This window comes from Streptomyces marianii (genome assembly GCF_005795905.1).
In the GTDB taxonomy this organism is placed as follows: Bacteria; Actinomycetota; Actinomycetes; order Streptomycetales; family Streptomycetaceae; genus Streptomyces; species Streptomyces marianii.
Window position 1 is genome coordinate 6631599 of sequence record NZ_VAWE01000001.1, and the last position, 57274, is coordinate 6688872.

The following is a 57274-nucleotide window of genomic DNA, read 5'->3' on the forward strand; positions in this document are numbered from 1 at the left end:
GTCCTGCCACCAGGAACCGGGGCGACGGGCGCTGGATCCCGCTTCCCGGGGCCGCGGCCCGCCCCGGGCCGATGTGTCCGACTCCCGGTCCGATGTGTCCTGGGCCCGACGCCGATGACCGAACAGCGACCGGCGCGGCCACCTGCACATCGCTTCGGGTCGTCCGTGTGCGGGCGTCGCCATGCCACCGGTCCCGTTTCCGGTTGGGCTTCCCGGCCCGCGTCCGGGCGGCTGTCGTGTCGCCGTTGCCGGGCCGCCCTGCCGCAGATCTCCGGCCGCAGTGTCCCCGTTCGGTGATTCTCCCCAGCGCCTCCGGGCCGGGGGACCCCGCGGCCGCCGTGCCGCGTCCCCGGGGCGCCGCGGTGCCGTCTTCCGGCGCCCGGCCGCCGGGCCGGCCCTCGCGTGCCCTCCGGGTCAGGCCAGTTCGGAGGCGTATGGGGGCTCCGCTCCCGTACGGGAGCAGGTGACGGCGGCGGCGCGGGCGGCGAACGCGAGCACCTCGGTCCAGCCGGCGGCGTCCAGGGCGAGCAGACCGCCGGGGGAGAGGGCGCCACGCCGGTGCAGGTCGTGCAGCAGTGCCGCGTTCACGGTGTCGCCCGCGCCGATCGTGTCGGCCACCGTCACGGCCGCCGCCGGGACGGCGGTCTCCACACCTTCCCGGGTGCGTACCGCGATGCCGCGGTCGCCGCGGGTCAGAACCACGGCGGCGGGGCCCTCGGCCAGCCACTGCTCCGGGGAGCCGCCGAGCCATGCGGCGTCGTCCTCCGAGAGCTTCAGCAGCGACACCGAGGGAAGCCAGCCCCCGAACCGTGCGCGGTAGGCGTCGGCGTCGGGCACGAGCCCCGGCCGGATGTTGGGGTCGAGCAGCGTGAACACCCCGCGCCGCGCCTCGCGTCGCAGCAGCGCCTCGTACGCGCTCGCCCCCGGCTCCAGCACCAGCGAGCACGTGCCGAGCGCGAGCGCCCGCACCCCGGCCGGCAGTTCCGGCGGCAGCTCGAACAGCCGGTCGGCGGTGCCGGTCATGTAGAAGCCGTAGCCGGCTGAGCCGTCCGCGCCGACCTCGGCGACCGCGAGGCTCGTCGGCTCCGGGCCGCGCTGCACCAGCGACGTCCGAACGCCCGCCGCGTGCAGACCGCCCAGCAGCGCCTCTCCGAAGCCGTCCGCCGACACGCGGGAGCAGAAGGTCACGGGGGATCCCAGCCGGCCCAGGGCCACCGCCGTGTTGTACGGGCCGCCGCCGGGCCGCGGCAGCAGGGGCGGCAGGCGGGCGTCCCCGGCGGCCGTCCGCTGCGGGACCAGGTCGATCAGGGACTCACCGGCGACGACGATCACGGCTGAGAACGTAACCCATCGCTCCCGGGCACGACAGTCCCTTCCCGAACGGCAGACCCGCCCGGAGGGGCCGCGATCTGCGCCGGTATCGTCGGGTTGGTCACCCACCCCGCCCCCCACTCGTGGAGATCTTCATGTCCGGCCGATCCACCGCCCGCCGTACCGTGCTGAAAGGCGCCGCCCTCGCCGGGGCCGCCGGGCTGGGGGTCGCCGCCTGCTCCACCGAGTCCAAGGTGGGCCACGCACAGGTCCCGACGCCGACCGCACCGGTCGACCTCGGCGCCGCCGAGGAAGTCCCCGTGGGCGGCGTCCGGCTCTACCGAGAGCAGCGGCTCGTCGTCCACTGCCCGGCGGAGGGCCGGTACAGGGCGTTCAGCGCCCAGTGCACCCACGCCGGCTGCGTGCTGGACAAGGTGGAGGGCACGGAGGGCAACTGCCCCTGCCACGGCAGCCGGTTCGACGTGACGACCGGCACGGCGCTCCGGGGGCCGGCGACCGTGCCGCTCCCGGAGGTCCCGGTGCGGGTGCGGGACGGGAAGCTCGTGGCCGGCCCGGAGGCGTGAGGGGCCCCGCCGTCCGCGCCCTGGGGCGTGAGCGGCCCCGCCGACCGAGCCCGGCGGGGTGAGCGTCTCCGCGTCCGCGTCCTGGGGTGCGAGCCGCTCACGCCCGAGGAGCCCGGCACGCGGTCCCCGACCCCGGCGGTCCGGCCGACGCCCGTGCGCGGCGGTACGGCGGCGGTACCGGGTCCCGGCGCACACCGCGGCAAGCCTCCGGGCGAGGCGCTGTCCCCCTCGGGCGTGCGCTGACCGTCTCCGTCAGCGTTCCCACTCCCACTCGATCCCCTGGATCCCGGGCCGGACGTCCTGCTCGACCAGGTGCACCGCCGGGTGTGTGCCGCTCGGGGCCAGTTCCGCGCGGCAGATCCGTGCCGCGCCGGGGGAGTTCTGGGCGAAGTGCCGGCACCGTACCGGCAGCGCCGCCCCGTCGAAGCGGACCTGCAGTACGTACTGACCGCCGGCCGCGCGGAAGCCCCGTACGTACTCACCGCTCGGGCCCGCCGTGCCGTCCTCGAAGCCGTAGCCGAGGAGGTACGTCTCACCGGACCGCAGCCCGGCGTCGAGGAGCAGTTCCGCGACCAGCACCCCCGCCTCCCGGTCGTACCGGACGCGCCCCGGGCGGCAGTTCTCCGTGGCCCGCACGGTCACCCGCGCCGGATCCCACCCGGGATCCCCGCGATGCACCGCCAGTAGCCGGTCGACGCCGTCGCGGTGGGCGCGCACCACCTTCTCCGAGTCCCGGCCCAGCAACTCGCGGTCCGGCCCGATCCGTACGCGCTCGTGGTGCCCCACCGTGTGCAGCCCGCCGTCCGCGGGCCGCCCGAGTCCGGCGAGCAGCCGCTCCACCGCCCCGGACACCTCGCCCGGCGCACGCGGCGAACGGGCCGCGGGGCGCTGGGGGCCGGGCCCGGCCTCCTCGGGGAGCAGCCGCAGCAGGGAGTTCTCCGGCAGCCGGAGCACGTCCTCCAGCGCCCGTACGGCCCGCAGCGACTCGGGGCGCTGAGGGCGCCGGGCGCCCTGCTGCCAGTAACTCAGACTGGTCACCCCGACCTTGATCCCCCGGTGTGCGAGATGGTGCTGCACCCGCTGCAGCGGCAGCCCCCGCACCGCGAACGCGGCGCGCAGAGCGAGGTGGAAGGGGCCCGTGCGCAGCACCCGGTCCAGTTCGGCCTGGGTGTGCGCGGGGTGCGCGGCGTGCCCCATGGGTCTCCTCGATGGACGTTCACGGCCGTCCGGTGGGCCCTCGCGCCGAGGGGCGGGGCGTGCGGACGGGACCGGCGGCAGGCGGCGCGGTACGGACGGGACCGATGGCAGGTGTCACGGGGCCTTCGGTGCCGCCGTCACAGCCGCGTGTCACCCCGCATTGAAGCGTGCCGGTCCCGTCCGGACAACGGTTGTCCGGGTGCCGGTCCGAATGCCGCGGGAGCCTGGCCGAAGCGTCCGTATTGCGCCGTCGCACGGTGAGGGGCCGGACACCGGCCGTAGCGGCGGCGGCCCTCGGGGCTCTTCCGGCGAGGACCCGGCGTCGGGGCCGGCGCCCGGGCGGGAGGGCGGGTGCCCGGGCCCCTCCGGCGGCCCCGGTTGTCCGTGCCCGCCAGTAGGGTGGGCGGCATGGCAGACCCCTCCAGCTACCGCCCCAAGCCGGGACAGATCCCCGACTCGCCGGGGGTCTACAAGTTCCGCGACGCGCACCGCCGGGTGATCTACGTCGGCAAGGCGAAGAGTCTGCGGCAGCGGCTGGCGAACTACTTCCAGGACCTGGCGGGTCTGCATCCGCGCACCCGCACGATGGTCACGACCGCGGCCTCCGTGGAGTGGACCGTCGTCTCCACGGAGGTGGAGGCCCTCCAGCTGGAGTACTCCTGGATCAAGGAGTTCGATCCCCGCTTCAACGTCAAGTACCGGGACGACAAGAGCTACCCGTACCTCGCGGTGACCATGAACGAGGAGTTCCCGAGGGTCCAGGTGATGCGCGGCGCCAAGAAGAAGGGCGTGCGCCACTTCGGTCCGTACGCGCACGCCTGGGCGATCCGCGAGACGGTCGACCTGATGCTCCGGGTCTTCCCGGTGCGCACCTGCTCCGCCGGGGTCTTCAAGAACGCGGAGCGCACCGGCAGGCCCTGTCTGCTGGGGTACATCGGCAAGTGCTCCGCGCCTTGCGTCGGCAGGACCGGCGCCGCGGAGCACCGCGAACTGGCCGAGGAGTTCTGCGACTTCATGGCCGGTCGCACCGGCACCTACATCCGCCGCCTGGAGAAGGAGATGACGGCGGCGGCCGAGGACATGGAGTACGAGCGGGCCGCCCGCCTGCGGGACGACATAGAGGCCCTGAGGCGCGCCATGGAGAAGAACGCGGTGGTGCTGGCCGACGCCACCGACGCGGATCTGATCGCGGTCGCCGAGGACGAGCTGGAGGCCGCCGTCCAGATCTTCCACGTCCGCGGCGGGCGCGTGCGCGGCCAGCGCGGCTGGGTCACCGACAAGGTCGAGGCCGTCGACACGTCCGGACTCGTCGAGCACGCGCTGCAGCAGCTGTACGGGGAGGAGAGCGGTGACTCCGTCCCCAAGGAGGTCCTCGTCCCGGCTCTGCCCGAGGACCTCGCCGCGGTCACCCAGTGGCTCGGCGACCGCCGGGGTTCGGCCGTGTCGCTGCGCATCCCCCAGCGCGGCGACAAGAAGGACCTGATGGAGACGGTCGGGCGGAACGCCCAGCAGGCCCTCGTCCTGCACAAGACGAAGCGCGCCAGCGATCTGACGACCCGCTCCCGGGCCCTGGAGGAGATCGCAGGGGCGCTCGGCCTGGACTCGGCGCCGCTGCGCATCGAGTGCTTCGACATCTCGCACCTCCAGGGCGAGGACGTGGTCGCGTCCATGGTCGTGTTCGAGGACGGGCTGCCCCGGAAGAGCGAGTACCGGCGCTTCCAGATCAAGGGGCGTGTCGGAGATACGCAGATCTGGCACGGCGAGGGCCAGGACGACGTCCGCTCGATGCACGAGGTGATCAGCCGGCGCTTCCGGCGCTACCTCGCGGAGCGGGAGAAGACCGGCGAGTGGGCGGTCCCGGAGGACGGCGAGGTCGTGGCGGGCGGTGAGGTGCCGTCGGCGCCGGTGGACGACGGCAGACCCAAGAGGTTCGCCTACCCGCCTCAGCTGGTGCTCGTCGACGGCGGGCAGCCCCAGGTCGCGGCTGCCCAGCGGGCCCTGGACGAGCTGGGGATCGACGACGTCGCCGTCGCCGGCATCGCCAAGCGCATGGAGGAGGTGTGGCTCCCCGGAGAGGACGACCCGGTCGTGCTGCCCCGCTCCAGCGAGGGGCTCTACCTCATCCAGCGGGTGCGTGACACCGCTCACGACTTCGCGATCCGCTACCAGCGGTCCAAGCGCAGCAAGCGGCTGCGGACCGGTCCGCTGGACTCCGTGCCGGGCCTCGGCGAGTCCCGCAAGCAGGCGCTGATCAAGCACTTCGGCTCGGTGAAACGGCTGCGGCAGGCGACGATAGAGCAAATCTGCGAGGTCCCGGGCTTCGGCAGGAAGACCGCGGAGTCCGTGGCCGTCGCCCTGGCGCAGGCCGCTCCGGCCGCCCCTGCGGTGAACACGGCGACAGGCGAGATCATGGAAGAGGACCACGGGGCAGCGGAGACGGAAGGAATCGGGGGAACCACGGAATGACCGAGCGGAACAGACAAGAACACGGAGCAGGAGACGTGAGTACGGGCACGACCGAGGCCGGGCAGGCCGCAGAGGCGGCCATCCCCGAGCTGGTGATCATCTCCGGAATGTCGGGCGCCGGCCGCAGCACCGCGGCGAAGTGCCTGGAGGACCTCGGCTGGTTCGTCGTGGACAACCTGCCGCCCGCGCTGATCCCCACCATGGTGGAGCTCGGCGCACGCTCCCAGGGCAACGTGGCCCGGATCGCCGTCGTCGTGGACGTCCGCGGCCGGCGGTTCTTCGACAACCTCCGCGAGTCCCTCGCGGACCTCGACACCAAGCAGGTCACTCGCCGGATCGTCTTCCTGGAGTCGTCCGACGAGGCCCTGGTGCGCCGTTTCGAGTCGGTACGCCGTCCGCACCCGCTGCAGGGCGACGGCCGGATCGTCGACGGCATCGCCGCCGAGAGGGACCTGCTGCGGGAGCTGCGCGGCGACGCCGACCTCGTGATCGACACCTCCAGCCTCAACGTCCACGAGCTGCGCGCCAAGATGGACGCCCAGTTCGCGGGCGACGAGGAGCCGGAGCTGCGGGCCACCGTGATGTCGTTCGGGTACAAGTACGGCCTGCCCGTCGACGCCGACCTCGTGGTGGACTGCCGCTTCCTGCCGAACCCGCACTGGGTCCCGGAGCTGCGGCCCTTCACCGGGCTGAACGAGGAGGTGTCGGGCTATGTGTTCGACCAGCCCGGGGCCAAGGAGTTCCTCAACCAGTACACCGAACTGCTGCAGCTGATCGCCGCGGGTTACCGCCGCGAGGGCAAGCGCTACGTGACGATCGCCGTGGGCTGCACGGGCGGCAAGCACCGCTCCGTCGCCATGTCCGAGAAGCTCGCCGCCCGGCTCGGCTCCGAGGGGATCGAGACCGTCGTCGTCCACCGGGACATGGGGCGCGAGTGACCGCACGCAATCTCCGGCTGCGCCGGCTGCGGGGCAGTGACGCGCTCCGCACCGGCCGCAGACGCGGAACCCAGCCCAAGGTCGTCGCCCTCGGCGGCGGTATGGGCCTCTCCGCGTCCCTAGCGGCGCTGCGCCGCATCACGGGCGACCTCACCGCCGTAGTCACCGTCGCGGACGACGGGGGCTCCAGCGGGCGGCTCCGCAAGGAGCTCGGGGTGCTGCCGCCCGGCGATCTCCGCAAGGCGCTCGCGGCGCTGTGCGGGGACGACGACTGGGGCCAGACCTGGTCCCGGGTCATCCAGCACCGCTTCCAGTCCCAGGGCGAGCTGCACGAGCACGCGGTCGGCAATCTGCTGATCGTCGCGCTGTGGGAGCAGCTCGGCGACCATGTGCAGGCCCTGGACCTGGTCGGCAGGCTGCTCGGCGCCCACGGCCGGGTGCTGCCCATGTCCGCCGTGCCGCTGGAGCTCCAGGCGCTGGTCAGGGGGCACGATCCGGCGCGCCCCGACGAGGTGGGCACGGTGCGCGGCCAGGCGACCGTGGCGCTGACCCGGGGCGAGGTGCAGTCCGTGCACCTGGTGCCGAACGATCCGCCGGCCGTCCCGGAGGCCGTCGAGGCCGTGCTGGACGCCGACTGGGTGGTCCTCGGCCCCGGCTCCTGGTTCTCCTCGGTGATCCCCCACCTCCTCGTGCCCGAGCTGCTGGACGCGCTCGTCGAGACCAAGGCCCGGCGTGTCCTGTCGCTCAACCTCGCTCCGCAGCCCGGGGAAACGGAGGGCTTCTCTCCGCAGCGTCATTTGGAGGTTTTGGGGCGACACGCCCCTAAACTCGCCCTGGACGTGGTGCTGGCCGACGAGGCCGCCGTGCCCGACCGCGAGTCCCTCGCCGACGCGGCGAAGCGGCTCGGTGCCGCGGTCGAGCTGGCGCCCGTGGCGAGACCCGACGGGGCTCCGAAGCACGATCCGGAGCTGTTGGCCGCCGCGTACGACCGTATTTTTCGGATGCATGGAAGGATCGGCCCATGGCGATGACGGCAGCGGTGAAGGACGAGATCTCCCGGCTCCCCGTCACCCGGACCTGCTGCAGAAAGGCGGAGGTCTCGGCGATCCTGCGGTTCGCGGGCGGACTGCACCTGGTCAGCGGCCGCATCGTGATCGAGGCGGAGCTGGACACGGGCATCGCGGCGCGCAGGCTCCGCAAGGACATCCTGGAGATCTTCGGACATTCCTCGGACCTCGTGGTGATGGCCCCCGGTGGGCTGCGGCGCGGTTCGCGCTACGTCGTCCGCGTGGTGGCGGGCGGTGACCAGCTGGCCCGTCAGACCGGGCTGGTCGACGGCCGGGGCCGGCCCATCCGGGGCCTGCCGCCCCAGGTGGTCTCGGGCGCCACCTGCGACGCGGAGGCCGCCTGGCGGGGCGCCTTCCTCGCCCACGGCTCGCTGACCGAGCCCGGCCGTTCGTCCTCGCTCGAGGTGACGTGCCCCGGCCCGGAGGCCGCGCTGGCGCTGGTCGGTGCCGCGCGCCGGCTCTCCATCGCCGCGAAGGCCCGCGAGGTCCGCGGAGTGGACCGGGTCGTGGTGCGCGACGGCGACGCGATCGGCGCGCTGCTGACCCGGCTCGGCGCCCACGAGTCGGTCCTGGCCTGGGAGGAGCGGCGGATGCGCCGTGAGGTCCGGGCCACCGCCAACCGGCTGGCCAACTTCGACGACGCCAATCTGCGCCGCTCGGCCCGGGCCGCGGTCGCCGCGGGCGCGCGGGTGCAGCGCGCGCTGGAGATCCTCGGCGAGGAGGTCCCCGAGCACCTCGCGGCGGCGGGCCGGCTGCGCATGGAGCACAAGCAGGCGTCGCTGGAGGAGCTGGGCGCCCTCGCGGACCCGCCGCTGACGAAGGACGCGGTCGCGGGCCGTATCCGCAGGCTGCTGGCGATGGCCGACAAGCGTGCCCAGGACCTCGGGATCCCGGGTACGGAGTCCAATCTGACGGAGGAGATGGCCGACGGCCTGGTGGGCTGAGCCCGCCCGGGGGCGCACCGGCTGTCCGAGCGGCGGCGCCCGAGGCCGCGCACACGGAGGCCCCGTGGCCGAGGCCGCGTCCCGGGTGGCGCGCTCCAGGGCCGTGCTCGCCGGTCCGCTCTCGTCGGGTCGCGTTGGCGACGAGTGCTGCCGCTGAGGCCGCGTTGCGCGGGCGTGTTTCCGGCGGCCCCGTGCGCAGGGCCGTGCTCGCCGGTTTCGCCGTTCACCGGGGCGGCGCCCGTGAGCGTCCTGCGAGCACGAGGTCCCGCGGTCCGTGCCGCTCGGTCGGGCTCACCGGGCCGCGCCTGCCGAAACCCCCGTCCGCTGAGGCCGCGTTGCGCGGGCGTGTTTCCGGCGGCCCCGTGCGCAGGGCCGTGCTCGCCGGTTTCGCCGTTCACCGGGGCGGCGCCCGTGAGCGTCCTGCGAGCACGAGGTCCCGCGGTCCGTGCCGCTCGGTCGGGCTCACCGGGCCGCGCCTGCCGAAACCCCCGTCCGCTGAGGCCGCGTTCCGCGGGCGAATGCCCCGCGCCCCAGCCCGCGAGCCGTGCTCCGAACGTCATGGCCCCACAGAGCCGCGAGAACGGATCCGCTGCACCGATCCGTTCCACCGGGCCCCGGCCGGGGCGGATCGCCGAAGTCCCTCCCGCCCTGCGGGCGAACGCAGCTGCCTCCGCAACACACCCTGGCCGCAGGCCGTCTCGCGTCCGTTCGTGGGTATCACGGCCCGTCAGGCCGTCCCGCGTCCGTCCGTGGGTATCACGGCCCGTCAGGCCCTCCGTGGCCGGACGGGCCTTTGCGCACCCGGCACCCACCGCTCCCGCTCGACACCAGCACGCTTCCTTACCAACGCCCGGCGTGCGGGCGCCACTTGGCCGTCGAGGGCATCTTGACATGATCATGAACTGTCATGAGCCTGGCATCTGTTTTCTTTCGCGACAGACGAAAGCAAGGGGGGCCAATGAGACGAAGAGCGAGATCGATCCTCGCCGCGACCTCACTCCTGATGGCCGGTCTGGCCGCCGCGCCGCTCGCCCGGGCGGACACGGGCGCGGACGACGCCGGACTCTCCGTGTGGCAGGCGGAAGTCACCAAGGAGCAGGTGCCACTGCTTCTCCAGGCAGGCGCCGACGGTCATGAACTGACCGAGCAGGTGCCGGCCGAGGGCACCGCCACGGTCGAGGTGTTCCTCACCGACGACCAGGCGGGCGCGCTCCGCGACAAGGGCGTGAGCCTCACCGAACACACCGTGTCCGGCGCCGCGAAGAAGCGCGTCGCCGCCGCCGGGGACGGTGTCTTCCGGCCGTACGGCGGGGAGGGCGGCCTCCAGGAGGAGATCCTCGCCGTCGCCGCCGCCAACCCGTCGATCACGAAGGTCGTCAGCATCGGCAGGACCGTGCAGGGCAAGGACATCCTCGCCCTCAAGCTGACCAAGGGCGCCAAGAAGTACCGGGACGGCGCCAAGCCGTCGACCCTCTACATGTCCAACCAGCACGCCCGTGAGTGGATCACGCCCGAGATGACCCGGCGGCTGCTCCACCACTACGTGGACGGCTACGGCGAGGACCGGCGCATCACCCGGATCGTGGACCGCACCGAGCTGTGGTTCCTGCTGTCCGCCAACCCGGACGGCTACGACTTCACCCACGTCGCCGACGGCAACCGCCTCTGGCGCAAGAACCTGCGCGACAACAACGGCGACGGCAGGATCACCACCGGCGACGGCGTGGACCTGAACCGCAACTTCGCCTACAAGTGGGGCTATGACAACGAGGGGTCGTCCCCCAACCCCGCCAGTGAGACCTACCGCGGCTCCGGTCCCTCCTCCGAGCCCGAGACCGTCGCGCTGGACCGCTTCCAGAAGCGCATCGGCTTCGAGTACGGCATCAACTACCACTCCGCCGCCGAACTGATCCTGTACGGCGTGGGCTGGCAGGTCGCCACCCCCACGCCGGACGACGTGCTCTACAAGGCGCTGGCGGGCACCCCCGACAACCCGGCCGTACCCGGCTACTACCCCCAGGTCTCCTCCGAGCTCTACACCACCAACGGAGAGGCCGACGGCCACGCGGCCAACGTCAACGGGACGATGATGTTCACCCCGGAGATGACGACCTGCCAGACCGCCTCGGCCATCGACCCGAACGACCGGTGGCGGCCCGAGGACTGCCGCTCGGGCTTCAACTTCCCCGACGACGAGAAGCTGATCCAGGCGGAGTTCGCGAAGAACGTCGACTTCGCGCTGTCCGTCGCCGAGACCGCGGTCCACCCCGACCGGCCGTCGTCGGCGGTCGGTCTGGAGGCCCCCGACTTCACCGTCGACCCGTTCACGACCTCCTACTCGCGCGGCGGCGACCAGGAAGTGTCCGTCATCGCCCGCAAGTCCCTGCGGGACAAGGAGCTCAAGTACCGCGTCAACGGCGGCCGTACCCACGACATGGCCCTCCGGCCGTGGCGGGGCGGGGAGACCTACGGCGGCGAGGACAACATCCGCTTCGACCAGTACCGAGCCAAGGTCAAGGACGGGGACGTCGGCGACCGGGTCGAGGTCTGGTTCACCGGCGAGACCAGAAGCGGAAAGCGAGTCTCCAGCGAGCACTTCACCTACACCGTCGCGGTCCGGCCCAGAGCGGAGACCGTGGTGGTGGCGGAGGAGGGCGCGCCGGCCCAGCACGCCCGGACGTACGTCGACGCGCTCCGGGCCAACGGACGCAAGGCCGTCGTCTGGGACGTCGCCACGCAGGGCGCCCCTCACCCGCTCGGCGTCCTCGGCCACTTCTCCACCGCCGTGCACTACACCGGCGCGCAGGCGCCCGGCGGAACCACCCAGCTCGCCCTGCGCGACTTCCTCAACGAGGGCGGCAAGCTGATCGAGGCCGGAGAGCTGGCCGGCGGCAACGCCCAGGTCGGCAGGGCCGCGACCAACGACTTCAGCCAGTACTGGCTGGGCGCGTACAGCCGTGCCTCGGCGCCCGGTGCCACCGGGTTCGCCGGAGCGGGAACGCTCACCGGATCCGGCGGGCCCCTGTCCGGCGCCGCCGGCAACCCGCTGAACGCGCCCGGTGCGTACACGGTCACCTCCGACACCCTGCCGGCCGCGCGGTTCCCGCAGTTCGCGAGCGCCCAGGCGGGCCGCTACGGCGGGGTGAGCAATCCCTACACCCCGTACGAGGGCTCGTCGATGGCCAGCGCGACGCACGAGGACAACGACTGGAAGCGTCTCACCCGGACCGTCGACCTCACCGGGGTCACCGCGGCAGACAGGCCGCGGCTGAAGCTCGCGCTCAACTGGAACACCGAGCCGGGCTACGACCACGCGGTCCTGGAGGCCCACACCGTGGGGGCCGAGGACTGGACGACGCTCCCGGACGAGGGCGGGCTCAGCGGCACCGCGGTACCGGAGGAGTGCGAGGCCGGGTACTTCCTGGGCGGGCATCCCTTCCTGCGCCACTACCTCACCCTCGGCTCCGGCGTCTGCACCGCGACCGGATCCAGCGGCACCTGGAACAGCTTCACCGGCTCCTCCGCCGGCTGGAAGCAGGTGTCCTTCGACCTGAGCGCCTACGCGGGCAGTCGGGTCGAGCTCTCCCTCGCCTACGTCACCGACCCGGGCAGCGGCGGACGCGGCGTGTTCGCCGACGACGCCGCCCTGGTCGTCGGCGGGGCGGAGAGGGAGAGCGAGGGCTTCGAGACCTCACTCGGTCCGTGGACCACGCCGGGGGCGCCGGAGGGCAGCCCCGCGCTCGGTGGTGACTGGGCGCGCACAGGTGAGCTGTTCGTCTCCTATGCGGCCGTCACCACCCGGGACACCGTCCTGCTGGGCTTCGGCCTGGAGCACGTCACCGCGCCCGCGGACCGCAGCGCACTGGTCCGCAAGGCGCTCGCCGCGCTCCGTCGCTGACACTGCGTAGTCACCGAAAGGCGCCGGTGGTTCGTACTTGTCGGTAGGTACGGGCCACCGGTTTCGGCTCGATCCGGGGGCGTGCTCGATGCCACTCCGGCTGCCCCGGGGAGGTAGGGTCGTAAGCGGTCGGGGACATCCCATATCAGCTCGCCGGCGTCGAAACCGGCGTACCACTGAGGAGATCGGTTCGTGACGATCCGCGTAGGCATCAACGGCTTTGGCCGCATCGGTCGTAATTACTTCCGCGCGCTGCTGGAGCAGGGTGCAGACATCGAGATCGTGGCTGTCAACGACCTGGGTGACACCGCGACCACCGCTCACCTGCTGAAGTACGACACCATCCTCGGCCGTCTGAAGGCCGAGGTCAGCCACACCGCAGACACCATCACCGTCGACGGCCACACCATCAAGGTGCTCTCGGAGCGCAACCCGGCCGACATCCCCTGGGGCGAGTTCGGCGTCGACATCGTCATCGAGTCCACCGGCATCTTCACGAAGAAGGCGGACGCCGAGAAGCACCTCGCCGGCGGCGCCAAGAAGGTCCTCATCTCGGCTCCGGCCACCGACGAGGACATCACCATCGTGATGGGTGTGAACCAGGACAAGTACGAGCCCGCGCAGCACAACGTCATCTCCAACGCCTCGTGCACCACCAACTGTGTGGCCCCGATGGCCAAGGTCCTCGACGAGAACTTCGGCATCGTCAAGGGCATGATGACGACGGTCCACGCCTACACCAACGACCAGCGCATCCTCGACTTCCCGCACAAGGACCTGCGCCGCGCCCGCGCCGCCGCGGAGAACATCATCCCGACCTCGACGGGTGCCGCGAAGGCCACCGCCCTGGTCCTCCCGCAGCTCAAGGGCAAGCTGGACGGCATCGCCATGCGCGTCCCGGTCCCCACCGGCTCCGTCACCGACCTCGTCCTGGAGCTCGACCGCGAGGTCACCAGGGACGAGATCAACTCCGCCTTCCAGAAGGCCTCCGAGGGCCAGCTGAAGGGAGTCCTGGAGTACACCGAGGACCCGATCGTCTCCTCGGACATCGTGAACTGGCCGGCTTCCTGCACCTTCGACTCGAAGCTGACCATGGTCCAGGGCAAGCAGGTCAAGGTCGTCGGCTGGTACGACAACGAATGGGGCTACTCCAACCGCCTCGTCGACCTCACGGTCTTCGTCGGCAACCAGCTCTGATCGCCTGCCGGCGACGGTAAGCACACCGATGTGAGCGGAGCAGGGCTCGGGCAGCGCAACGGCGCGCTGCGCGGGCCCTGTGGCGTGTCCCCGACCTCTCCCTAGGAGCCAACACAGCATGAAGACGATCGACGAACTCCTCGCCGAAGGCGTCTCCGGCAAGCGGGTCTTCGTCCGCGCCGACCTGAACGTGCCCCTCGACGGCACCACGATCACCGACGACGGCCGTATCCGCGCCGTGCTGCCGACCGTGAAGGCCCTGGCCGGCGCGGGTGCCCGGGTCGTCGTCGCCTCGCACCTCGGCCGCCCGAAGGGTGCCCCGGACCCGGCCTTCTCGCTCGCCCCGGCCGCCGCGCGGCTCGGTGAACTGCTCGGTGCGGAGGTGCCGTTCGCCACCGACACGGTCGGCGAGTCCGCCCGCGCCACCGTGGCCGGTCTCGGCGACGGCGGCGTAGCCGTCCTGGAGAACCTGCGCTTCAACCCCGGGGAGACGTCCAAGGACGACGCCGAGCGCGGCGCCTTCGCCGACGAGCTCGCCTCCCTCGCCGACGTCTACGTCGGCGACGGCTTCGGCGCCGTCCACCGGGGGCACGCCTCGGTGGACGACCTCCCGGCCCGGCTGCCGCACGCAGCCGGCTACCTCATCGCCGCCGAGGTCTCGGTACTGAAGAAGCTCACCGAGGACGTCAAGCGGCCGTACGTGGTCGTCCTCGGCGGTGCCAAGGTCTCCGACAAGCTCGCCGTGATCGACTCGCTGCTGGCCAAGGCCGACCGCCTGCTGATCGGCGGAGGCATGGCCTACACCTTCCTCAAGGCCCAGGGCCACGAGGTCGGCATCTCCCTCCTCCAGGAGGACCAGGTCCCGGTGGTGAAGGAGTACATGGAGCGCGCCGAGAGGAACGGCGTCGAGCTGGTGCTGCCGGTCGACGTCCTCGCCTCCACCGAGTTCCCCGACCTCAGGACCAAGGCGCCCGCCGAGTACACCACGGTGGACGCCGACCGGATCCCCGCCGACAAGGAAGGGCTGGACATCGGCCCGAAGACGCGCGAGCTGTACGCGTCCAAGATCGCCGACGCCGCCACGGTGTTCTGGAACGGCCCGCTGGGCGTCTTCGAGCACCCGGACTACGCCGGCGGCACCCGCGCCATCGCCCAGGCACTCGTGGACAGCAAGGCCTTCACCGTCGTCGGCGGTGGCGACTCGGCCGCCGCGGTCCGCACACTGGGCTTCGACGAAGACGCGTTCGGCCACATCTCGACCGGTGGCGGCGCGAGCCTCGAGTACCTCGAGGGCAAGACGCTTCCCGGACTCGCCGCACTGGAGGACTGAACACCACATGAGCACCCGCACCCCGCTGATGGCGGGCAACTGGAAGATGAACCTCAACCACCTCGAGGCCATCGCCCACGTCCAGAAGCTCGCCTTCGCCCTGACCGACAAGGACTACGACGCCGTGGACGTCGCGGTCCTGCCCCCCTTCACCGATCTGCGCTCCGTGCAGACCCTGGTGGACGGTGACAAGCTGAAGATCACGTACGGCGCCCAGGACCTCTCGGCGCACGACTCCGGCGCATACACCGGTGAGATCTCCGGCACGATGCTCGCCAAGCTGAAGTGCGCCTACGTGGTCGTCGGTCACTCCGAGCGACGCCAGTACCACGCCGAGTCCGACGCGCTCTGCAACGCCAAGGTGAAGGCCGCGTTCCGGCACGGTCTGACCCCGATCCTCTGCGTCGGCGAGGGCCTGGACGTCCGCAAGGCCGGCCAGCAGGTCCAGTACACCCTGAACCAGATCGACGGCGGCCTGAAGGACATCACGGCCGAACAGGCCGAGACCCTCGTGATCGCCTACGAGCCCGTCTGGGCCATCGGCACCGGTGAGGTCGCCACCCCGGAAGACGCCCAGGAGGTCTGCGGGGCGATCCGCGGCCGGCTCGCGGAACTGTACGGCCAGGAGGTGGCCGACAAGATCCGCATCCAGTACGGCGGCTCGGTGAAGTCGAACAACGTCGCGGCGATCATGGCTCAGCCCGATGTCGACGGAGCCCTGGTCGGCGGCGCGTCCCTCGACGTGGACGAGTTCGTCAAGATCGTGCGCTTCCGGGACCAGTGAGCGGACGGTAGCGCTGCCCGCCCTCCTCGTCACCTGCGGTGAGGAGGGTCGGCCCGCGGCGAGGGTCGTGGAAATGGGTAACCTCGTCGTACGCTTGCGGGGGTCGAGGCTCGTGGACTCGGCCCCCGTTTTCCCGATCAGTTGTTCAGTCTGATTCGTTCGTCCGAGGAAGTTGGTCCAGCCGTGGTTATGGGGTTCTCGATCGCCCTGATCGTCTTCAGCCTGCTGCTGATGCTGCTGGTGCTGATGCACAAGGGGAAGGGCGGCGGCCTCTCCGACATGTTCGGTGGCGGCATGCAGTCGTCCGTCGGCGGCTCCTCGGTCGCCGAGCGCAACCTGGACCGCATCACGATCGTGGTCGGCCTGATGTGGTTCGCGTGCATTGTCGTACTTGCTCTGCTGATGAAGCTGGGCGGCTGACCACAAAGAGCGTCCCGGAGGTGGGGGTGTAACTCCAATCACTGGACGAGCGTTGGGCCTTACGTAGACTGGGGCATCTTCGAGCACCATCACGCAGGGAGTTACGACCGTGGCAAGTGGCAACGCGATTCGGGGAAGCCGGGTCGGGGCGGGGCCGATGGGGGAGGCGGAGCGGGGCGAGTCCGCGCCGCGTCTCCGCATCTCCTTCTGGTGCTCGAACGGGCACGAGACGCAGCCGAGCTTCGCCAGCGACGCACAGGTTCCGGACAGCTGGGACTGCCCGCGCTGCGGGTTCCCAGCGGGCCAGGACCGGGACAACCCGCCGGACCCACCGCGTACCGAGCCGTACAAGACGCATCTGGCGTACGTGCGCGAGCGGCGCAGCGACGCGGACGGTGAGGCCATCCTCGCCGAGGCGCTCGCGAAGCTCCGGGGCGAGATCTGAGCAGCTGACGCCGGGCCCGGCCGGCGGCGGAATCCCAGGATTCCGCCGCCGGCCGGGCCCGCTGCGTTTCGCCCGCACGCCGTTGCGTCGCGCCGGCCGGCCTCACGATCAATTAGGTTGGTGGGGCAGCGGGGACGCAGTCAGGTACGAGAAGAAGTGGGCTGAAGATGAACGCAATCCGGCTCAACCGGAGGCCCGAATGGGCTGCTCTGACCAAGCACCGTGAGCAGATGGCGGACACGCATCTGCAGGAGTTGTTCGCCGCGGATCCCGGGCGCGGCAGCCGGTACACCCTGAGGGCCGCCGATCTGCACCTCGACTACTCCAAGCACCGGGTGACCGACGAGACGCTGGCACTGCTGCGTGACCTCGCCGCCGCCACCGGGGTCGCGGAGCTGCGGGACGCCATGTTCCGTGGTGAGAAGATCAACATCACCGAGGACCGGGCGGTCCTGCACATCGCGCTCCGCGCCCCCCGGGACGCGGTCATCGAGGTCGACGGCGAGAACGTGGTGCCGGCCGTGCACGCCGTGCTCGACAAGATGAGCGCCTTCTCCGGGCAGATCCGTTCGGGCCGATGGACCGGCCACACCGGAAAGCCCATCAGGAACGTCGTCAACATCGGCATCGGCGGCTCCGACCTCGGCCCCGCGATGGCCTACGAGGCGCTGCGCGCCTACACCGCACGGGACCTGACGTTCCGATTCGTCTCGAACGTGGACGGGGCCGACATCCACGAGGCGGTCCGCGACCTCGACCCCGCCGAGACGCTGTTCGTCATCGCCTCCAAGACGTTCACCACCGTCGAGACCATCACCAACGCCACCACCGCCCGCGAGTGGCTCCTGACCGGCCTCGGCGCGGGCCAGGAGGCCGTGGCCAAGCACTTCGTCGCGCTGTCCACCAACGCGGAGAAGGTCGCCGACTTCGGTATCGACACCGCGAACATGTTCGAGTTCTGGGACTGGGTCGGCGGCCGCTACTCGTACGACTCGGCGATCGGGCTCTCGCTCATGATCGCCATCGGCCCGGAGCGCTTCCGCGAGATGCTGGACGGATTCCACCTCGTCGACGAGCACTTCCGCACGGCGCCGCCGGAGGAGAACGCGCCGATGCTGATGGGCCTCCTCGGCATCTGGTACGACGACTTCTTCGACGCCCAGTCGCACGCGGTCCTGCCGTACTCGCACTACCTGAGCAAGTTCACCGCGTATCTCCAGCAGTTGGACATGGAGTCGAACGGCAAGTCCGTCGACCGGGAGGGTGAGCCCGTCGACTGGCAGACGGGACCGGTCGTCTGGGGCACCCCGGGCACCAACGGGCAGCACGCGTACTACCAGTTGATCCATCAGGGGACCAAGCTCGTGCCGGCCGACTTCATCGGCTTCGCCGAGCCCGTCGACGAGCTGCCGGCCGGACCGGCGGGCCACCACGACCTGCTGATGGCGAACTTCTTCGCCCAGACCCAGGCGCTGGCCTTCGGCAAGACCCCGGAGGAGGTGCGTGCGGAGGGCGTGCCCGAGGAACTGGTGGCGCACAAGACGTTCCGCGGCAACCACCCGACCACGACGATCCTCGCCGGGGGGCTGACGCCCTCCGTCCTCGGCCAGCTCGTCGCGCTCTACGAGCACAAGGTGTTCGTCCAGGGCGCCGTCTGGAACATCGACTCCTTCGACCAGTGGGGCGTCGAGCTCGGCAAGGTCCTGGCCAAGCGGCTGGAGCCGGTGCTCACAGAGGGCCGCGGGGGCGAGGACCTCGACAGCTCCACCGCCGCGCTGGTGTCCACGTACCGCACTCTGCGCGGCCGGAGCCCGCTGGGCGGCGGGGCGTAGGACGGCGGTCCGATGACGGGGGAGGGGACCGTGCGGCTGAGGCCGCCGAACAACAGACTGAACGAACGGGCCGTCGGATGGTGGCGGGCGCGGTGCCTGCTGACGGCGGCCGTGCCGGTGGCGGTGCTCGCCGCCCTCGGCGCGTTCGTCGGGCCCGCCAGGACCTGGCTGTGGTTCGCGGCCGGGGTACTGGCGGTCCTCGGCCTGGCGGGCACGGCCCTTCTCCCCTCCTGGTGGTACCGGATCCACCGCTGGGAGGTCACGGATGAGGCCGTGTACGTCCGCACGGGCGCCCTCCTGCAGGAGTGGCGCATCGCCCCGATGTCCCGGATCCAGACCGTCGACACCGTACGCGGTCCGCTGGAACAGCTCTTCCGGCTGGCCACCGTCACCGTCACCACCGCCTCCGCCAAGGGCGCGCTCAGGATCGAAGGCCTGGACCACGAGGTCGCCGCCGGACTGGCCGAGCAGCTGACGCGGATCACCCAGGCCACCCCCGGGGACGCCACATGACCACCGCGGGCGGCCCGGACGAGCGCTGGCGGCGGCTCGACCCGCGCACGGTGCTCGTCACGGCCGCCGTGATGGCGGGGGTGGCGGGCGGTGCCGGACTGCCCGTCCTGCTCGGTCTGGCCGGGAGCATGCCGTGGTGGCAGGCGCTCGGCTGGGTGCTCGCCGGGGCCCTGGTACTCATCGCCGGGGGCGCGGGCGCGGACTGGCTGCGCTGGAGGCGCACGCGGTACCGCATCGGCCCCGAGCGCGCCGAGCTCCACACCGGTCTGCTGCTGGTGAAGCGGCGGTCCCTGGCGCGCGAACGCATCCGCACCGTCGATCTGACGGCCCATCCGCTGCTGCGGATACTCGGCCTGGTCAAGGTGCGGATCGGCACCGGTGAGCACACCGGCGGCGGAGAGTCCACGCTGGAACTCGACCCGGTCACCAGGGCCGAGGGCGAGCGGCTGCGCCGGGAGCTGCTGGCGCGGCGGGCCGCCGGGGTGCCGGAGGCCGAACGGGACGGGACACTGGCGGCCCTCGACCCCCGCTGGATCCGCTACGCGCCGGTGTCCTTCGTCGCCCCCTTGCTCGGCGGCGCCGCGGTCGGAGCGGTGATGCAGGTCAGCCAGTGGTTCGGGGTGCAGACACAGGTGATCGACTGGGTCGGTGAGCGGTTCCGGGACACCCCGCTGCTCTGGACGGCCGTGGTGCTGGCGGTACTGGCCCTGTTCGCCGGGATCGTCGGAGCACTCGGCCTCTGGGTGGAGATGTGGTTCGGCTATCGGCTGGAACGCGAACCGGGCGGCACACTGCGGGTCCGCCGGGGGCTGTTCACCTCCCGCTCCCTCTCGATTGAGGAGCGACGGCTGCGCGGAGTCGAACGCGTCGAGCCACTCGGCGTGCGGCTGTTCGGCGCCGCGCGGGTGGACGCCGTGGCCACCGGCCTGGTCGAGGACGACGAGGACGGCAAGGCCGACCACAGGACGCTGCTGCCGCCCGCGCCGGGGCCCGTGGCCGACGACGTCGCCGCCCGGGTGCTGCGGGAGCATCGCCCGCCCACGAGCACCCCGCTCGCCGCGCATCCGCGGGCGGCGCGCTCCCGCAGACTGCGCCGGGCCCTCGCGGCCGCCCTCGCGCCGGTCCTGGTCCTCGTCGTTCTGGGTCTGTCGGTGACGGACGTTCTGCTGTACGCCGCCGCGGCGTGCGCGGCGGTGTCCCTGCCGCCCGCGGTGCTGCTGGCCCTGGACGCGTACCGGAGCCTGGGCCACGCGCTCGTGGGCGACTATCTGGTCGCCCGCTCGGGGACCGTCCGGCGGGGCACGGTGGCGCTGCGGCGCGGCGGCGTCATCGGCTGGACGCTGAGGCAGTCGTGGTTCCAGCGGCGTGCCGGGCTGCTGACCCTGATCGCCACCACGGCGGCGGGCGACGGTGCGTACCCGGTGTACGACGCCGACGAGCACGAGATCCTGGACTTCGCCGCCCGGGCGGTCCCGGGGCTGCTGGAACCGTTCCTCGAGCGGCCGGGCGGTCGCAACGAGCACGGGAGGTAAGGGGCGTGAGCGATGCCACGTCCGGAACGGGCGGCTCCGCCCGCCGGAGACGTGATCATGTCCCTCATGAACATTTCAGCAGATCGCCGTTCGGTGCTCACCGCGCTCGTCGGGGCCGCCGTCAGCGGCTCCGTGCTCGGCGGATTCGGGGCCGCGCCCGCGTACGCCACCGGAGAGAACGACGTCTACACGTCCAACACCGATCTCTACACCAAGCTCGCGGGCAAGGAGGGCACCGACTTCGGCCGTCGCTGGAAGCGCCATCAGCACGCCGACGAGAGCCGGACCGGGACGGCGCCGTTCAACCGGACGACGATCATGGCACTGCACGGGGGCGGTATCGAGGGCGGCACCTCCGAACTCTGCCTCGGGATCGCCGGCTACCACCCCGCCACCCTCGAAGCCGTGCAGGACGGCCACCCCGTACACGACTACTGGATGTTCGAGGGACTGCGCTCCTCCGGCAACCGGGAACTCCACGTCACGTCCACGAGCTGCGACGACCGGATCGCCCTCTCGCTGGCCGGGGGCAGTCTCAACGTGCTGAGCCTGCACGGCTGTACGGCCGCTCAGGCCGGTGCCCCGGCCTCCTCTCCCGAGGCCGTCGTGGTCGGCGGCCGCAGCGCCGACTTCAAGGCAGCCCTGCACCTGGAGCTCGGGAATGCCGGGTTCACCACCATCGACGGCTCCGCAGTACCGGACCTCGCGGGCGTCAAGACCGACAACCCCTGCAACCGCACCGTGCTCGGCGAGGGCGGACAGCTGGAAATCACCGCGGAGCTGCGTGCCGCCATGTTCGGGGTCTACACCAACGCGGGACGCCCCGGGAGCACCACCGAGGTGTTCTGGCGCTTCACGGCCGCCGCGCGGGCGGCGGTGGCCCGCCTGGAAGCCAAGCCGGGTCAGGTCCTGCTGTGACGGGCGGCGGGCGCTGAGACGACGTACGGCCCGGCCCGCCGGTGGGGGCGGACCGGACCTCGTCGCACCGGGCGGTGAGACCGCGTCAGGCGGAGGCGGGCGGATAGAGATCGCGCGGCAGCTGGGACGCCGCCGCCGCGTCCAGCAGCCACAGCGTCCTCGACCTGCCGTACGCCCCTGCCGCCGGGGCCTGGATCTCGCCCGCGCCCGACAGGGCGATGCGCGCGGCGTTCGCCTTGTCCTCGCCGGCCGCCAGCAGCCACACCTCGCGCGCCGCCCGGATCGCCGGGAGCGTCAGGGAGATGCGCGTCGGCGGGGGCTTCGGCGCGCCGTGGACGCCGACGACCGTGCGCTCCGTCTCCCGTACCGCGGGAAGCTCGGGGAACAGGGAGGCGACGTGCGTGTCGGGGCCCACGCCCAGCATCAGGACGTCGAACGCCGGCACATCGCCGCCCGTGTCGGCAGCCGCCGACCGGTAGTGCTCGGGGCCCGCGGCGGCGGCCAGCTCCTCCGCGTACGCGGCCGCCGCGGCGTCCGCGTCCTTGCCGTACCGTCCGTCCGACGCGGGCATCGGGTGCACCCGGGCCGGATCCAGCGGTACCGAGTCGAGCAGGGCCGCCCGGGCCTGGGTGATGTTGCGCTCCGGGTCCCCTTCGGGGAGGAAGCGCTCGTCGCCCCACCACAGGTCGAGCCTCGACCAGTCGACGGCGTCCCTCGCGGGTGCCGCGGCGAGCGCGGCCAGCAGGCCGTTGCCGTTGCGCCCGCCGGTGAGCACCACCGAGGCGGAGTCCCGGGCGGCCTGGGCGTCCACGATCTTCGTGATCAGCCGGGCCGCTGCGGCCCGGGCCATCAGCTCCTTGTCGCGGTGGACGACGAGTTGGGGGGCGCTCACTTGGACGCCGCCTTGCTCGCCGGTGCCTTCGCGGGGGTCTCTTCCCCGCTCTTCTCCCCGGGCTTCTCCGCCGTCGGGTCAGGGCGCTCCGCCTCGGCCTTCCTCGCGGCGGAGCCGTCGCCGGCCGCCGCGGGCCGCTGGTCGAGCCGGTCGACCCCGAACCGAAGCGTCGCGGCGTAGATGTCGTCCGGGTCCAGCCGCCGCAGCTCCTCGGCCATCAGCTCGGCGGTGTCGCGCCGCTTCAGCGCCACCGCACGGTCCGGCTGGCCCTCGATGGACAGCGTCGCCAGGGAGCCGTCCGCGCGGTCCAGCACGATGGTGCCGCTGTCCGTCAGCAGCCGCACGGCGGTGAGGCCGGGACCACCGGAGGCCGTGCGCGCCACCGGTACGTCCAGCCGGTCGCCGAGCCACATCCCGAGCAGCTCGCAGCTCGGGTTGAACTCCTCGCCCTCGACCTCGGCCCCGGTGATCCGCCAGTCGACCTGGTCCAGCGCGGCCGCGAGCATCGAGCGCCACGGGGTGATGCGGGTCCAGGACAGATCCGTGTCACCCGGGGTGTAGGCGTCGGCGCGGGCGGTCAGCTCGGCGACGGGCCGCTCGCAGGCGTATGTGTCGGTGACCCTGCGCTGTGCCAGTGCGCCCAGGGGGTCGGACGCCGGATCGACCGGCGCGTTCACCGGCCACCACACCACGACCGGCGCGTCCGGCAGGAGGAGCGGCAGCACCACGGACTGGGCGTGGTCGGCGACCTCGCCGTAGAGCCGCAGAACCACCGTCTCGCCGGTGCCGGCGTCCGCGCCCACCCGGACCTCGGCGTCCAGCCGCGCCTTGGCCCGGTCGCGCGGGGAGCGGGAGACGCGCTTGATGACGACGAGCTTGCGCGAGGGGTGCTCGCGGGCGGCCTCGTTGGCCGCCTTCAGCGCGTCGTAGGCGTTCTCCTCGTCGGTGACGATGACGAGGGTGAGGACCATTCCGACGGCCGGGGTGCCGATAGCCCGTCGGCCCTGCACCAGCGCCTTGTTGATCTTTCCGGAGGTGGTGTCCGTAAGGTCGATCTTCATGGCCGGCGCCAGCTCCGTCCGTCTCGTGCGAGCATTTCGTCCGCCTCGACCGGACCCCATGTCCCGGCTGGGTACTGCGCGGGCCTGCCGTGCTTCTCCCAGAACTCCTCGATCGGGTCGAGGATCTTCCAGGACAGCTCGACCTCCCCGACCCTCGGGAAGAGGTTGGAATCGCCGAGCAGCACGTCGAGGATCAGCCGCTCGTAGGCCTCCGGGCTGGACTCCGTGAAGGACTCGCCGTAGGCGAAGTCCATGGAGACGTCGCGGACCTCCAGCGAGGTGCCGGGGACCTTCGAGCCGAAGCGCAGGGTCACGCCCTCGTCCGGCTGGACCCGGATGACCAGGGCGTTCTGCCCGAGTTCCTGGGTGGCCGTGCGGTCGAAGGGGGAGTGCGGGGCGCGCTGGAAGACGACGGCGATCTCGGTGACACGGCGGCCGAGCCGCTTGCCGGTGCGGAGGTAGAACGGCACGCCCGCCCAGCGCCGGTTGTCGATCTCCAGCTTTATCGCCGCGTAGGTGTCGGTCTTGGAGGTGGGGTCGATGCCCTCCTCCTCCAGATAGCCGACGACCTTCGCGCCGCCCTGCCAGCCGGCCGCGTACTGCGCGCGGACGGTGCCCGCGGCGAGGTCCCTGGGCAGTCTCACCGCGCCCAGCACCTTGGTCTTCTCCGTCGCCAGCGAGTCCGCCTCGAAGGAGGCGGGCTCCTCCATCGCGGTCAGCGCGAGCAGTTGGAGCAGGTGGTTCTGGATGACGTCGCGCGCGGCGCCGATGCCGTCGTAGTAGCCGGCACGGCCGCCGATGCCGATGTCCTCGGCCATGGTGATCTGCACGTGGTCGACGAACGACCGGTTCCAGATCGGTTCGAAGAGGGTGTTGGCGAAGCGGAGCGCCAGGATGTTCTGGACGGTCTCCTTGCCCAGGTAGTGGTCGATGCGGAAGACCTGGTCCGGTTCGAACACGTCGTGGACGAGCGAGTTCAGCTCCATCGCGGAGGCCAGGTCGTGGCCGAAGGGCTTCTCGATGACGGCGCGCCGCCACGAGCCGTCCTTCTGCTCCGCCAGCCCGTGCTTCTTCAGCTGCCTGACGACCTTGGGGAAGAACTTCGGCGGCACCGAGAGGTAGAAGGCGAAGTTGCCGCCCGTGCCCTGCACCTGGTCGAGTTCCGTGATGGTCTTCTTCAGGGTCTCGAACGCGTCGTCGTCGTCGAACTCTCCGGGCACGAACCGCATGCCCTGGATGAGCTGCTGCCAGACCTCCTCCCGGAAGGGAGTGCGGGAGTGCTCCTTCACGGCCTCGTGGACCTCGTGCGCGAAGTCCTGGTCGTCCCACTCACGGCGGGCGAAGCCGACGAGGGAGAAGCCCGGCGGCAGGAGCCCGCGGTTGGCGAGGTCGTACACAGCGGGCATCAGCTTTTTCCGTGACAAATCGCCCGTGACGCCGAAGATCACCAGGCCCGACGGCCCCGCGATGCGCGGGAGCCGTCGGTCCGCGGCGTCACGGAGCGGATTCGCTCCGTGTGCGGAAGTCAAGGTGCTCAGCCCTCCGAGGGAGCGAGGCGCTGGAGCTCCGCCTCGGTCGACTTGAGCAGGTCGTTCCAGGACCCCTCGAACTTCTCGACGCCCTCGTCCTCGAGCAGCCGGACGACGTCGTCGTACGAGATCCCGAGCTTCTCGAGGGCGTCGAGCTCGGCACGGGCCTGCTCGTACGTCCCGCGCACCGTGTCGCCCGTGATCCGCCCGTGGTCGGCGGTCGCCTCCAGCGTGGCCTCCGGCATGGTGTTGACCGTGCCCGGTGCGACCAGCTGGTCCACGTACATCGTGTCCGGGTACGCCGGGTCCTTGACGCCGGTCGAGGCCCACAGCGGACGCTGCGCGTTGGCCTGCGCCTTGTCGAGGGCGGCCCAGCGCTCCGACGGCGGCGTCGACTTGTCGGCCGAACCGAACACCGCCTCGTAGGCCTGGTAGGCCAGCCGTGCGTTGGCGAGCGCCGCCTTGCCGCGCAGCTGCTTCGCCTCGTCCGTGCCGAGGGCGTCCAGCCGCTTGTCGATCTCGGTGTCCACCCGGGACACGAAGAACGACGCCACAGAACGGATCTTCGACAGGTCCAGGCCCGCGGCCTTCGCCTTCTCCAGCCCCGCCAGGTAGGCGTCCATGACCTCGCGGTACCGCTCCAGCGAGAAGATCAGCGTGACGTTGACGCTGATGCCGAGGCCGATGACCTCGGTGATCGCCGGAAGGCCGGCCCGCGTGGCCGGGATCTTGATGAACGTGTTCGGCCGGTCCACCAGCCAGGCCAGCTGCTTGGCCTCGGCGACGGTCGCCGCCGTGTTGTGCGCCAGCCGCGGGTCGACCTCGATCGACACCCGGCCGTCCTGGCCGCCCGTGGCGTCGAACACCGGCCGCAGCACGTCCGCGGCGTCGCGCACGTCCGCGGTGGTGATCATGCGGAGGGCTTCCTCGACCGTCACCCGGCGGGTCGCGAGGTCGGAGACCTGCGGCTGGTAGCCGTCGCCGGACGAGATGGCCTTCTGGAAGATGGACGGGTTGGTGGTGACGCCCACGACGTGCTGCTGGTCGATGAGCTCGGCCAGGTTGCCGGACGTGATGCGCTTGCGCGACAGGTCGTCGAGCCAGATCGCGACGCCTTCGTCGGAGAGGCGCTTGAGTGCGTCTGTCATGAGAGTTGCATCTCCTACTAGTCGTATACCGGCGTCAGCGCGCGGTGGCGGCGATCCCAGTCGTTGAATCGAGCGCGGCCCGCGCGGCGGCGGCCACCGCCTCGGGGGTGAATCCGAACTCGCGGAACAGCACCTTGCCGTCGGCCGAGGCACCGAAGTGCTCCAGCGACACGATCCGGCCGGCGTCACCGACGAAGCGGTGCCAGGTCAGCCCGACACCGGCCTCGACGGCCACCCGCGCCTTCACCGACGGCGGCAGCACCGAGTCCCGGTAGGCCTGGTCCTGCTGGTCGAACCACTCGACGGACGGCATCGAGACGACCCGCGTCGCGATGCCCTCGGCCTGCAGCTGCTCGCGGGCCTCCACGGCCAGGTGCACCTCGGAGCCGGTGGCGATCAGCACGGCCTGCGGCTCGGTGCTCTCCCCGCCGGGACCCTCGGCCTCGAACATGACGTAACCGCCCTTGGCCGCGTCCTCGTTCGGCTCGTACGTCGGCACGCCCTGGCGGGTCAGCGCCAGACCGTGCGGCGTGCCCACGCGGAACTCCTTCGTCCAGCGGCGGAGGATCTCGCGCCAGGCGATCGCGGTCTCGTTGGCGTCGGCCGGGCGCACGATGCTCAGACCCGGAATCGCGCGCAGCGACGCCAGGTGCTCCACCGGCTGGTGCGTCGGGCCGTCCTCGCCGAGACCGATCGAGTCGTGGGTCCAGACGTACGTCACCGGCAGGTGCATCAGCGCGGACAGCCGGACCGCGTTGCGCATGTAGTCGGAGAAGACGAGGAACGTACCGCCGTAGACACGGGTGTTGCCGTGCAGCGTGATGCCGTTCATGATCGCGGCCATCGCGTGCTCGCGGATGCCGAAGTGGACCGTGCGCCCGTACGGGTCCGCCTCCGGCAGCGGGTTGCCCCTGGGGAGGAACGACGAGGTCTTGTCGATCGTGGTGTTGTTCGAGCCCGCCAGATCGGCGGAACCGCCCCACAGCTCCGGGACGACCGCGCCCAGCGCCTGCAGCACCTTGCCGGACGCGGCACGGGTGGCGACCGCCTTGCCGGTCTCGAAGACCGGGAGCTTCTCCTCCCAGCCGGCCGGGAGTTCGCCCGCGCGGATGCGGTCGAACTCGGCGGCGCGCTCCGGGTTGGCGGCACGCCACTCGGCGAACGTCTTCTCCCACTCCTCACGGTCGGAGCGCCCGCGGTCGAGGGCCCGGCGGGTGTGCCGGATGACCTCGTCGGAGACCTCGAAGGTCTTCTCCGGGTCGAAGCCGAGGACCCGCTTGGTGGCCGCCACCTCGTCGTCGCCCAGCGCCGCGCCGTGCGCGGCCTCGGTGTTCTGGGCGTTCGGGGCCGGCCAGGCGATGATCGAGCGGACGGCGATGAAGGAGGGACGCTCGCTCTCCTCCTTGGCCGCCTTCAGCGCCTCGTACAGACCGACCGGGTCCAGGTCGCCGCTCGGCAGCGGGGCCACGCGCTGGACGTGCCAGCCGTACGCCTCGTACCGCTTCAGGGTGTCCTCGGAGACCGCGGTCTCCGTGTCGCCCTCGATGGAGATGTGGTTGTCGTCCCAGAGCAGCACCAGGTTGCCGAGCTTCTGGTGGCCGGCCAGCGAGGACGCCTCGTGGGAGATGCCCTCCTGGAGGCAGCCGTCGCCGGCGACGGCCCAGACGGTGTGGTCGAACGGAGAAGTGCCGGGAGCGGCGTCCGGGTCGAACAGGCCGCGCTCGTAGCGGGCGGCCATGGCCATGCCGACGGCGTTGGCGACGCCCTGGCCCAGCGGGCCGGTCGTGGTCTCGACGCCCACGGTGTGGCCGTACTCGGGGTGGCCCGGGGTCTTGGAGTCCCACGTGCGGAAGGACTTGAGGTCGTCGAGCTCCAGGCCGTACCCGGCGAGGTAGAGCTGGATGTAGAGCGTCAGGCTGGAGTGACCTGCGGAGAGCACGAACCGGTCGCGGCCGGTCCAGTCCGTGTCGGCGGGGTCGTGGCGCATCAGCTTCTGGAAGAGGACGTACGCCGCGGGGGCCAGGCTCATCGCCGTACCGGGATGGCCGTTGCCGACCTTCTGTACGGCGTCAGCGGCGAGGACACGTACGGTGTCCACGGCCCGCTGGTCCAATGCGGTCCACTCGAGGTCTGTAGTGGTCGGCTTGGTGCTCACCCTGGGTCAGGGCTCCTCTCCACATGTTCGGGTCCCGGTGACTGAGGCGTTTACCGGGCGCTGTCGAGCCTACCCTCGCAGCAACGTGCATCCTTTCGAGTGCACGTCTCTCCAATCGGACACATCAACCAGCCTGCGGGTACCGGCCCGACTTCGCCTGTTGTCGGTGCTTGACTCCGGTGAGTACGGACGGCGCCGCCGCAGCGCTCAACACGACCCACCCCCGCGAAGATCGGCATGGGGCCAACGTCTAGAGTGGCGTGGTACGCGCAAGCCTTCACCGGGCATTCACGCCTCCATGACCCTCCGGGTACGAGGGATGCCCCCGCGAAGCTTGCTGGGAATTTCTCTGTCAGGGGTGTGCGTGACGGCCGTCGAGTCCCGACCCGCCGGGGTCGTCTTGACTCCCAGCCCGGGGGGCCATCGGCCGTTCGGGGCCCGCGTCAAGGCATTCGTGGCGCTGACCAAGCCGCGGATCATCGAGCTGCTTCTCATCACCACCGTACCGGTGATGTTCCTGGCCGCGCAGGGCGTGCCGGACCTCTGGCTCGTGATCGCCACGTGCGTCGGCGGATACCTCTCCGCGGGCGGTGCCAACGCGCTCAACATGTACATCGACCGCGACATCGACGCCCTGATGGACCGCACCGCGCAGCGCCCGCTGGTCACCGGCATGGTGTCGCCGCGAGAGGGCCTGGTCTTCGGCATGACCCTGGCCGTGGTCTCCACGCTCTGGTTCGGACTTCTCGTCAACTGGCTGTCGGCGGCCCTGGCGCTCGGCGCGCTCCTCTTCTACGTGGTCGTCTACACGATGCTGCTGAAGCGGCGCACCGCGCAGAACATCGTCTGGGGCGGCATCGCCGGCTGCATGCCGGTGCTGATCGGCTGGTCGGCCGTCACCGACTCCATGTCGTGGGCCGCCGTCGTCCTCTTCCTCGTCATCTTCTTCTGGACGCCGCCGCACTACTGGCCGCTGTCGATGAAGGTGAAGGAGGACTACGCGCGCGTGGGCGTGCCCATGCTCCCGGTGATCGCCTCGAACAGGGTCGTAGCCCGGCAGATCGTCGTCTACAGCTGGGTGATGGTGGCGGTCTCGCTGCTGCTGACCCCCCTCGGCTACACCGGCTGGTTCTACACGGCGGTGGCGCTGGCGACCGGCGGCTGGTGGCTCTGGGAGGCGCACGCGCTGCAGAGCCGTGCCAAGGCCGGGGCGACGGGCGGGAAGCTCAAGGAGATGCGGCTGTTCCACTGGTCCATCACCTATGTCTCGCTGCTGTTCGTCGCCGTCGCCGTGGATCCCTTCCTGCGCTGACCGGCCGCCCCGGGGCGCCCCGGGCACGGCGTGGCCGAGGCCACGTGGCCGGGCGGTCGCCAGTCGATCTACCCGCGAGTAGCATCCTGGTCATGGCAGACACCCAGGTTGACGAGAAGCAGTCCGCGAAGGCCGAGCGGAAGGCGGCGAAGCTCGCCAAGCAGATCGGCGCCTTCGCCAAGGCGCACGGCGGCGCCGAGGGCCAGCTCGCGTACATCGGCCAGACGGGCACCCGCATCGTGCTCGTCGGCGAGGACGGCGGCTGGGGCGACCTGGTCGCGCCGACCCACGAGATCGCCGTCAGGGCCGCGGAGAAGTCCGGCATCACCCTGCACGAGTCGTTCGACGGCGACTTCGCGCTGAAGGTCCGCACCGGACCGTACGAGTGGACCCGGATGGCCGGCATCCAGATCGGCGGTCCGTCGAACGGCTGACCGCTCCGTGCCCTGCGGGGGCACGGGAGAGCGGCCGTTGCGGCCCGGGGCAACACCTCGCGCGGGGCTCACCCGTTAGGAGGGGTGGAACGACGTCCACCGCTGGGAGCCCCGGATGATCGACACGCCGTCCTTGGTGGATCAGTACTGCCACGGCGTCCTCCGCACGGAGCTGGGCCTCGGTGCCTTCGAGGCCCACCTCGGCAGGACCGCCGGGCCGCCCGCACCCGGGACCACCTTCTTCGACACCCAGACCGGCTTCGCCGTACGCCGCTGGTGCCCGCCGCTGCTCGGCCTCGAACCCCACTGCCCGCCCACGCACTACCTCGCGCGCCGACGGGAGCTCGGCGTCCTCGAAACCGGCAGGCGGCTGCTGCGGGCCACCGGGATCTCCACCTACCTCGTGGACACCGGACCGCCCGGGGACCTCACCGGAGTGCCCGAGATCGCGGCCGCGGGCAGGGCGGACGCCCATGAGATCGTGCGCCTGGAACTGCTCGCCGAACAGGTCGCCGACACCTCGGGCACCGTCGACTCGTTCCTCGCCAACCTCGCCGAGGCCGTGCACGGCGCGGCCGACTCGGCCGTCGCCTTCACCTCCGTCGCCGTACGGCACGGGGTCTCCCTCGTGCCCGAGCCACCGGGGCCCGGCGAGGTGCGCGGTGCCACCGGGCGCTGGCTGGACGGCCGGACGGTCGGCGGCCGGCTCACCGACCCCGTGCTGCTGCGCCATCTGCTCTGGGTCGCCGTCGCCTCGGGGCGGCCGCTGCAGATCCACGTCGGGGTGGGCGATCCGCTGTCGCTGACCGGCTTCGCGGCGGCCACCGCGGGTCTCGGCACCGACCTGGTGCTGCTGCACGGCTATCCGTACCACCGCCACGCCGCGCATCTGGCGAGCGTCTTCCCGCACGTGTACGCCGACGTCGGGCCCGCCCTGGCCCACACCGGGGCGGGAGCGGCGGCCGTCCTCGCCGAAACCCTCGAACACGCCCCCTTCGGGAAGCTGCTGTTCTCCAGCGGGGCCCGGGGGCTGCCCGAGCTCCATGTCATCGGCGCCAGGATCTTCCGGGAGGCGCTGGACCGGGTGCTCGGCGGCTGGGTCGGGGGCGGCGCCTGGTGCCGGGCGGACGCCCGGCGGGTCGCCGGGATGATCGCGGCGGACAACGCCCGCCGCGTCTACGGGCTGGCCGGCTGAACCGAACCGGCCGGATCAGGCCGCCGTGAGGGCGGCGTCCGGCGCGGCCGGGGCACCCGGGGCGTCGAACGGACGCTCCCGCAGGCTCAGGGCCAGGCGCAGCACGGCGATCCACATCAGCGAGGACCCGAGCATGTGCGCGCCGACCAGCAGTTCCGGCACGTCGGTGAAGAACTGCACATAGCCGACGGCGCCCTGCGCGATCAGAACGAAGATCAGCTCCCGGGCGCGCGCCCGGGTGTCGTCGGGCGCGTCCACGATCCGCAGCGCCAGCCACATCCCCACGGCGAGCACGCACACCAGCCAGGCCAGCGCCGCGTGCACATGGGCCGCGTCCACCCAGTCGAACGGCATCCTCGGCACGTCGCTGCTGTCGCCCGCGTGCTTGCCGGAGCCGGTCACCACGGTGCCCGCCGCGATCAGCAGTCCCGCCGCGCCGGTCAGCGCCCAGGACAGCCGCCGCACGGGAAGCGGGACCCGGGGCCGGGGCGCACGGTCGCCCTCGCCCGCCCGGATCCAGGTGACCGTGGCCACCGTCAGCAGCGCGTTCGCCGCCAGGAAGTGCCCGGCGACCGTCCAGGGGTTGAGCCCCGCCCACACGGTGATGCCGCCGAGGACCGCGTTGCTCGTCACCACCCAGAACTGGGCCCAGCCGAGCCGGGTGAGCCCCCGCCGCCAGGGCTTGGTGGAGCGCGCCGCGATGATGGCCCAGCCGACCGCCGCGGACAGGACGTACGTCAGCATCCGGTTGCCGAACTCGATGGCGCCGTGGACGCCCTGTTCGGGCGTCGCGAACAGACTGTCGTCCGTGCACTTCGGCCAGGTGTCGCAGCCGAGTCCGGAGCCGGTCAGCCGGACCGCGCCGCCGGTGACGATGATGACCACGCTCATCACGACGGGTGCGAGCGCGGCGCGCCGGAGGGTCTCGGGGGACGGCGTCCAGCGCTTGGCGATGTAGGCGAGGGGGGTTTGCACGGCGACTATCGTAGAGGGGCGCTTGTGCGTGTTTTCACGAGGGGCCCCGGGGTGTCGTCGGCAGGCCGTTCCGGGGGCCGGAGGCGCTCATTCCCAGCGGAAGAACCTCGCCGCCGCGGCGAGTCCCAGCACCGCCCAGCCCGCCAGGATCCCCAGATCGCCCCACGGCAGCGCCGCGCCGTCCCGGAGCACGTCGCGCAGCCCGTCGGACAGCGCGGAGATCGGCAGCAGCGAGAGGACCGTCTGCGCCGCGTCCGGGAATCTGTCCAGTGGCACGATCACCCCGCCGCCGACCAGCAGCAGGATGAAGACCAGATTGGCCGCGGCGAGCGTCGCCTCGGCCCGGAGCGTGCCGGCCATCAGCAGACCCAGGCCCGAGAAGGCCGCGGTGCCCGCGACGAGCAGCAGCGCCACGGCGACCGGACCGCCCCGCGGCGACCAGCCGAGCCCGAGGGCGATCAGCGTCAGCAGCGCGACCTGCAGGACCTCCGTGACCAGGACGGCGAGCGTCTTGGCCGCCATCAGCGCCCAGCGGGGGAGCGGGGAGGCGCCCAGCCGCTTCAGCACGCCGTAGCGGCGCTCGAAGCCGGTGGCGATCGCCTGTCCCGTGAAGGCGGTGGACATCACGGCCAGCGCCAGGACCCCGGGAGCGAGGAAGTCGACGGCCCGGCCCCCGCCCGTGTCGACGATGTCGACGGTCGAGAAGAGCACCAGCAGCAGCGACGGGATGATCACCGTCAGCAGCAGCTGCTCGCCGTTGCGGAGCAGCATCCGCGTCTCCAGCGCCGCCTGCGCCGCGATCATCCGGACGACCGGCGCACCGCCCGGCCTCGGGGCGTACGTACCCCTGCCGCCGGGCGATTCCGGTGTGCCCGACGTCCGGTCCGTGGTCACCTCAGCGGTCACGACCGCAGCTCCTTCCCCGTGAGCTCCAGGAAGACGTCCTCGAGGGTGTGGCGCTCCACCGAGATGCCGTCCGGCATCACCCCGTGCTGCGCGCACCAGGAGGTGACGGTGGCGAGCAGCTGCGGGTCGACGGTGCCGCTGATCCGGTACGCGCCCGGCGTCAGCTCGGCCGCCGCGGTGCCGTCCGGCAGCGCCTTCAGCAGGGAGCCGAGGTCCAGGCCGGGACGGCCGGTGAAGCGGAGCGTGTTCTCGGCGCCGCCGCGGCACAGCTGCTCGGGGCTGCCCTGGGCGGCGACCCGGCCCGCGTCGACGATCGCGACGTCGTCGGCGAGTGCTTCCGCCTCGTCCATGAAGTGCGTGGTCAGCACGACCGTCACCCCGTCGGCGCGCAGCTCGCGCACGAGGTTCCAGGTGGCGCGCCGGGCCTGGGGGTCGAGTCCGGCGGTCGGCTCGTCCAGGAAGACCAGTTCGGGGCGTCCCACGACGGCCATGGCCAGCGCCAGCCGCTGCTGCTGGCCGCCCGAGAGCCGCCGGTACGCCGTCCGGCCGCAGGAGCCGAGGCCGAGCCGTTCGACCAGGGCGTCCACGTCGAGGGGGTGGGCGTGCAGCTTCGCCATGTGGCGCAGCATCTCGTCCGCTCGGGCGCCCGAGTACACGCCGCCGGACTGCAGCATCACACCGATCCGCGGGCGTAGCCGCGCGGCGTCGGCGACCGGGTCGAGGCCGAGGACGCGGACCGTGCCGGAGTCGGCGCGGCGGTAGCCCTCGCAGGTCTCGACGGTGGTGGTCTTCCCGGCCCCGTTCGGGCCGAGGACGGCGGTGACCGTGCCGGTGCGGACGTCCAGGTCGAGCCCGTCCACCGCGGTTCTGGCTCCGTACCGTTTGACCAGGCCCCGTACCCGGACGGCGGACTCGTTGTTCATGCCGGGCAGTCTAGGGAGGGGTGAGGGGCCACCGGCGCCCCGGGGCGGGATCCCGGCCCGGGGGAGGGCACGGATCCGGCCACCCGCCGTGGTGCCCGGGAGGTGGTGGCCGCAGCCTCGGGACGGCGCTGCGCAAGGCGCTCCGGGAGGGACGAATCGCCGGTCAGCGGGGGTGGGCGGGCACCGGGTGCGCCCTCCGCCGGCCCGTGCCGGACGCCGCCGGATCGATCCCACGGCTGATCGTTTCCGCAGGTCAGGTTAGGTTTCCCTAAGTGATGCACGGCACCGCCCGCCCGGCGGGGCGCGGCTTGTCAGTCTCTCGGGAATTACGCAACAATGGCGTTGTGAAAAACGGCGGAGCTGTGGGGGAGTCCCCCCAGGAGGAGCTCGCGACCGGGGAGCGGTCCACCCGCAACCGGGTCGCGCGGTCGATCCTGGACCACGGCCCGTCCACCGTCGCCGATCTCGCCGGGCGTCTCGGACTCACCCAGGCCGCCGTGCGCCGTCATCTGGACGCACTCGTCTCAGACGACGTCGTCGCGGCCCGTGAGCAGCGCGTGTACGGCGCCCGCACCCGCGGCAGGCCCGCCAAGGTCTTCGCGCTCACCGACTGCGGTCGGGATGCCTTCGACCAGTCCTACGACGTGCTCGCCGTGGACGCCCTCCGCTGGATCGAGGAGAACGCGGGAGGCGAGGCCGCCGTAGCGGCCTTCGCCCGTGACCGCATGGAGGCCCAGGCCGAGGCGTACCGCCGGGCCGTGGAGGCCGCCGATCCCGAGGCGCGTACCGATGCTCTGGCCAGGGCGTTGACCGCGGACGGGTACGCTGCCACGGCGCGTAACGCTCCGGTCGGCGAGCAGCTGTGTCAGCACCACTGCCCCGTCGCCCATGTGGCCGAGCGGTATCCGCAGCTGTGCGAGGCGGAGACCGAGGTCTTCTCCCGTCTGCTCGGCACGCACGTACAGCGTCTGGCCACCATCGCCCACGGCGACGGCGTGTGCACGACCTTCATCCCGAAGGCCGGCCACCGGCCCGACGGCCGGCCGGCCGACGGATCCGGCGGGACCAGCACGACCAGCAACACCGACAAGACCACTTCGCAAGCATCTGCAAGCACGGCCGGGAGGAACCCCGCATGACTCTCCCCACGGAGACTGCCCACCCTGAGCTCGAGGGCCTGGGCAAGTACGAATACGGCTGGGCCGACTCCGACATCGCGGGCGCGTCCGCGAAGCGCGGCCTCTCGGAGGACGTGGTCCGGGACATCTCCGCGAAGAAGTCCGAGCCCGAGTGGATGCTGAAGATGCGTCTGAAGGGCCTGAGGCTCTTCGACAAGAAGCCCATGCCGAACTGGGGCTCCGACCTCTCCGGCATCGACTTCGACAACATCAAGTACTTCGTTCGGTCCACGGAGAAGCAGGCGGAGTCCTGGGAGGACCTGCCCGAGGACATCAAGAACACGTACGACAAGCTCGGCATCCCCGAGGCCGAGAAGCAGCGCCTCGTGGCCGGTGTCGCCGCGCAGTACGAGTCCGAGGTCGTCTACCACCAGATCCGCGAGGACCTGGAGGAGCAGGGCGTCATCTTCCTGGACACCGACACCGCGCTGAAGGAGCACCCTGAGCTCTTCAAGGAGTACTTCGGCACGGTCATCCCCGCCGGTGACAACAAGTTCGCCTCGCTGAACACCGCGGTGTGGTCCGGCGGCTCCTTCATCTACGTGCCGAAGGGCGTGCACGTCGAGATCCCGCTCCAGGCCTACTTCCGGATCAACACCGAGAACATGGGCCAGTTCGAGCGGACGCTGATCATCGTCGACGAGGACGCCTACGTCCACTACGTCGAGGGCTGCACCGCCCCGATCTACTCCTCGGACTCGCTGCACAGCGCCGTGGTCGAGATCATCGTCAAGAAGGGCGCCCGCTGCCGCTACACGACCATCCAGAACTGGTCGAACAACGTCTACAACCTGGTCACCAAGCGCGCCGTGGCGTACGAGGGCGCGACCATGGAGTGGGTCGACGGCAACATCGGCTCCAAGGTCACGATGAAGTACCCCGCCGTGTACCTGATGGGCGAGCACGCCAAGGGCGAGACCCTGTCCATCGCCTTCGCGGGCGAGGGCCAGCACCAGGACGCCGGCGCCAAGATGGTCCACATGGCGCCGAACACCTCGTCGAACATCGTCTCCAAGTCGGTGGCGCGAGGCGGCGGCCGCACCTCGTACCGCGGTCTGATCGAGATCGGCGAGGGTGCCCCCGGTGCCAAGTCCAACGTGCTCTGCGACGCTCTGCTCGTCGACACGATCTCCCGGTCCGACACCTACCCGTACGTCGACGTCCGCGAGGACGACGTCTCCATGGGGCACGAGGCCACCGTCTCCAAGGTCTCCGAGGACCAGCTCTTCTACCTGATGAGCCGCGGCCTCTCCGAGGACGAGGCGATGGCGATGATCGTGCGCGGCTTCGTCGAGCCGATCGCCAAGGAGCTGCCCATGGAGTACGCCCTGGAGCTCAACCGGCTGATCGAGCTGCAGATGGAGGGCGCGGTCGGCTGACGCCGGCGCCCCACCCGCAGCGACGCAGAATTCTCACGTAGGAAGCGAGCAACACGACAGCCATGGCTGAGGCTCAGAACATCCCGGTGGGCTCCACCACCGCCGGCTCGATCGCGGTGGCCGCGGAGTCGACCGTCGCCACGCGCATGAGCGCGCCCCCGTCCTTCGACGTGGCGGACTTCCCGGTCCCGCACGGCCGCGAGGAGGAGTGGCGGTTCACGCCGCTGGAGCGCCTGAAGGGCCTCCACGAAGGCACCGCACGGGCCGACGGTTCGATCAAGGCGGAGGTGAACGCCCCCGACGGCGTCACCGTCGAGTCCGTCGGCCGTGACGACGCGCGCATCGGCAGGGCGGGCACGCCCGTCGACCGCGTCGCCGCGCAGGCGTTCTCCTCGTTCGAGAAGGCCACCGTCGTCTCGGTCCCCAAGGAGACGGTCCTGGCCGAGCCGGTGCGGGTCACCCTGCACGGCGAGGGCGGCACCACCTTCGGGCACACGGTCTTCGAGATCGGCGCCTTCTCCGAGGTCGTCATCGTCATCGACCACACCGGTGACGCCGTTCGCGCCGCCAACGTGGACTTCCTGATCGGCGACGGCGCCAAGGTCACCTTCGTCTCCGTCCAGGACTGGGACGACACGGCGGTGCACTGCTCGCAGCACAACGCGCTCGTCGGCCGTGACGCCACCTTCAAGTCGGTCGTGATCACCTTCGGCGGCGACGTCGTGCGCCTCCACCCCCGTGTCGAGTACGCGGGTCCGGGCGGCGAGGCCGAGCTGTTCGGCCTGTACTTCACCGATGCCGGCCAGCACCAGGAGCACCGCCTCCTGGTCACCCACAACACGCCGCACTGCAAGTCCAACGTCGTCTACAAGGGCGCGCTCCAGGGCGACGACGCGCACGCCGTCTGGATCGGTGACGTCCTCATCGAGGCCAGGGCCGAGGGCACCGACACCTACGAGATGAACCGCAACCTGGTTCTGACCGACGGCGCCCGCGTCGACTCCGTGCCGAACCTGGAGATCGAGACCGGTGAGATCGTCGGCGCCGGCCACGCCTCCGCCACCGGCCGCTTCGACGACGAGCAGCTCTTCTACCTGATGGCCCGGGGGATCCCGGAGGCCGAGGCCCGCCGCCTCGTCGTCCGCGGCTTCTTCGCCGAACTCGTCCAGCAGATCGGTCTGCCGGACGTGGAGGAGCGCCTCATCGCCAAGATCGAGGCGGAGCTGGAGGCGTCCGTCTGATGGCCTTCGTCCGCGCCTGTGGGCTGAGCGAGCTGGAGGAGGACACCCCGAAGCGGGTGGAACTCGACGGCACGCCGGTCTCCGTCGTCCGTACGGAGGGCGAGGTGTTCGCGATCCACGACATCTGCTCGCACGCGAACGTCTCCCTCTCCGAGGGCGAAGTGGAGGACTGCCAGATCGAGTGCTGGCTGCACGGCTCCAGCTTCGACCTCCGCACCGGCAAACCGTCCGGCCTTCCCGCGACGCGCCCCGTCCCCGTGTACCCCGTAAAGATCGAAGGGGACGATGTGCTCGTCTCCGTCACCCAGGAGTCCTGAGTCACCCATGGCAACGCTTGAAATCCGCGACCTGCACGTCTCCGTCGAGGCCGAGAACGGCCCCCGGGAGATCCTCAAGGGCGTCGACCTGACCGTTAAGCAGGGCGAGACCCACGCCATCATGGGCCCCAACGGCTCCGGCAAGTCGACCCTCGCCTACTCCCTCGCGGGCCACCCCAAGTACACGATCACCGGTGGCACCGTGACCCTGGACGGCGAGGACGTCCTGGAGATGTCCGTCGACGAGCGCGCCCGCGCCGGCGTCTTCCTCGCCATGCAGTACCCGGTCGAGGTCCCCGGTGTCTCGGTCTCCAACTTCCTGCGCACCTCCGCCACCGCGATCCGCGGCGAGGCGCCCAAGCTGCGTACCTGGGTGAAGGAGGTCAAGGAGACCATGGCGAGCCTCCAGATGGACCCCTCGTTCGCCGAGCGGAACGTGAACGAGGGCTTCTCCGGCGGGGAGAAGAAGCGCCACGAGATCCTCCAGCTGGAGCTCCTCAAGCCGAAGATCGCGATCCTCGACGAGACGGACTCCGGCCTCGACGTCGACGCGCTGCGCACGGTTTCCGAGGGGGTCAACCGCGTCCGCGAGACCGGTGAGGTCGGCACCCTGCTGATCACCCACTACACGCGCATCCTGCGCTACATCAAGCCCGACTTCGTCCACGTGTTCGCGAACGGCCGCATCGCCGAGTCCGGCGGAGCCGAGCTCGCCGACAAGCTCGAGGCCGAGGGCTACGAGGCCTACACGAAGGGTGGCGTATCCGCGTGACACAGATGCCGGGCCTCCTCGACACCGAGGCGATCCGCAAGGACTTCCCGATCCTGGACCGCGTGCTCCACGACGGCAGGAAGCTCGTGTACCTGGACAACGCGGCGACCTCGCAGAAGCCGCGCCAGGTGCTGGACGCGGTCGCCGAGTACTACGAGCGCTACAACGCCAATGTCCACCGCGGAGTGCACGTGCTCGCCGAGGAGGCCACGGCACTGTACGAGGGCGCTCGCGACAAGGTCGCCTCCTTCGTCAACGCGCCGAGCCGCGACGAGGTGATCTTCACCAAGAACGCGTCGGAGTCGCTGAACCTCGTGGCGAACATGCTGGGCTGGGCCGACGAGCCCTACCGCGTGGACCGCGAGACCGAGATAGTCATCACGGAGATGGAGCACCACTCCAACATCGTTCCTTGGCAGCTGCTGGCCCAGCGCACCGGCGCGAAGCTGAAGTGGTTCGGCCTCACCGACGACGGCCGCCTCGACCTCTCCAACATCGAGGAGGTCATCACGGAGAAGACGAAGATCGTCTCCTTCGTGCTGGTCTCCAACATCCTGGGGACGGTCAACCCGGTCGAGCAGATCGTCCGCCGGGCGCAGGAGGTCGGCGCGCTCGTCCTGGTCGACGCCTCGCAGGCCGCCCCGCACATGCCGCTGGACGTCCAGGCCCTCGGCGCCGACTTCGTCGCCTTCACGGGCCACAAGATGTGCGGCCCGACCGGCATCGGCGTGCTCTGGGGCCGCCAGGAGCTGCTGGAGGACCTCCCGCCGTTCCTGGGCGGCGGCGAGATGATCGAGACCGTCTCGATGCACTCGTCGACGTACGCCCCGGCGCCGCACAAGTTCGAGGCCGGGACGCCCCCGATCGCCCAGGCCGTCGGCCTCGGTGCCGCCGTGGACTACCTCGACGCGATCGGCATGGACCGGATCGCGCAGCACGAGCACGCGATCACCGAGTACGCCGTCCAGCGGCTGCAGGAGGTCCCCGGCCTGCGGATCATCGGCCCGGTCACGGCCGAGGACCGCGGCGCGGCGATCTCCTTCGTGCTCGGGGACATCCACCCGCACGACGTGGGGCAGGTGCTCGACGAGCAGGGCATCGCCGTCCGGGTCGGCCACCACTGCGCACGGCCGGTGTGCCTCCGGTACGGAATTCCCGCGACCACCAGGGCGTCGTTCTATCTGTACTCCACGCCCGGCGAGGTGGACGCCCTGGTCGACGGCTTGGAGCACGTCCGTAACTTCTTCGGCTGAGGGGCCTGACGTGAAGCTTGATTCGATGTACCAGGACGTCATCCTGGACCACTACAAGCACCCGCACGGGCGGGGCTTGCGGGACGGCGACGCCGAGGTGCACCACGTCAACCCCACCTGCGGCGACGAGATCACGATGCGGGTGAAGTACGACGGCACACGTATCGAGGACGTCTCCTACGAGGGGCAGGGCTGCTCCATCAGCCAGGCGTCGGCCTCCGTGCTGAACGAACTGCTCGTCGGCAAGGAGCTCGCCGAGGCGCAGAAGATCCAGGCGACGTTCCTGGAGCTGATGCAGTCCAAGGGCCAGATCGAGCCGGACGACGCGATGGAGGAGGTGCTGGAGGACGCGGTCGCGTTCGCCGGCGTCTCCAAGTACCCGGCGCGCGTGAAGTGCGCCCTCCTGAGCTGGATGGCATGGAAGGACGCGACGGCGAAGGCGCTGTCCGAAGGGAAGACCGCATGACTGAGAACCGCGAGACCACGGCGGAGAAGGACTGGCCGGACGAGGAGACCTTCTCCTCCGAGGCCGCGGCGCCGACGGGCGCGAAGGCGTCCGAGGAGGAGGTCCGCGAGGCCCTGTACGACGTCGTCGACCCCGAGCTGGGCATCGACGTGGTCAACCTCGGGCTGATCTACGGCATCCACATCGACGACGCCAACATCGCGACCCTGGACATGACGCTGACGTCCGCGGCCTGCCCGCTGACGGACGTGATCGAGGACCAGGCGAAGGCCGCGACCGACGGCATCGTCAACGAGTTGAAGGTCAACTGGGTCTGGATGCCGCCGTGGGGACCGGACAAGATCACGGACGACGGCCGTGAGCAGCTGAGGGCGCTCGGCTTCAACGTCTGAGACCCTTCGGCCCCGCCCCGACACCCGGGGCGCGGTGCCGTGGCGCGCTCCGGCACGGAGGCCTCCGTCACAGGAGGCCGTCCGTCGTGGGAGGGCGTCCGGGACGTCCGGGGCACGGAGACGTGATGGTCCACGGGACCGGTACGGCCGTGCCCGCCAGGCAGACTGGCGGGCACGGCCGTTCGTGCGTACGGGCCCCGTCCCGGGGTCAGCCGGCGACCGGCGGGGCCGACGGACGCGGTCCCGTACCGCCCGCCGCGGAGGCCAGCACCGGCGCCAGGTTCTCGACGCGGATGCGCTGGTCGACGTAGAGGAGCCCGGTCACCAGCTGGGGGAACGTCGAGGTGACGATCTGCGCGACCAGCTGGCCGACCATGGCCAGGGCGAGCCAGCCGGACATCCCGACGAGGAGCGTCGCGAGGTCCTCGCCCTCGTCCAGCGGCGCGGTACCCGCCATCGGGAAGACGCTCGCCACGTCGACCGCCTCGCGGATCACGATGCTCACCACCGCCGCCATCAGATAGCCGAGCAGCGAGATCCCGAAGATCCGCCACCAGCCGCCGCGCACCAGGTCCCAGGAGCGGCGCATCGAGCGGATCGGGCCCTGTCCCTCGAAGACCGCGACGTGGGCGGCCAGGCTGAACTTCACCCAGAGCCAGACCGTGACCGGCGCGGTGGCCAGTACCCCGAGGAAGCCGAGGGCGGCGAGCCCGCCCGCCGCGCCGCCGTCTCCGTCCAGCGAGGACAGCAGGCCGACCGTGACGGCCACGAAGCCGAACATCAGCAGGGCGATGGGCACGAGAGCGATCAGGCCGGTGAGGAGGACGGTTCCGAGCACCGCCGGAACCCTCGCCCAGGCCCGGCGCCAGACCGCGCCGAAGACGACCGGCCGGCCGAGAACCGTGTCCTGGAGGACGGCGGGGACCGCGGCCGTGACCACCCCCGTGGACAGGAGCATCACCACGAGGGCGAACACCCAGACGCACACGAACGCGACGACCAGGGGCTGAACCTGGTCCCAGGAAGGCTCCCCGCTCCGGGGCAGGTCGATGATCTCGTGCAGCCGGTCTCCGACCGCCGAGTACGCCACCGCGATCGCCCCGCCGACCAGCAGCGCGGCGGCGAGGTAGACGGCGACGGCCGTGCCGTACAGCTGCTTCCAGCCACGGCCGATCGATGCGAACACGCCGGCCAGGACGTCACCGAGATCGAGCGGACGCAGCGGTATCACTCCCGGCTTCGGTGCCGGGGGAGGTCCCCAGCCGCCCCAGCCGGGCCCCCCGCCGTATCCCGGCGTCCCGCTCCAGCCCGAAGGGTGGCCGTGGCCGGGCACACCACCCGAGCCTGGTGTGCCGTCGTACGGTCCGGATCTCGGCCCCATGTTGTCCGGCATGTGTCTTGCCCCCCACCCAGTCGCCTCATCTGACCGGGACACGGTAGCTGTCCCGAACACATCGGAGGACGCCGGTACCCGTCTCCTCGTGTACGACCGGGCCCCTTGTTGTGTACGGTCGTACACATGGCATACGGACTGCTGGCCGCAGCGATCGCGGCGGAGGTCGCCGGCACCACGGCGATGAAGTACAGCGAGGGCTTCACCCGGCTCTGGCCCTCACTGGTCACCGTCATCGGGTACATGATCGCCTTCGTCCTGCTTGCGCAGACACTGAAGACGCTCTCCGTCGGTACGGCGTACGCGATCTGGGCGGGCGTCGGAACCGCCGCCGTCGCGGCGATCGGCATGGTGTTCCTGAACGAGTCCACCAGCCTCGTGAAGATCGCCGGCATCGCGCTGGTCGTCGCGGGTGTCGTCGTGCTCAACCTCGGCGGCGCGCACTGATGGGACGCCGGTACGACCCCGATCGGCGCCAGCGCATCATCGACGCCGCCATCCGGGTGGTCGGGCGCCGCGGCATCGCCGGACTGAGCCACCGCACGGTCGCCGCCGAGGCGGACGTGCCGCTCGGCTCGACGACGTATCACTTCGCCTCGCTGGACGAGCTGCTCGTCGCCGCGCTGCGCCAGGCCAACGAGAGCTTCGCGGCCGCCGTCCGGCACAGCGGGGCCCTCGCGGACCCCGGCCGGGATGCGGCCGCTGAGCTGGCCCGGCTGATGGGGGAGTGGCTCGGGCGCGAGCGGAGCGGGGTGGAGCTGGAGTACGAGCTCTATCTCGCCGCCCTGCGCCGCCCCGCGCTGCGCCCCGTCGCGGCGGAGTGGGCCGACGGCGTCGCCGAGGTGCTCGCCCGCCGCAGCGACCCGGTGACGGCCCGGGCCCTGGTGGCGCTGATGGACGGGATCTGCCTCCAGGTCCTGCTCACGGACACCGTCTACGACGAGGAGTACACGCGCGAGATGCTGGACCGGCTCCTGTCCGCCGGGCGGGTCGCCGACCGGTCCGGTCTGACGGACGGGCCGCCGGGGCGCACGACCGGCACCTGAGACCGGTTCGCCCCCGCCCGGCCCCGCCGGTTAGGTTCTTCTCATGACTGACTCGCCCGACAGCACCACCGCACCTCGCCCCACCGGCGCCGTCGCCGCCGGCCTCGCCACCATCGCCGGTGACGGCACCGTGCTCGACACCTGGTTCCCCGCCCCGGAGCTCTCCGCCGAGCCCGGCCCTGCCGGTACCGAGCGGCTCACGCCCGACCAGGCGGTCAACCTGCTCGGTGAGGGCGCCGCCAGGGCCGTCGGTGTGGACGCCCGGCGCGAAGTCGAGGTCGTCGCCGTACGCACGGTCATCGCCTCGCTCGACGAGAAGCCGATCGACGCGCACGACGCCTACCTGCGCCTCCACCTGCTCTCGCACCGGCTCGTGCGCCCGCACGGCCAGAGCCTCGACGGGGTCTTCGGGCTGCTCGCCAACGTCGCCTGGACCTCCCTGGGACCGGTCGCCGTCGACAACGTCGAGAGGGTGCGGCTCAACGCCCGTGCCGAGGGTCTCCACCTCCAGGTGACCTCGATCGACAAGTTCCCGCGGATGACGGACTACGTGGCGCCCAAGGGCGTCCGGATCGCCGACGCCGACCGCGTCCGGCTCGGTGCGCATCTCGCCGAGGGCACCACGGTCATGCACGAGGGCTTCGTCAACTTCAACGCGGGCACCCTCGGCACCTCCATGGTCGAGGGCCGTATCTCCGCCGGCGTGGTGATCGGCGACGGCTCCGACATCGGCGGCGGCGCCTCCACCATGGGCACGCTCTCCGGCGGCGGCAACGTGGTCATCGCCGTCGGCGAGCGCTGTCTGATCGGTGCCGAGGCGGGTGTCGGGATCGCGCTCGGCGACGAGTGCGTCGTCGAGGCCGGTCTGTACGTCACCGCGGGCACCCGGGTCACCATGCCCGACGGACAGATCGTCAAGGCCCGTGAGCTGTCCGGCGCCTCGAACATCCTCTTCCGCCGGAACTCGGTGACCGGCGCCGTCGAGGCCCGTCCGAACAACGCGGTCTGGGGCGGCCTCAACGAGGTGCTCCACAGCCACAACTGAGGTCCGCGGCCGCCGCCCCGGGGACCGGAGGTCCACTCCCCGGGGTTCGCCGACGCTTTCGGGTGACTCCACGTGACCTCCGGCGCCGCCGGACGGATGAACAGGTGACCGTGGAGTCCTACGAAACGCCAAGGCGAGGAATCGACATGAAGACCAGGCCGGTCGTGCTCGGAACGCTGACGCTGTGGGCCGTGGCGGGACCGTGCGGGCTCGCGCACGCCGACGAGACCCACAGCGACTCGCACAACGCCCCGGTGGTGGCGCTGGTCTCGACCGGCCAGATCGACGATCCCCTCGAGGACGTCCTGGAGCACGCCGCAGTCCTCGGCTCGACCTACGTGTACGACTGAGCCCGGCCGGGGACCTCCGGGGCCGTACCGGCCCGGTGCGCGCGCGGCGTCGCCGGGTGCAGCCGGGCGAGCCGAAGCGTCCGCCCTGACAACTGTGAAGGTCCACTTAGTTCTGCTTGGGTTCAAGGAAAAGCGTTGCTGAAGAGTTTGGCGCGGTGAGGTGAAACGCCGGGCCTGGGGCCGCTGCCACGGACAGCGCCCGTGTCCTCGACCGGCCGAGCGGGAGGGCGGGCAGGCGCACCGGGGAGGCGCTGGGGGCGCCGGGGCCTGCTTCCCTACCGCGCAGTGGCCGGGGCCACGACCGCCCGGCCCGACGGGCGGCCGCGTGACGCGCCGGACGCCCGCGCTCGGGGAGAGCGCGGGCGTCCGGGACCGCCGCGGCCGACCTGCCCGGTGCCGCGACGGAGCCGGGCGCCGCGACGGGCGCCCGGCCGCTGTGCGTCCCGCCGGGCGTTCCGGCTGCTCCGCGGTTACGGGCGGAAGCGCAGCACCTGCGGGTCGTGGTCGCTGTTCTGGTCCGCGAACTCCGCGTTGATGTGGACGCTGTCGTAGCTGAAGTCGCGGATCGACGGGCTGGTCAGGATCTGGTCCAGCACCTGGCTGTTGCCCTGGTACACGTACGAGTAACGCTCCGCGCGCGGCAGCGACTTGATGGCCGGGTACAGCGCACCGCCGTCCGTCAGCGCCTTCGTGGTCTGGGAGAACTCGAAGTCGTTGATGTCCCCGAGTACGACCACGTCGGCGTTGCGCTGGGCCTTCAGGATGTCCTTCACGAAGGTGTTCACGGTCTGGGCCTGCTGGAGGCGCTGGGCCTCGGAGGACCGGGCCGGCGGCTGGTGGTGCGAGGTCAGGCTCTCGTCGCCGCCCTTCGAACCGAAGTGGTTGGCGATGACGAACACCGTGCGGCCGCAGAAGACGAACTCTCCCGCGAGCGGCTTGCGGCTGTTCTCCCAGGCCGCGTTGGCCGGGTCGACCCGGCCGGGGGAGAGGGTCAGGGCGGCGCGGCCCTTCTCCCGCACGACACCGGTCGCGGCGGTCGCCGTGCCGCCCGCACGGTCGGTGAAGGAGACCCGCTCGGGGTTGAAGAGGAACACCTGGCGGATGTTGCCCCCGGGCTGGCCTCCGTCCTTGTTGTTCTCGGGGTCGACCGAGCGGAAGTCGTACGCCGGACCGCCGGCGGCGACGATCGCCTCCGTGAACTTGCGGACGGTCTGGTCCGCGGCGACCACGCCGTCGTTCTTCGCGCCCGTGTTGTCCTGGATCTCCTCCAGGGCGATGATGTCCGGCGTGGCGAGGTTCTCGACGACGGCCCGGGCCAGGGCGTCGAACTTCTCCTGCGGGTCGGACGGGTCCAGGTTCTCCACGTTGTACGTGGCCACGGACAGCTCACCGCGGCGCTCCTGGCGGGCGCGCTCGCGCTCCAGACCGCGGTCCTTCACCGTGCCGAGGGTCCGGGCCGTGATGGTGTAGCCGCCGAACTGGCTGAAGTCCAGCGGGCCCTCGGTCGTCCCGGACAGCACGTCACCGACGTTCGCCTTCGGGAACGGCTGCTGGGCGGTCGGCACGAGCGACTGGATCTGGAGCCGGCCCGTGTTCTGGGAGGCGTACGAGCCGTAGCGGGTGCCGCCGCGCACGGTGCGGTTCTCCCACGGCTTCACCGTGACCCACAGCTCCGAGTACGGGTCGGTGGCGCCGACGACGCGCGAGGAACCGATCCGGACGTTGCTGCCCTCCAGGGACTCGTAGTAGTCCAGGGCGTACGCACGGGGTCGCAGCGGCAGCGCGTTGATGCTGTTCCCGGCCGCGGGGTCGCCCTCGGGCGCGTACGCCGACGGCACGGAACGGGCGGTGATCGTCACCGGTGCGGGCAGCGCGTTCCCGGAGGAGACCACGGTGATCGTCGGCTTGGAGATCTGGGTGATCGACTGGTTGCCGGAGTTGAGGCCACCGGGTACGTACTCGCCGACCGTGCCCGAGACCCTGACCGCGTCGCCGGCGGCGACCGTCGGGGTGGAGCCCGTGTAGACGAAGATTCCCTCGCTGGTGGCGGGGTCGGCGTCGGCCTGGGGGTCCTGGATCCAGAATCCGCGGGAGGAGCCGTACGTACGGACACCGATGACGATGCCCTCGACGTCCGTGACCTGGTGGCCGACGAGTGGGGACGTACGGGTCGTGCCCTGGATGTCGTGAATGCGGACGGTCGGGTCCGCGTTCACGGCATCGGCGGCGGCCGAGGAGGAACCGGCGAGCAGGCCGGCGGCCAGTGCGGAGGCCACGACGGCTGCGACGGCGGCTGATCTCGGTATGGAAGACATCAGGGAACTCCGGTGTGAGGGTTGAGGGGTGGCATGTGGGACCACTGATGGTTCTACGCGCGTCAATGTCTTGTGTGGATGCCTGAGTTGTCAAGGGGTGCCGGGTGTACGGGGGTTGACGGGCACATGAATCGGAAGGCATCGGGCGATTTGCGTCTACGCTGGGGGCCGCCACGAGCCGGATCGCCCACAGTCGAGGAGAGCCTCCAGATGCCAGCAGACCGCCCCGCCGGGCGCCGTGCCCTGCCGCCCGTGCGACTGCACTCGGACGCGGAACTGGCGCGGGACGCGCTGGGCGCGCCCCTGCTCGCCCGGGCGGTGCGGCTGGCCCGCTGGGCCGGACCGGAGACCAGGGTCGGCGCGGGCGGTGAGCTCCCCGACGAGCAACTCGCTCCAGCGGCTGAGGCGTTGGGGATGTCCCCGGACGAGGACGGCCGGGCGTACGCCAGCGAGGCATGGCGGATCGCCGTGGACACCGGGCTCGTCGAGGTCACGGATCCGGAGGGCGAAGGCGCCGACTTCGGCACGGTCACCGCCGGCGGCGCGCTGCCGCTGGTCACCGGCGGCAGCCCGCAGGACGTGCTCGCACTCTGGCAGGACGCCTTCGACGCGGTCTTCGACGACGCCATCGCGCCCGTGCTGGAGGATCCGGACGCGATCATCGGCCAGGACGGCGGGATCGACTTCGACGCGCTCGGCTGGGACCCCGAGGCGGAGACGGAGTTCCTCGACGGCGTCCTCGGCAACCTCTACCTGCTGACGGCCGGGGGGACGGGAGATGTGGAGGAGCAGGTTCCGCTGCCGGCCCTCGCCGCGTCGATGATCGTGCCGGACGACATGCGGGAGCCCACCGACGCCGTGCTGGAGCAGGTCTCCGACGCGATGATGCGCCTCGACGACCAGTTCCGGGTACTGGAGCCGATCGGGCTGGTGGAGTACCGGCCGGTCGACGAGGCGCTGATGGCCGAGGAGGGCGCCGAGCCCGCGCTCCCGGGCGTCGAGGAGGACATCTCCCGCTACGGGCTGGTGAAGCTCACCCCGCTCGGACTGTACGGAGTCAGGAACCGCCTGGTCGAGAGCGGGGAGTCGGTTCCGGTCGTCGGCGACCTCGCCGGCAAGGACGCGGACGCGCTGCTCGACGGCGTGGCGTACTACCCCGACGGGGCGGCGCGGGCGGAGACCGCGCAGTGGCTCGGCGCGCGTGCCCCGCTGCAGGCCGCCCGTGAGCTGCTCGCCGCCGCACGGGGCACCGACCCCGGCGCGCCGATGCGCCGGCTGCGCTGCCAGCAGGCGCTCGCACTCGCGGGCCCCGAGGCGGAACCGGCCGTCCGGGACGTCCTGGACGACCGCGAACTCGGCGGTCTCGCCCGCGTCTGGCTCGCCGAGCGCGGCGCACCGGACGTTCCGCCGCCACCGGAGGCCATGGTCTTCTGGCTCGCCGTCGACACCATCGCGGCCCAGCTCGACGCCGAGGGCGACCTGGCGGAGGTCCAGGACCTGATCGTGGGCCTGGTGGGTCAGCATGGCGGCTTCTTCGATGCGGTCTGGCGCGTCGACCACCCCGCCACGGTCGACGTCCTCGAGGCGATGGGGCGTCTCCACCCCGACAGGAAGACGGCGAAGGACGCCCGCAAGGCGGCGTTCAAGGCCCGCTCCCGCGGCTGACACCGCGTTCCGCGCCGCCGGCCCCGACACCGCGTCCGCGCCGCACCCGAGGTGGGCGTCGCGCATCCGTGCGGGGCCGGTCGGGGGAGGCCGGTCCTCCGCGGGGTCGGTTCCCGGGAGCGGGTGGGAGGGCACATACTGCAGGCGATGACTGAATCTGCCGGTTCCCGGCGTCACCTGCCCACCAGTCCCTTCCACCGCCCCGCCCCGCCCGCCCCGCCGATCGAGCGCTTCGACGTCGGAGACCGGGTATCGCACGACCAGTTCGGACTCGGAAGAGTCACCGGCGTCGAGGGCGCCGACGCCGTCCTCGTCGACTTCTCAGGGCGACGAGGCAGGATCCTCAGCCCGTTCACAAAACTGACCAAACTCTGACGCAGCCTGCCCCGGCCGCCGCCGCACGGCGGCGGCCCGGGCTTCAATCGACGGTTTGATCAGTGCGACCGGTGCCGTCGATCCGGCGTCTCGCGGTCCATGTGACGCGGCACGCCCTAGAGCGACTGGGCGGCGGGCTTGACCATGCCGCGGACCGTACGGGACTTCACGAACTCGCCCATCGCCGTCATCTCCCACTCGCCCGAGTACTGGCGGATGAGCTTCGCCATCATCACCCCGGTCTGCGGTTCGGCGCTGGTGAGGTCGAAGCGGACGAGCTCCTCGCCCGAGGCGGCGTCGATCAGCCGGCAGTACGCCTTGGCGACCTCGGTGAACTTCTGGCCCGAGAAGGAGTTCACCGTGAAGACCAGTCCCGTGGCGTCGGCGGGGAGCCTGCCCAGGTCCACGACGATCACCTCGTCGTCGCCCGCGCCCTCCCCGGTCAGATTGTCGCCGGAGTGCTTGATCGCGCCGTTCAGGATCGACAGTTTGCCGAAGTAGCAACTGTCGAGGTGGTTGCGCTGCGGGCCGTACGCGATCACGGAGGCGTCCAGGTCGATGTCCCGGCCGCGGTAGGCGGGCTCCCAGCCGAGGCCCATCTTGACCTGGGAGAGCAGCGGACGGCCGCCCTTGACCAGGGAGACGGTCTGGTTCTTCTGGAGACTGACCCGGCCCTTGTCGAGGTTGATCTTGCCGGAGCCGGCCGGGGCCGCGGACGCGGCGGGTGCCGCGGGTGCCTGCGCCGGGGGTGCGGCCGCCGCCGGAGCGGGCGCCGGAGCGGGCGCGGCGGCCGGTTCCTCGTCGACGGAGACGCCGAAGTCGGTGGCGATGCCGGCCAGCCCGTTCGCGTACCCCTGGCCGACGGCACGGGCCTTCCACGCCCCGTTCCGCAGGTAGATCTCCACGACGACCAGGGCGGTCTCCGCGCCCAGACGCGGTGGGGTGAAGGTCGCCAGCGCCGCGCCGCCGTCGGCGTCGCGGATCGTGGCGGTGGGCTCGATGCCCTGGAAGGTCTGCCCCGCGGCGTCCGGGCTGGCGGTGATGACGATCTTCTCGATTCCGGCCGGAACCGCCGTGGTGTCGACGACGATCGCGTCCGGCGCGGAGCCACCGCCCGACCGGTACGTCACTCCGGGGCCCGAGGGCTGGTTGTAGAAGATGAAATCGTCGTCTGAGCGCACCTTGCCGTCGGCGGTGAGCAGCAGGCCCGATACGTCGAGCCGCACCGGAGCGGCGACGTCCACCGCCACGCGGGCGGCGGCCAGGGGGATGTTCGAGCCGGGGGTCATAGCTGTCATGACTGGCGTAACGAGCGAGGTCGCTTTGCCGTTCCCTTACCTTCGGCCGAATCGGTACGGACGGTGCCCGGTCCTCAGGTTCCCCGGCCCGGGGCGGCCGGCGGGCGGCCCGCCCGGACCACGGAGCGACGCGGCGCCCGGCACCGGCCCGCGACGGCGCCGGGCAACGGTGGGTCCCGTTCGCCCCGGCGGTCCAGTCGGGTAACGCCGTGGCCAAGTAACGTGGCGAAAACCTGAAGGTCGCTCCCGGCGGGCACAATCCAGCCGTCCGACACGCGTGGAATCGTCACCCGCCGAGGAGAGCCCATGCCGGAAACCCCAGCGAGAAACACCTTCGACCGCTACTTCCGCATCTCTGAACGGGGGTCGACCGTCGCCCGCGAAGTGCGGGGCGGCATCGCCACGTTCTTCACGATGGCCTACATCCTCGTGCTCAACCCGATCATCCTCGGCAGCGCCCAGGACAAGTTCGGCAACCAGCTGTCCACTCCCCAGCTGGTCACCGTCACCGCCCTGGTGGCCGCCGTGATGACCGTGATCATGGGCGTCGGCGGCAACGTGCCGCTCGCCATCGCGGCCGGCCTCGGCCTGAACGCCCTCGTCGCCTACCAGATCGCGCCGCTGATGAGCTGGCCCGACGCGATGGGCCTGGTGGTGATCGAGGGCATCGTCATCTCCGTCCTCGTCGTCACCGGGCTGCGCGAGGCGATCATGCACGCCATCCCGCAGGAGCTGAAGCAGGCCATCAGCGTCGGCATCGGGATGTTCATCGCCTTCGTCGGATTCATCGGCGCGGGCTTCGCGACCCGCATCCCCGGCGAGGCGGGCACCGTGCCCGTCCAGCTCGGCGCCACGGGCCATCTGTCGGGCTGGCCGGTGCTCGTCTTCTGCCTCGGTGTGCTGCTGACCATCTCCCTGGTGACCCGTAAGGTGCGCGGCGCGATCCTGCTGTCCATCGTCACGATGACCGTCGTCGCCATCGTCATCGACGCCGTCGCCGACGTCGCCCCGCCCGTCTGGGGGCTGACCGTGCCGTCCATCCCGGACGACCTGGTGGCCCTGCCGGACTTCGGACTCGTGGGCTCCTTCAGCCTCTTCGGAGCCTTCGAGCAGGTCAGTGCCGTCACCGTCGTCCTGCTGGTGTTCACCCTCGTTCTCAGCGACTTCTTCGACACCATGGGCACGGTCGTCGGGGTCTCCAACGAGGCCGGGCTGCTCGACGAGAAGGGCGACGTGCCCAACCTGGGGCGGATCCTGCTCATCGACGGCGCTGCCGCGACCGCGGGCGGTCTGGCCTCCGCCTCGTCCGCGACGTCCTACGTCGAGTCCGCCGCCGGTGTCGGCGAGGGCGCCCGCACGGGCTTCGCCAACGTGGTCACGGGCGCGCTCTTCGGCCTGGCCCTGCTGCTCACCCCGCTCGCCACGGTGGTGCCCGCCCAGGCGGCCGCACCCGCCCTGGTCGTGGTCGGCTTCCTGCTGATGACCCAGGTGCGGCACATCGACTGGCTGTCGTACGAGATCGCCATCCCCGCGTTCCTGACGATCGCCGTGATGCCGTTCACGTACTCCATCACCAACGGCATCGGCGCGGGCTTCATCGCCTACGTCGTCCTCAAGACGGTGCTGGGCAGGGCGCGGGAGGTGAACGCACTGCTGTGGGTCACGGCGGCGCTGTTCGTCGTGTACTTCGCGATCGACCCGATCGAGCAGCTGATCGGCCTCAGGTAGTGGCACGCCGTGCCTCGTGTCGGAGGGCCAGGCCCGTCGCCAGCGCGCCGAGGCCTTCCCAGAGGCCCACGCCGAGGAAGCCGGCCGGGGCTCGCCCGCCGATCACGGCCAGGGTGAAGACGGTGCAGGTCAGCAGGCGGAACGGGACCGTCCAGCGAAAGAAGGGGCGCCAGTCGGAGAGCGCGGCCAGGACGTAGTAAGCGCCCATGTTGAGCGCGGCCACCGAGGACGCGGTCAGAAAGACCACCGTGTGGTCCCCCTCCGTCCGTGCGGGGTCCGGCACCGCCTCGAATCCCGTCAACGAGAGCAGTGCGTCCGGGGCGACGAGTCCCGTCACGCCCATGGCGGCGGCGAGAAGACCGAACACGGCCATGGTCCAGCCGGACAGGGAGCGGGGCAGTGGCTGCACGAAGTCCTCCATGCGCAAGAGAAGTTGACGCGTGAACGACTCCTGCATACCGCGTGCCCCGTTCCCGGCCGCGCGCGGGGGCTACCTCAGCGCCGCCCGCATCATCTTCTCCGCCACCGGCGCGGCGAGCCCGTTGCCGCTCACCTCGGAGCGGGCCGCCCCGGAGTCCTCGACGATCACCGCGACCGCCACCTGCTTTCCGTCGGCGGCCTTGGCGTACGAGGTGAACCAGGCGTACGGCGTCTTGCTGTTGTTCTCCCCGTGCTGGGCCGTTCCCGTCTTGCCGCCGACCTCGGTGCCGTCGATCCGGGCGTTGCTGCCCGTGCCGTCCTCGACGACCGTGACCATCGCGCTGCGCAGCTGCTCGGCCGTCTCCGAGGAGACGATGCGCTCGGTCTCGGAGTCCGGGTACTCCTGCAGCGTGGTCCCGTCCGCGTCCACGACCTTGGACACCATATGCGGCGACGCCATGAGACCGTCGTTGGCCAGGGCGGCGGACACCAGGGCGATCTGCAGAGGAGTGGCTGTGACCTCGAACTGCCCGATGCCCGTCAACGCCGTCTGGGCATCGTCCATGTCCGTCGGGTACACACTCTTCGCGGCGCGCACGGGGACGTCCTGCTCGGAGTCGTTGAAGCCGAACTTCTCCGCCATCGCGCGGACCTTCTCCTCGCCGAGCTGCGCCGCCATCTTCCCGAAGACGTTGTTGCACGAGTACCGCAGCGCGGTGCGGATCGTGGCGTTCTCGCACGGCGCGGACGCGTTCTCGTTGACCAGTACCGTCCTGGTGTGCGGCAGCGTGTAGGGCTGGGGGCTGTCGGTCGGCTCGTCCACGGAGGCGTAAAGGCCGTCCTCCAGCGCGGCGGCGGCGACCACGAGCTTGAAGGTCGAACCGGGCGGCAGCGGCTGCCGCAGGGCCCGGTTGACCATGGGCTGGTCCTCGTCCCCGGTGAGCCGCTGCCATGCCTCGCCGTCCGTGGTCCCGCTGATCTCCGACGGGTCGTACGACGGGGTGCTCACCACTCCGAGGATCCGTCCGGTCTCCGGGTCGACGGCGACCGCGGCGCCCTTCTTGTCGCCGAGCGCCTCGAAACCGGCCTTCTGCACCGCGGGATCGATGGTGGTGAGGACGTCCCCCGGCTGGGCCCGCTTGCCGGTGAGCGCGTCCAGGGGGTTCTTCAGCCGGTTGTCCGTGCCGTCGAGCACATCGCCGTAGATGCCTTCGAGCTGTGTGGTCCCGTACGCCTGCGAGCTGTAACCGGTGACGGGTGCGTACAGGGCGCCGTCCGTGTGCGTGCGCCGGTACGCGAGATCGCCTCCCTCCGTCCGCTGCGAGCCGGTGACCGGGGAGCCGGCCACCACGATGTCGCCGAGCGGCTGCGCGTACCGCGCGATGGTGTTCCGCCGGTTGTGCTTGTCGTCCGCGAGGGCCTTGGCCTCGTAGCCCTGTACCCAGGTCGCCCGCAGCAGCAGGGCGAACACCAGGAGCAGGCTGAAGACCGCGGCACGCCTGATCGTCTTGTTCATCCCGCAGGAGGACGAGCGGTACGGAGAGCTTCGTTCCGGATCGGCCGGTTTTCTCACCGGATCCTCATCCTCGGGAGGAGCCCCGACGCCTCCCCACGCGGGGGTCCGCCCGGCCCGCGGCGGCCACCTGCGGGGGGTCGGTCCGGTCCGCGGGGGATCGGCCCGGGCTCCGCCCGCCCGCCCGAGGGAGTCCCGCGACCAGGCGGGCGGCTGCCGGGAGACGGCGGGCGGCTGCCTCAGCCGTCGAGCCGCAGGAGCAGTTCCTCGGTTTCCTCGCCTCTGGCGTGGGCGAAGCCGCTGTCCCGCCCGGTCACCGTGAAACCGCACTTGACCAGTACCCGCAGGGAACCTGCGTTGTCGGCGGCCACGCGGGCGTGCAGCGGCCGTTCCGGCACGATGAGCAGCAGCGCGCTCAGCGCGGCCGTGGCCACACCCCGCCCCCACAGGGCGCGGTCGATCCAGTACGTCACCTCGCGTTCGCCGGGCGGTCCGTACACGGCGGCGTGCCCCGCCACGGCGCCGTCGACGAGGACGGTGCGGTTGACGTCGTCCGTGCCCAGGACCCGCTCCCAGTGGGTGTCGAACCGGGCCCGGTCGCCCGGGTCCTCGGCCGTGAACGCGGCCATGCGCCCGGCCTCGGGGTCCTGCATCAGCGTGAAGAGGACGTCGAGGTCGGCGGGCCGTACCTCGCGGAGGACGACCTCCGTCCGAGCCTCGCGAAGAGGGCCTTCCGCAGCGGCGGGGTGGGGAGTGGCCTCTCCGGGCCGCTCTGACCTCAACGCGGTCCGCTGATCTGCGTCGTTCATCGGTACCTGTCTCTCTGCCGTGCTCGGCCTGTCGTGTGCGTGGTGATCGCGTGGCTGTGGCCAGGACGTTCCGCCGGTTTTCCGGCGGGTTGCGGTCTCGGGCTCCACACGGTGTGGTGCCCGAAGCACCAGGAGCCCGGCGACCGGGCCCGGCGCTGGGGAGCCATCAGAGCCGCCGCGTGGCGAGCGTCAGCCGGTCCCGCGCGTCGAACAGCGCGTCCTTGATCATCTGCTCGTGCGCGGGGGTCAGCCGGGCCACCGGCACCGAACAGCTGATCGCGTCGCGGGCCGGGGTGCGGTAGGGGATGGCCACGCCGAAGCAGCGCAGGCCCAGCGTGTTCTCCTCCCGGTCCACGGCGTAGCCCTGCTCGCGGATCTGCCGCAGCTCGTCGATCAGCCGCTCGCGGTCGGTGACGGTGTGCTCGGTGAGCGCGGGCAGCGTCTCCGGGAGCATCTTCCGCACCTGTTCGTCGCTGTGGGTCGCCAGCAGCGCCTTGCCGAGCGAGGTGGAGTGCGCGGGCAGCCGGCGGCCGACGCGGGCGAACGGCCGCAGATAGTGCTGCGACTGGCGGGTGGCGAGGTACACGACGTTCGTACCGTCGAGCCGGGCCAGGTGGATGGTCTCCGCGGTGTCGTCCGAGAGCCGGTCCAGCGTGGGGCGCGCCGCCGCGACGACCTCGTCGCCGTCGATGTACGACGTGCCGACGAGCAGGGCCCGTACACCGATGCCGTAGCGGGTGCCGGTCGCGTCCGTCTCCACCCAGCCGAGCTCGACGAGGGTGCGCAGCAGCATGTAGAGGCTGGACTTCGGGTAGCCGACGGCCTCCTGGACAGCCGCCAGCGGGTGCATTCCGGGGCGGCCCGCGAAGTACTCGAGCAGTTCCACCGTCCGCACCGCTGACTTGACCTGTGCCCCACCCTGGTCGGCAGTCGCCATGGCCCTCAACCCTTCTTGACCGCGCAGAACGCCCGGAAATAGAGTCACCGTCGACCCTGCTATTCATCATCGGGAACCCTGTTCAGAATACCGAACGACTCGGGGAAGGAAACCGCGGTGGGAGCAGCACCAGTCTGGAGTGTGGACCCCCGAACCGGGAAGCCGCGTGAGCAGGTCGCGGTCGAGGCCACGGCGGAGGAGGTCGACCGCGCGGTACGGTCCGCGGAGGCCGCCCGTGCCGCCCTGGGCGACCGCGGGGCCAGGGCGGCCCTGCTGCGGACCGCCGCGGACCTCCTGGACGAGTCGGGCCGGCACGTCATCGAGGCCGCCGACGCCGAGACCGCGCTCGGCCCGGTTCGGCTGACCGGTGAACTCGCCAGGACCACGGCCCAGTTGCGGGCTTTCGCGGACGTGGTCGACGAGGGCTCCTTCCTGGACATCCGCATCGACCGCGCCGACCCCGCGCGCACCCCGCCGTGGCCCGACCTGCGCCGCTGGAAGATCCCGCTCGGCGTGGTCGCCGTCTACGCGGCGAGCAACTTCCCCCTCGCGTTCTCCGTGCCCGGCGGCGACACCGCGAGCGCGCTCGCCGCCGGCTGCCCCGTGGTCGTCAAGGCCCACCCCGACCACCCGGCGACCTCCGAGCTGTGCGCGGCGCTGCTGCGCGCGGCGGCCCGGCGCACCAGGCTGCCCGAGGACGTCGTCGTGCTGGTGCACGGCTTCGAGGCGGGCGTGGAGCTCGTGGGCCATCCGCTGGTCGCCGCGGCCGGGTTCACCGGCTCGGTGCGCGGCGGACGCGCCCTCTTCGACGCGGCCGCCGCCCGCCCGGTGCCGATCCCCTTCCACGGGGAACTCGGCTCCCTCAACCCGGTCGTGATCACCGAGGCCGCGGCCGCGGAGCGCGCCGAGGCCATCGGCGGCGGGCTGGCCGGCTCGATGACCCTGGGGGAGGGGCAGTTCTGCACCAAGCCCGGATTCGTCCTCGCCCCCGCCGGTGACGCGGGCGACCGGCTGCTGGAGTCCCTGACCGCCGCGGTGAGCGAGACCGACCCCGGGGTCATGCTCGACCACCGGATGCGGGACGCCTTCATCGCGGGCGTGGGCGAGCGGGCCGGACTGGAGGGCGTCGAGTCGCCCGTCACCCCCGGCGCGTGCGGCGACCACAGCGTCAGCGCCGGTTTCCTGACCGTGCCGGCCAGGCGGCTGACCGCGGAGGGACCGCACGACCTGCTCCTGGAGGAGTGCTTCGGCCCCGTCGCGGTCGTCGCCCGCTACGAGGGCACGGACGAGGTGGAGGCGGTGCTGTCCCGGCTGCCGGGCAATCTCACGGCCACGCTGCACGTCTCCGAGGAGGAGGCCGGGGGCCCCGCCGCGGAACTGCTCGCCTCGCTCACCGCCCTGGCGGGCCGCGTCCTCGTCGACGGCTGGCCGACCGGCGTCGCCGTCGCCCCCGCGCAGCACCACGGCGGCCCCTAC

Annotated in this window: 51 protein-coding genes (1 of these 51 running past the window's edge); 34 read left to right on the forward strand and 17 right to left on the reverse strand. The window is 71.5% G+C overall.

Annotated elements, in window-relative coordinates; translation table 11 throughout:
• Positions 1–414: 414 nt before the first annotated feature.
• The gene (locus tag FEF34_RS30030; RefSeq protein WP_138055956.1) at positions 415–1332 is read right to left on the reverse strand and encodes a carbohydrate kinase family protein; all 918 of its coding nucleotides are present in this window, start codon (positions 1330–1332) and stop codon (positions 415–417) included.
• Positions 1333–1466: 134 nt separating this feature from the next.
• Between FEF34_RS30030 and FEF34_RS30035 the strand changes: the two genes are divergently transcribed.
• Positions 1467–1895, forward strand: coding sequence for a Rieske (2Fe-2S) protein (locus FEF34_RS30035; RefSeq protein ID WP_138055957.1), 429 nt, complete (start codon positions 1467–1469; stop codon positions 1893–1895).
• Between the two features lie 252 nt (positions 1896–2147).
• Here FEF34_RS30035 and FEF34_RS30040 read toward each other — a convergent pair whose 3' ends face one another.
• A complete protein-coding gene (locus FEF34_RS30040; protein ID WP_138055958.1) occupies positions 2148–3092 on the reverse strand; it encodes a hypothetical protein in 945 nt (314 codons plus the stop codon).
• 408 nt (positions 3093–3500) lie between these two features.
• On the opposite strand from FEF34_RS30040, the gene uvrC reads away from it, so the two are divergent.
• The 14 genes from uvrC (at position 3501) to FEF34_RS30110 (ending at position 21376) form a co-directional block, all read left to right on the forward strand.
• Positions 3501–5558 (forward strand): excinuclease ABC subunit UvrC, encoded by a 2058-nt coding sequence (uvrC, locus tag FEF34_RS30045; RefSeq protein ID WP_138055959.1) that lies wholly within the window; start codon positions 3501–3503, stop codon positions 5556–5558.
• A complete protein-coding gene (rapZ, locus tag FEF34_RS30050; protein WP_138055960.1) occupies positions 5555–6496 on the forward strand; it encodes an RNase adapter RapZ in 942 nt (313 codons plus the stop codon). The genes uvrC and rapZ overlap by 4 nt, the downstream gene beginning before the upstream one ends.
• Positions 6493–7527 carry a gluconeogenesis factor YvcK family protein gene (locus FEF34_RS30055; RefSeq protein WP_138055961.1) on the forward strand — a complete coding sequence of 345 codons (1035 nt, stop codon included), beginning with the start codon at positions 6493–6495 and terminating at the stop codon, positions 7525–7527. Before rapZ ends, FEF34_RS30055 begins: the two co-directional genes overlap by 4 nt.
• Positions 7518–8507 (forward strand): DNA-binding protein WhiA, encoded by a 990-nt coding sequence (whiA, locus tag FEF34_RS30060; protein ID WP_093653140.1) that lies wholly within the window; start codon positions 7518–7520, stop codon positions 8505–8507. Before FEF34_RS30055 ends, whiA begins: the two co-directional genes overlap by 10 nt.
• A 958-nt stretch (positions 8508–9465) precedes the next feature.
• Positions 9466–12405: a M14 family metallopeptidase gene (locus FEF34_RS30065; RefSeq protein WP_138055962.1), complete on the forward strand. Its 2940-nt coding sequence runs from the start codon at positions 9466–9468 to the stop codon at positions 12403–12405.
• Positions 12406–12597: 192 nt separating this feature from the next.
• A complete protein-coding gene (gene gap, locus FEF34_RS30070; protein ID WP_138055963.1) occupies positions 12598–13602 on the forward strand; it encodes a type I glyceraldehyde-3-phosphate dehydrogenase in 1005 nt (334 codons plus the stop codon).
• 118 nt (positions 13603–13720) lie between these two features.
• Positions 13721–14932 carry a phosphoglycerate kinase gene (locus FEF34_RS30075; protein WP_138055964.1) on the forward strand — a complete coding sequence of 404 codons (1212 nt, stop codon included), beginning with the start codon at positions 13721–13723 and terminating at the stop codon, positions 14930–14932.
• A gap of 7 nt (positions 14933–14939) precedes the next feature.
• Positions 14940–15716, forward strand: coding sequence for a triose-phosphate isomerase (gene tpiA, locus FEF34_RS30080; RefSeq protein ID WP_138055965.1), 777 nt, complete (start codon positions 14940–14942; stop codon positions 15714–15716).
• A 183-nt stretch (positions 15717–15899) separates the two neighbouring features.
• Positions 15900–16136: a preprotein translocase subunit SecG gene (gene secG, locus FEF34_RS30085; RefSeq protein WP_170813917.1), complete on the forward strand. Its 237-nt coding sequence runs from the start codon at positions 15900–15902 to the stop codon at positions 16134–16136.
• Positions 16137–16245: 109 nt separating this feature from the next.
• Positions 16246–16581: an RNA polymerase-binding protein RbpA gene (locus FEF34_RS30090; RefSeq protein ID WP_078503510.1), complete on the forward strand. Its 336-nt coding sequence runs from the start codon at positions 16246–16248 to the stop codon at positions 16579–16581.
• Positions 16582–16748: 167 nt separating this feature from the next.
• Positions 16749–18413, forward strand: coding sequence for a glucose-6-phosphate isomerase (gene pgi / locus FEF34_RS30095; protein WP_138055966.1), 1665 nt, complete (start codon positions 16749–16751; stop codon positions 18411–18413).
• A 12-nt stretch (positions 18414–18425) separates the two neighbouring features.
• Positions 18426–18926 carry a PH domain-containing protein gene (locus FEF34_RS30100; RefSeq protein ID WP_138055967.1) on the forward strand — a complete coding sequence of 167 codons (501 nt, stop codon included), beginning with the start codon at positions 18426–18428 and terminating at the stop codon, positions 18924–18926.
• The gene (locus tag FEF34_RS30105) at positions 18923–20458 is read left to right on the forward strand and encodes a PH domain-containing protein (protein WP_138055968.1); all 1536 of its coding nucleotides are present in this window, start codon (positions 18923–18925) and stop codon (positions 20456–20458) included. Before FEF34_RS30100 ends, FEF34_RS30105 begins: the two co-directional genes overlap by 4 nt.
• 66 nt (positions 20459–20524) lie before the next feature.
• A complete protein-coding gene (locus FEF34_RS30110) occupies positions 20525–21376 on the forward strand; it encodes a poly-gamma-glutamate hydrolase family protein (RefSeq protein ID WP_407698316.1) in 852 nt (283 codons plus the stop codon).
• An 85-nt stretch (positions 21377–21461) separates the two neighbouring features.
• On the opposite strand, the gene pgl is transcribed toward FEF34_RS30110, so the two are convergent.
• Genes pgl through tkt form a run of 5 tightly spaced genes read right to left on the reverse strand, consistent with a single transcriptional unit; the run spans position 21462 to position 28161 of the window.
• Positions 21462–22268: a 6-phosphogluconolactonase gene (gene pgl / locus FEF34_RS30115; RefSeq protein WP_138055969.1), complete on the reverse strand. Its 807-nt coding sequence runs from the start codon at positions 22266–22268 to the stop codon at positions 21462–21464.
• Complete coding sequence (opcA, locus tag FEF34_RS30120; RefSeq protein ID WP_138055970.1) at positions 22265–23329, reverse strand: glucose-6-phosphate dehydrogenase assembly protein OpcA; 1065 nt, start codon at positions 23327–23329, stop codon at positions 22265–22267. The genes pgl and opcA overlap by 4 nt, the downstream gene beginning before the upstream one ends.
• Positions 23326–24858 carry a glucose-6-phosphate dehydrogenase gene (gene zwf, locus FEF34_RS30125; RefSeq protein WP_138055971.1) on the reverse strand — a complete coding sequence of 511 codons (1533 nt, stop codon included), beginning with the start codon at positions 24856–24858 and terminating at the stop codon, positions 23326–23328. The genes opcA and zwf overlap by 4 nt, the downstream gene beginning before the upstream one ends.
• 5 nt (positions 24859–24863) lie before the next feature.
• The gene (gene tal, locus FEF34_RS30130; protein ID WP_138055972.1) at positions 24864–26006 is read right to left on the reverse strand and encodes a transaldolase; all 1143 of its coding nucleotides are present in this window, start codon (positions 26004–26006) and stop codon (positions 24864–24866) included.
• 34 nt (positions 26007–26040) lie between these two features.
• The gene (gene tkt, locus FEF34_RS30135; RefSeq protein WP_138055973.1) at positions 26041–28161 is read right to left on the reverse strand and encodes a transketolase; all 2121 of its coding nucleotides are present in this window, start codon (positions 28159–28161) and stop codon (positions 26041–26043) included.
• A gap of 364 nt (positions 28162–28525) precedes the next feature.
• Between tkt and FEF34_RS30140 the strand changes: the two genes are divergently transcribed.
• From FEF34_RS30140 to FEF34_RS30150, 3 genes are all read left to right on the forward strand, one after another.
• On the forward strand, positions 28526–29473 hold the full coding sequence (locus tag FEF34_RS30140; RefSeq protein WP_138055974.1) for a heme o synthase: 948 nt from the start codon (positions 28526–28528) through the stop codon (positions 29471–29473).
• Positions 29474–29565: 92 nt separating this feature from the next.
• Positions 29566–29907 carry a hypothetical protein gene (locus tag FEF34_RS30145; RefSeq protein ID WP_138055975.1) on the forward strand — a complete coding sequence of 114 codons (342 nt, stop codon included), beginning with the start codon at positions 29566–29568 and terminating at the stop codon, positions 29905–29907.
• 115 nt (positions 29908–30022) lie between these two features.
• On the forward strand, positions 30023–31102 hold the full coding sequence (locus tag FEF34_RS30150; protein ID WP_138055976.1) for an amidohydrolase family protein: 1080 nt from the start codon (positions 30023–30025) through the stop codon (positions 31100–31102).
• A 15-nt stretch (positions 31103–31117) separates the two neighbouring features.
• On the opposite strand, the gene FEF34_RS30155 is transcribed toward FEF34_RS30150, so the two are convergent.
• From FEF34_RS30155 to FEF34_RS30165, 3 genes are all read right to left on the reverse strand, one after another.
• Positions 31118–32077, reverse strand: a complete 960-nt coding sequence (locus tag FEF34_RS30155; RefSeq protein WP_171053148.1) for a COX15/CtaA family protein — start codon at positions 32075–32077, stop codon at positions 31118–31120.
• Between the two features lie 87 nt (positions 32078–32164).
• Positions 32165–32881: an ABC transporter permease gene (locus tag FEF34_RS30160; RefSeq protein ID WP_138057812.1), complete on the reverse strand. Its 717-nt coding sequence runs from the start codon at positions 32879–32881 to the stop codon at positions 32165–32167.
• A gap of 98 nt (positions 32882–32979) precedes the next feature.
• Positions 32980–33906, reverse strand: coding sequence for an ABC transporter ATP-binding protein (locus FEF34_RS30165; RefSeq protein WP_138055978.1), 927 nt, complete (start codon positions 33904–33906; stop codon positions 32980–32982).
• 344 nt (positions 33907–34250) lie between these two features.
• Here FEF34_RS30165 and FEF34_RS30170 point away from each other — a divergent pair, with 344 nt between their 5' ends.
• The 8 genes from FEF34_RS30170 (at position 34251) to FEF34_RS30205 (ending at position 40904) form a co-directional block, all read left to right on the forward strand.
• Positions 34251–35045: a helix-turn-helix transcriptional regulator gene (locus FEF34_RS30170; protein ID WP_138055979.1), complete on the forward strand. Its 795-nt coding sequence runs from the start codon at positions 34251–34253 to the stop codon at positions 35043–35045.
• Positions 35042–36463: a Fe-S cluster assembly protein SufB gene (gene sufB, locus FEF34_RS30175; protein WP_138055980.1), complete on the forward strand. Its 1422-nt coding sequence runs from the start codon at positions 35042–35044 to the stop codon at positions 36461–36463. Before FEF34_RS30170 ends, sufB begins: the two co-directional genes overlap by 4 nt.
• A gap of 62 nt (positions 36464–36525) precedes the next feature.
• Positions 36526–37704, forward strand: a complete 1179-nt coding sequence (gene sufD / locus FEF34_RS30180) for a Fe-S cluster assembly protein SufD (protein WP_138055981.1) — start codon at positions 36526–36528, stop codon at positions 37702–37704.
• Complete coding sequence (locus FEF34_RS30185; protein ID WP_017948817.1) at positions 37704–38021, forward strand: non-heme iron oxygenase ferredoxin subunit; 318 nt, start codon at positions 37704–37706, stop codon at positions 38019–38021. The genes sufD and FEF34_RS30185 overlap by 1 nt, the downstream gene beginning before the upstream one ends.
• 7 nt (positions 38022–38028) lie before the next feature.
• A complete protein-coding gene (sufC, locus tag FEF34_RS30190) occupies positions 38029–38793 on the forward strand; it encodes a Fe-S cluster assembly ATPase SufC (protein WP_138055982.1) in 765 nt (254 codons plus the stop codon).
• Positions 38790–40046, forward strand: a complete 1257-nt coding sequence (locus tag FEF34_RS30195) for a cysteine desulfurase (protein ID WP_138055983.1) — start codon at positions 38790–38792, stop codon at positions 40044–40046. The genes sufC and FEF34_RS30195 overlap by 4 nt, the downstream gene beginning before the upstream one ends.
• A gap of 10 nt (positions 40047–40056) precedes the next feature.
• Entirely contained in the window at positions 40057–40512 is a 456-nt protein-coding gene (sufU, locus tag FEF34_RS30200) for a Fe-S cluster assembly sulfur transfer protein SufU (protein WP_138055984.1), read from the forward strand.
• Positions 40509–40904 carry a metal-sulfur cluster assembly factor gene (locus FEF34_RS30205; RefSeq protein ID WP_138055985.1) on the forward strand — a complete coding sequence of 132 codons (396 nt, stop codon included), beginning with the start codon at positions 40509–40511 and terminating at the stop codon, positions 40902–40904. The genes sufU and FEF34_RS30205 overlap by 4 nt, the downstream gene beginning before the upstream one ends.
• A 208-nt stretch (positions 40905–41112) precedes the next feature.
• Here the strand turns inward: FEF34_RS30205 and FEF34_RS30210 are convergent, their stop codons facing one another.
• Positions 41113–42090, reverse strand: a complete 978-nt coding sequence (locus tag FEF34_RS30210) for a DUF7847 domain-containing protein (RefSeq protein ID WP_234042615.1) — start codon at positions 42088–42090, stop codon at positions 41113–41115.
• Positions 42091–42423: 333 nt separating this feature from the next.
• Between FEF34_RS30210 and FEF34_RS30215 the strand changes: the two genes are divergently transcribed.
• From FEF34_RS30215 to FEF34_RS30230, 4 genes are all read left to right on the forward strand, one after another.
• A complete protein-coding gene (locus FEF34_RS30215) occupies positions 42424–42744 on the forward strand; it encodes a DMT family transporter (RefSeq protein WP_234042616.1) in 321 nt (106 codons plus the stop codon).
• Positions 42744–43343 (forward strand): TetR/AcrR family transcriptional regulator, encoded by a 600-nt coding sequence (locus tag FEF34_RS30220; RefSeq protein ID WP_138055987.1) that lies wholly within the window; start codon positions 42744–42746, stop codon positions 43341–43343. Before FEF34_RS30215 ends, FEF34_RS30220 begins: the two co-directional genes overlap by 1 nt.
• A 43-nt stretch (positions 43344–43386) precedes the next feature.
• On the forward strand, positions 43387–44388 hold the full coding sequence (dapD, locus tag FEF34_RS30225; protein ID WP_138055988.1) for a 2,3,4,5-tetrahydropyridine-2,6-dicarboxylate N-succinyltransferase: 1002 nt from the start codon (positions 43387–43389) through the stop codon (positions 44386–44388).
• 146 nt (positions 44389–44534) lie between these two features.
• Positions 44535–44738 carry a hypothetical protein gene (locus tag FEF34_RS30230; RefSeq protein ID WP_138055989.1) on the forward strand — a complete coding sequence of 68 codons (204 nt, stop codon included), beginning with the start codon at positions 44535–44537 and terminating at the stop codon, positions 44736–44738.
• A gap of 470 nt (positions 44739–45208) precedes the next feature.
• Here FEF34_RS30230 and FEF34_RS30235 read toward each other — a convergent pair whose 3' ends face one another.
• Positions 45209–47053: an endonuclease/exonuclease/phosphatase family protein gene (locus FEF34_RS30235; protein WP_138055990.1), complete on the reverse strand. Its 1845-nt coding sequence runs from the start codon at positions 47051–47053 to the stop codon at positions 45209–45211.
• 210 nt (positions 47054–47263) lie between these two features.
• On the opposite strand from FEF34_RS30235, the gene FEF34_RS30240 reads away from it, so the two are divergent.
• Both FEF34_RS30240 and FEF34_RS30245 read left to right on the forward strand, forming a co-directional pair.
• Positions 47264–48718, forward strand: coding sequence for a hypothetical protein (locus FEF34_RS30240; RefSeq protein ID WP_138055991.1), 1455 nt, complete (start codon positions 47264–47266; stop codon positions 48716–48718).
• Between the two features lie 147 nt (positions 48719–48865).
• Complete coding sequence (locus FEF34_RS30245) at positions 48866–49093, forward strand: hypothetical protein (RefSeq protein ID WP_138055992.1); 228 nt, start codon at positions 48866–48868, stop codon at positions 49091–49093.
• A 116-nt stretch (positions 49094–49209) separates the two neighbouring features.
• On the opposite strand, the gene FEF34_RS30250 is transcribed toward FEF34_RS30245, so the two are convergent.
• Positions 49210–50391, reverse strand: coding sequence for a TerD family protein (locus FEF34_RS30250; protein ID WP_171053149.1), 1182 nt, complete (start codon positions 50389–50391; stop codon positions 49210–49212).
• A gap of 306 nt (positions 50392–50697) precedes the next feature.
• On the opposite strand from FEF34_RS30250, the gene FEF34_RS30255 reads away from it, so the two are divergent.
• Positions 50698–52119, forward strand: coding sequence for an NCS2 family permease (locus tag FEF34_RS30255; protein WP_138055993.1), 1422 nt, complete (start codon positions 50698–50700; stop codon positions 52117–52119).
• Here the strand turns inward: FEF34_RS30255 and FEF34_RS30260 are convergent.
• The 4 genes from FEF34_RS30260 to FEF34_RS30275 all read right to left on the reverse strand — a co-directional run bounded on the left by FEF34_RS30260 (position 52112) and on the right by FEF34_RS30275 (position 55798).
• Positions 52112–52540 (reverse strand): hypothetical protein, encoded by a 429-nt coding sequence (locus FEF34_RS30260; protein ID WP_171053150.1) that lies wholly within the window; start codon positions 52538–52540, stop codon positions 52112–52114. The two genes, FEF34_RS30255 and FEF34_RS30260, sit on opposite strands and share 8 nt — an antisense overlap.
• Before the next feature lie 69 nt (positions 52541–52609).
• Complete coding sequence (locus FEF34_RS30265) at positions 52610–54055, reverse strand: peptidoglycan D,D-transpeptidase FtsI family protein (protein ID WP_138055994.1); 1446 nt, start codon at positions 54053–54055, stop codon at positions 52610–52612.
• 236 nt (positions 54056–54291) lie between these two features.
• Positions 54292–54861: a GNAT family N-acetyltransferase gene (locus FEF34_RS30270; protein ID WP_138055995.1), complete on the reverse strand. Its 570-nt coding sequence runs from the start codon at positions 54859–54861 to the stop codon at positions 54292–54294.
• Positions 54862–55027: 166 nt separating this feature from the next.
• Positions 55028–55798: an IclR family transcriptional regulator gene (locus FEF34_RS30275; protein ID WP_138055996.1), complete on the reverse strand. Its 771-nt coding sequence runs from the start codon at positions 55796–55798 to the stop codon at positions 55028–55030.
• Between the two features lie 117 nt (positions 55799–55915).
• Between FEF34_RS30275 and FEF34_RS30280 the strand changes: the two genes are divergently transcribed.
• On the forward strand, positions 55916–57274 hold the 5' portion of the coding sequence (locus FEF34_RS30280; protein ID WP_138055997.1) for an aldehyde dehydrogenase (NADP(+)). Its footprint extends 174 nt past the window's final position; the window shows 1359 of its 1533 coding nt (coding positions 1–1359); it begins with the start codon at positions 55916–55918; its stop codon lies beyond the right edge, outside the window.

Bases quoted from the DNA above. Each gene is read 5' to 3' on its own strand.
- FEF34_RS30035 (WP_138055957.1), top strand. From the start codon at position 1,467: ATGTCCGGCCGATCCACCGCCCGCCGTACCGTGCTGAAAGGCGCCGCC.
- FEF34_RS30040 (WP_138055958.1), bottom strand. From the start codon at position 3,092: ATGGGGCACGCCGCGCACCCCGCGCACACCCAGGCCGAACTGGACCGG.
- uvrC (WP_138055959.1), top strand. From the start codon at position 3,501: ATGGCAGACCCCTCCAGCTACCGCCCCAAGCCGGGACAGATCCCCGAC.
- rapZ (WP_138055960.1), top strand. From the start codon at position 5,555: ATGACCGAGCGGAACAGACAAGAACACGGAGCAGGAGACGTGAGTACG.
- whiA (WP_093653140.1), top strand. From the start codon at position 7,518: ATGGCGATGACGGCAGCGGTGAAGGACGAGATCTCCCGGCTCCCCGTC.
- FEF34_RS30065 (WP_138055962.1), top strand. From the start codon at position 9,466: ATGAGACGAAGAGCGAGATCGATCCTCGCCGCGACCTCACTCCTGATG.
- FEF34_RS30075 (WP_138055964.1), top strand. From the start codon at position 13,721: ATGAAGACGATCGACGAACTCCTCGCCGAAGGCGTCTCCGGCAAGCGG.
- tpiA (WP_138055965.1), top strand. From the start codon at position 14,940: ATGAGCACCCGCACCCCGCTGATGGCGGGCAACTGGAAGATGAACCTC.
- pgi (WP_138055966.1), top strand. From the start codon at position 16,749: ATGAACGCAATCCGGCTCAACCGGAGGCCCGAATGGGCTGCTCTGACC.
- FEF34_RS30100 (WP_138055967.1), top strand. From the start codon at position 18,426: ATGACGGGGGAGGGGACCGTGCGGCTGAGGCCGCCGAACAACAGACTG.
- FEF34_RS30105 (WP_138055968.1), top strand. From the start codon at position 18,923: ATGACCACCGCGGGCGGCCCGGACGAGCGCTGGCGGCGGCTCGACCCG.
- FEF34_RS30110 (WP_407698316.1), top strand. From the start codon at position 20,525: ATGAACATTTCAGCAGATCGCCGTTCGGTGCTCACCGCGCTCGTCGGG.
- opcA (WP_138055970.1), bottom strand. From the start codon at position 23,329: ATGAAGATCGACCTTACGGACACCACCTCCGGAAAGATCAACAAGGCG.
- tal (WP_138055972.1), bottom strand. From the start codon at position 26,006: ATGACAGACGCACTCAAGCGCCTCTCCGACGAAGGCGTCGCGATCTGG.
- FEF34_RS30145 (WP_138055975.1), top strand. From the start codon at position 29,566: ATGGCAGACACCCAGGTTGACGAGAAGCAGTCCGCGAAGGCCGAGCGG.
- FEF34_RS30150 (WP_138055976.1), top strand. From the start codon at position 30,023: ATGATCGACACGCCGTCCTTGGTGGATCAGTACTGCCACGGCGTCCTC.
- FEF34_RS30160 (WP_138057812.1), bottom strand. From the start codon at position 32,881: ATGATCGCGGCGCAGGCGGCGCTGGAGACGCGGATGCTGCTCCGCAAC.
- FEF34_RS30165 (WP_138055978.1), bottom strand. From the start codon at position 33,906: ATGAACAACGAGTCCGCCGTCCGGGTACGGGGCCTGGTCAAACGGTAC.
- sufB (WP_138055980.1), top strand. From the start codon at position 35,042: ATGACTCTCCCCACGGAGACTGCCCACCCTGAGCTCGAGGGCCTGGGC.
- sufD (WP_138055981.1), top strand. From the start codon at position 36,526: ATGGCTGAGGCTCAGAACATCCCGGTGGGCTCCACCACCGCCGGCTCG.
- FEF34_RS30185 (WP_017948817.1), top strand. From the start codon at position 37,704: ATGGCCTTCGTCCGCGCCTGTGGGCTGAGCGAGCTGGAGGAGGACACC.
- sufC (WP_138055982.1), top strand. From the start codon at position 38,029: ATGGCAACGCTTGAAATCCGCGACCTGCACGTCTCCGTCGAGGCCGAG.
- FEF34_RS30205 (WP_138055985.1), top strand. From the start codon at position 40,509: ATGACTGAGAACCGCGAGACCACGGCGGAGAAGGACTGGCCGGACGAG.
- FEF34_RS30215 (WP_234042616.1), top strand. From the start codon at position 42,424: ATGGCATACGGACTGCTGGCCGCAGCGATCGCGGCGGAGGTCGCCGGC.
- FEF34_RS30220 (WP_138055987.1), top strand. From the start codon at position 42,744: ATGGGACGCCGGTACGACCCCGATCGGCGCCAGCGCATCATCGACGCC.
- dapD (WP_138055988.1), top strand. From the start codon at position 43,387: ATGACTGACTCGCCCGACAGCACCACCGCACCTCGCCCCACCGGCGCC.
- FEF34_RS30230 (WP_138055989.1), top strand. From the start codon at position 44,535: ATGAAGACCAGGCCGGTCGTGCTCGGAACGCTGACGCTGTGGGCCGTG.
- FEF34_RS30235 (WP_138055990.1), bottom strand. From the start codon at position 47,053: ATGTCTTCCATACCGAGATCAGCCGCCGTCGCAGCCGTCGTGGCCTCC.
- FEF34_RS30240 (WP_138055991.1), top strand. From the start codon at position 47,264: ATGCCAGCAGACCGCCCCGCCGGGCGCCGTGCCCTGCCGCCCGTGCGA.
- FEF34_RS30245 (WP_138055992.1), top strand. From the start codon at position 48,866: ATGACTGAATCTGCCGGTTCCCGGCGTCACCTGCCCACCAGTCCCTTC.
- FEF34_RS30250 (WP_171053149.1), bottom strand. From the start codon at position 50,391: ATGACAGCTATGACCCCCGGCTCGAACATCCCCCTGGCCGCCGCCCGC.
- FEF34_RS30255 (WP_138055993.1), top strand. From the start codon at position 50,698: ATGCCGGAAACCCCAGCGAGAAACACCTTCGACCGCTACTTCCGCATC.
- FEF34_RS30260 (WP_171053150.1), bottom strand. From the start codon at position 52,540: ATGGAGGACTTCGTGCAGCCACTGCCCCGCTCCCTGTCCGGCTGGACC.
- FEF34_RS30265 (WP_138055994.1), bottom strand. From the start codon at position 54,055: ATGAACAAGACGATCAGGCGTGCCGCGGTCTTCAGCCTGCTCCTGGTG.
- FEF34_RS30270 (WP_138055995.1), bottom strand. From the start codon at position 54,861: ATGAACGACGCAGATCAGCGGACCGCGTTGAGGTCAGAGCGGCCCGGA.
- FEF34_RS30275 (WP_138055996.1), bottom strand. From the start codon at position 55,798: ATGGCGACTGCCGACCAGGGTGGGGCACAGGTCAAGTCAGCGGTGCGG.